The sequence below is a fragment of the Sphaerochaeta sp. genome (assembly GCF_050256055.1).
In the GTDB taxonomy this organism is placed as follows: domain Bacteria; phylum Spirochaetota; class Spirochaetia; order Sphaerochaetales; family Sphaerochaetaceae; genus Sphaerochaeta.
On the sequence record NZ_JBFWIJ010000001.1, the window covers coordinates 1 to 57,671 of the forward strand.

Consider the following 57,671-nt stretch of genomic DNA (forward strand, 5'->3'; position numbering starts at 1 on the left):
ACTACCCTGATCATCCTCAGCGGTTATGACGAATTCACCTATGCCCAGCAAGCAATGCGGTATGAAGTCACCGAATATGTGCTCAAGCCGGTTTCTGTGGAAGATCTCTGCAAATTGCTGGAACGGCTGGGCAAACGTCTGGATGAAGAAATCAAGAGGACCCAGGACCAGGACCGCCTGCGCCAAGCCTATCAGCAGGTTCTTCCGTTGATCAGGGAAAAATTTTTGGTTTCGCTGTTGACTTCCGTCCACCCGACCTCAGACGCAGCCTTGGTCGCCAAAGCCCAGGAATACGGATTTGACCTGGACAAGGATGAGTTCATGGTGGCCATCATTGAGACAGACCACATGCAGGATGATGTCCTGCAGTCATTGGCAATGTTCGAAGTGGTGGAGGATGTCCTCAAGAAGGAGGACGGTAACCGGGTGTTCATGTTCGAGAACCAGATCGTCATCATCTTCAGTGCACAAAGTCATGCAGAACCCCATTATGATTCGGTTTTCCGGAAGCAAACCTACCGAAAGGCCGAACAACTCCAGGCCTATCTGCAAAAATACAACTTCCCTGTGGTGCTTGGGTTCGGAAATCTCGTCCATTCACCTTCGGCGATCACCCAATCGTATCATCAGGCACTCACTGCATTGAACTATAGTTCCAGCTATCCCGAACAATCCCTTTTATTCATCAGCGATCTTGAGAAGATCCCGTTCGAGCAACAACAGGCAAGGATGCAGGAACTGAAGGCGGACGTGTTGGTGGCAGTGAAAATGGGCTCGGAGGAACAGGTGCAGGAGGCGGTCAATCAGCTTCTGGGAGAACAGCTGGCCTCGTTGGAACTCCACCGGATGCAGGCGCTTGTCTTGGAGCTCTCCTACTCGCTTGAGGATTTGGCCCACTCCTACGGGCATACCACCTTTACACTTGCCGAAGAAGAAGGAAGGAACCTCTTCTCCGAGCTTTCCTCATTGACTACACTGGGCAAAGCCCGTCGATGGTTCACCAGGCTCTGCCTCACCTTGCGCCAGGCCATTGCAGGACAACGGGAAAATTCCCATATCCAATTCATCGGCCAAGCAAAGGCTTTGATCGCCAAACATTTTACTGAACCCGGGTTCGGACTCGAACAAATCAGTGAAATGATCGGGGTAAGCCCTTCTTACTTCAGTTCAACTTTCAAGCGGGAAGTAGGCAGCAGTTTCGTCCAGTATCTTACGACCATGCGGATGGATCGGGCACGGGAACTGTTGGTGAAAACCGAGGGAAAGACCTATGAGATCGCCCAATCCGTCGGATTCACAGAACCGAATTATTTCAGTTTCTGCTTCAAACGTCACGTGGGGGTCTCCCCCTCCCAATACCGACAGGCCAACCGATGAGCACCATCAGAGGTCCGCATTCCATCAAAACCATCCTCACCTTCGCCATTGCGGTGGTCTCCATCTCTTTCACCCTGCTTGTCTCGGCCATTCTCTTCAGCCAGTTCTCTTCGACGATCCGGGAAAACGCCACCGTCTCCACCCGTGAAATCGTCAGGCAGGTAAACGCAAACCTTAACTACTATACCAATGACATTCTTACCGTTGCAGGGTATGCCGGGGATTTGTCCAAGCAAACAAACAACCTCTCGCGGACGGAAATCGAGCAGCGGCTTCGTTCCATCGTTGACAGTCGGCAGGATATCGTCTGCCTGATTCTCTTTGATCTGGAGGGGAACATCCTGCTTTCCACCATAGACGCTCCGGTACGTCCCAAGGAGGAACTGACCAACCAAACCTGGTTCACCCGTGCCTTGGGAGGAGAAGGGAACTTCTATTTTACCGGACCGCATGTCCAACAGCTCTTCACCTCCAGCTATCCTTGGGTTATCACCTACAGCCAACAGATCAGCTATATCAACGAAGAGGGGGAACTCAGCCAAGGACTATTGTTGATCGACATGAATTTCTCGGCAGTCAGCGAGCTCTGTCAGAGTGCGAAGCTCGGGAACACCGGATATGTCTACTTCATCGACAACAACGGCAAGATCGTCTACCACCCGTATCAGCAATTGATAAACTCGAATCTTTTTGACGAGGATCTGGACTCCGTGCAGGAACATATTTTCGGAACCTTCACCAATATCTTCGAAGGCAGGGAGCGGCTGGTCATCATCAATACAGTGAACAATGCACGCTGGAGAATCGTCGGCGTTGCATACATGGATGAATTGATGGCCGGCTTGAACCAATACACCACCGTCATGATCATTGTCCTTGCCTTCTGCATAGTTATTACGATCCTCCTCGCCCGTTCGGTATCAGCCTACATCAGTCGGCCCATTCGTGAGTTGGAACGACTAATGAACAGCGTGGAACGAGGGGATTTTTCCGCTCCTCCCACCGTCGGAGGGAACCAGGAAGTGGCTGCCCTTTCCCAAACCTTTGCCTTGATGGTGGGACGCATCCGTCAACTGATGGATGACATCGTCAAGAGTCAGGAAATGAAGCGTAAGTTCGAACTCGACGCCCTGCAGGCAAAGATCAATCCACACTTCCTCTACAATACTCTCGATTCCGTGGTATGGATGGCTGAACAGAATGATACCGAAGGGGTCATCACCATGATTACGGCCTTGGCCAAGCTGTTCAGGATATCGATCAGCAAAGGCAGGGACATCATCACCCTCAGCGAGGAGCTTGAACATGTACGCAATTATCTGATCATCCAGCAGATCCGCTATCAGGATAAGTTTGAGTTCACCATCAGCATGGAGGAAGGCATGGAGAACCTGCCGACGATCAAACTCATCGTGCAACCGATCGTAGAGAATGCCATCTATCATGGAATCAAATATCTGCAGGAGATGGGGCACATCGACATCAAGGTATTCAAAAGAAAACCGGGAGCAATCGTCATCGAGGTTCGGGACAACGGGGTGGGCATGGATGCACAGAAACTGGATACGATCCTAAGTCTGGAAGGACCGCCGCACAAGAGTGGTGCGGGAATAGGAGTGCGGAATGTTCATCAGCGCATCCAGCTCTACTACGGCTCCGACTATGGTCTGGAAATATCCAGCGAGTTGGACGAGGGAACGTTGGTACGGCTGGTCATCCCTGAACAGGCCCCGATTCATCCGATAAAGGTGGCACAACCATGAAACGCATCATCCTGCTTCTTCTGATCATTCCCCTGCTCTTCGGTTGTTCAGCCAAGAAAAACAAACCGGAAGATCCGTACCGCATCGCCGTGATTACGATGATGCAAGGCGGGGAATTCTGGGGTGCATTGAAAAACGGAGCGCGGAGTGCCCGAAGCGCAACCGGCGCAGTTTTGGAATTCTTCGCCCCGGTCAACGAGTCCGACTATGAAGGACAGATCACCATGGTGGAAAAGGCCATCGACCAGGATTTCGATGCGATTATCCTCTCTCCCAGCCACTTTACCAGACTGGAGGATTCCGTGGCCAGAGCCCGAGGCAAAGGCATCAAGGTGGTACTCGCCGATACCGGTTTGAAGAACCAAGCCGCTGATTTTTCCATTACCGCCGATTACCAGGCGATCGGGAAAGCCATGGCCGAGCGGGCGTTCTCCCACTTCTCAGCGGACCAACCGATCAAAGCTTTGGTCCTCGGTTCCATGCCCAACAGCACGAGCATGACACAGATCGTTGAATCGCTGGTCCAAGCGTTCAATGCCAGAGACAATGCCCGGATCGTCAGTGCCACATACAGCTTTACCGACGAATCCATCGCCCGGGACATTACCCGCAATGCGTTCAAGAGTGATCCCGACATCAATTTGGTGTTCGCCTTGGAAGAATATACCGCCCATGGGGTTGCCAACGCCTTGGCAGACCACGCTCCGATCTGTTTCATTGCATTTGGAACTACACAATATGAGATCCAGCTGCTGGAGGAAGGGGTCATCGATGCTCTGGTGGTAGTCAACTCGTTCAATATGGGATATCGGTCGGTCCTGGCTGCCGTCGATCTGCTCAATGGTACCAAACCCGCCAAAAAGCTAGTGGACTTTGCACTGGTGACCAAGGAAACAATGTTCAGTGAGGAGCATCAACGGTTGCTGTTCCAAACATTCCAGTAATATGAAAAGAAAGAGGGCAGGATTGCTCCTGCCCAATGTTTACGATACACCAGACACTATTTCTTCTGGACGTATTTACGGATATCGAAGGAAACTGCGGCCACGATGATGGCACCCTTGATGATATTCTGCCAATACGGATTCACGCCGATGAAGGTAAGCCCATAGTTGATGAAACTAAAGATGATGACACCTGCTATGACGCCACTTACGGTTCCAACTCCACCAGTTGTCGAAACACCGCCGACGACACAGGAAGCAATGGCATCGAGCTCATAGCCGTTTCCATAGTTGTTGGTGGCCCCTCCGGTACGGGCAGCTTCCAGAACACCTGAAAGAGCAATCAAAAAACCACAAAGCCCGAACAATCCTACCAAGGTCTGGGTGATGTTGATACCGGAAACCGCCGCTGCCTCGGGGTTGCCTCCGACGGCATACACGTTCTTGCCGAAGACCGTCTTGTTCAGGACGAACCAGACGATGACCGACACGATGGCGGCGAATATGACGATGACCGGGATGAAGCTGATCGAACCGGAACCAAGATAGGTGAAATCGGCACGCAAGCCTCCGATCGGCTGACTGTTGTTCGGAGGAAGATTGAAATAGATCGAGTTGACACCGTAGATGATCAACATCGAACTTAAGGTGGCGATGAAGGCCGGAACCTTGAATTTCGCCACAATCAGTCCGTTCATCATACCAAAGAGCGTTCCAATGAGCAGGGCAAGCAGAATCGGTAAAATTATAGGGATTTGGCCCAAGCCCGGGTAGAATCGTCTGACATAGTCTGCGGTCTGGAGCATCGAAGCCGAAATAACGGCCGCCATGCCGACCATACGACCACCACCCAGGTCAACGCCGCCGGTGAGGATGACGAACATCATACCCAACGCCATGATGATTTTCGTCGAGCTCATCATCAAAATGTCCCTGAGGACCTGCAACCGCAGAATCCTGGGGTTGATGATGGCGATAATGATCACCAGAAGCAACAAGACCATGAAGATAGCCTTATCCATGACAAACTGTTTGATATTCTTCTTGCCCAACAGAGCATTTCCAACGGATTGCATATTCATTAGGTTCACCCTCCTAGCCGACATACTTGGTCGCCAGTTCCATAATTTCTTCCTGGTTCGTTTCTTTGCTGTTCACCGTACCGGCGACTTTACCTTCACTCATGACCACCACCCGGTCGGTCATTCCCAACAGTTCAGGCATTTCACTGCTGATCATGATCACCCCTTTGCCTTGGGCAGCCAATTCACGCATGATCACGTAAATCTCGTACTTCGCACCAACGTCGATGCCTCGTGTCGGCTCGTCGAGGATGAGAATATCAGGGACGGTAAGCAACCATCGTGCAAACAATACTTTCTGCTGGTTGCCACCGCTCAGGCTTTTGATCAAGGTACGGGCACTCGGTGTCTTGATATCAAGTTCCTTGATGCTTTTCTTGGTGTCGGTTGCCATTTTCGCTGCATTGAGCAAACCGCTCTTGTTTTTATAGGCGGTAATGTTGGCTATAACCAGATTTTCCTGCACGGAAAGCACGGGGAATATCCCGGTGGCTCTCCGCTCCTCGGTAAGCAATGCCATACCGAGTTTCTTTGCATCATAGGCACTGTTACAGACAACTTCCTTTCCCTTGACGAATAATTTCCCCTCGCTGTGGAGGCGAAGCCCGAAAACGGCTTCCATCACCTCGGTACGCTGGGCTCCGACCAACCCCCCGATTCCCAGAATCTCTCCCTTGTGCAGGGTAAAACTCACATCCTGGAAGCTTCTGGGATTCGGACTGGTATAGTGCTCAAGTCTCAGCAATTCACCGCCGATCTTGCTTTCACCGGCAGGGAATCGGTGGGTCAGATCACGACCGACCATGCGCTTGATGATGACTGCAGTCGTAAGTTCATTGGCAGGCCATGTGCCAACGTAGTGACCATCACGCATGATGGTTACTTCATCGGAAATCTTGAGGATTTCCTCCATCTTATGGGAAATATAGATGATGGCGACGCCCTTTGCCTTCAATGATTTGATGATGGCAAACAGATGCTCAACCTCATTCTCGGTCAACGAGGAACTCGGTTCATCCATAATGATGATTTTCGAATCGTAGGAGACTGCCTTGGCAATCTCGACACTCTGGGCCTTGGAGACCGAGAGTGTACGAAGCAGATCGGTAGGCTGGATGGTGGAAAGATTCAGATCCTTCAGCAACTCGGCCGTCTTCGCATACATTGTCTTATGGTCCACGACAGGGCTCTTGGCCCCTCCGATACGCGGATACCGGCCCAACCAAATGTTCTCCATCACCGACCGGTACGGGATCAAATGGAGTTCCTGGTGAATCATGGAGATTCCCAGGGAAAGGGCTTCCTTTACATTGCCGATTTTCACCGGCTGTTCATTGAAGAAGATTTCTCCTTCATCCATGGAATACAGCCCGAACAAGCATTTCATCAGGGTGGATTTCCCTGCACCATTCTCGCCCATCAGGGCATGAACCGTTCCCGGCCGTACCTTCAGGGTAACATCGTCCAACGCCTTGACGCCGGGAAACGACTTGGAGACATGGTTCATTTCAAGTACATACATGACATCCCTCGCCTCCCCGGGGTTACCGGGGTGTAGTTCCTTTAAAAAACCCTCCGGATTACCAGTTAACCCGGAGGGGGAATTCCTACATCTCAGTCCTTATTTAAACTGCTTGTAATTCTCCTTGGTGACCTTCTGATAGGGGACCCATACGTACTTGCCATTGGAAATGGTGTAGCCGATGGATTCGCTGGTCGGGGTCTTGCCCATGGCCAGATCATAGGACAGTTTGAAGGTAGCGCGGCCTTGGTTCACTGCGTCATTCAACACGGTGCCAAGCAGAGTGCCTTCTTCAAGAGCCTGGAGAGCGGGAGCGGTGGCGTCGACGCCTACGACCGGCATGAACTTTCCGTCCTTGAAGTAACCGGCAGCCTTGAGGGCTTCGATTGCACCAAGAGCCATGTCATCGTTGTTGGCGAATACAGCTTCGATCTTGTCGCCCTGGCTGGCGATGAAAGCGGCCATTTTTTCCTGACCTTTAACGCGGTCCCACATGCCGGTATCTTCAGCAAGCTTCTGGACCTTGATCCCTGCATCCTGCAGAGCCTTGATCGAATACTCGGTGCGCAGTTCTGCGTCCTGGTGTCCGGGCTCGCCCTTGAGCATGACATACTGCAAAACGCCATCACCATTCTTGTCCATGGACTTGTTGGCCTTCCAGTAGTCGGCGATGATCTGACCACTCATGGTACCGGACTCTTCAGCACGGGCACCAACGTAATAGATCTTGTCCCACTTTGCCATGTCTTCAGCGAGAGGTTCGCGATTGAAGAACACTACGGGGATGTTGGCTTTCTTGGCCTTGTCGATGATGACGCCGGCAGCGGTGCGGTCAACAGGGTTGATCTCCATTGCCTTCATACCCTTGGTGATGAACAGGTCGACCTTCTCATTCTGAGTGGCCTGGATGTTCATGGAGTCGACGACTTCAACCTTTGCATCAGTCTCAGCGGCGGCGGCGACAATTGCGTTGCGGACACCAGTCATGAAGGTGTCATCAAACTTGTAGATTGCACACCCAATCTCTACACCCTTGCTTTCGGCTTGCCCTTGGGCAAAAGCGGGAGTTACCAAGGCGAGTGCCAAGCACACAACGGCAGTAATCTTTTTCATAGATCCCTCCTAATGGATTTTCTCTGTATGCAGTCTTGCATGACCTTGGACAGCTGTACATGCAAATTTTTATGAACAATCTTGGTTTTTTTTCGATTCACAAAAAAAACTGCTATACAAGATTAGGAGCAGAACAACATGATGATTGAATATAATTGATTACTATAGTATATCTTACCAATCCATAAGAAAACTCTGAACTATGGTGATCACTTCATTTTCAGCAAGGCTCTCACGTGCATTGCTGCTTCCCGGGCCACTACAAGAGGTCTCGAAGAACCGGGAAGATTCGGCGGTAAACACAACCTCGCCACCCCCGGGAGGGAATGCATGCATCCAAGTCCATCCATCATGGTGAATATGTGCATCCTCATAGCAATCATACAAAAGGGCATAGGAATTGACCTGAGGGTCTGCACCCGGGTGCCAAGGCCTGCCCAGGTACACACTTTCCCTGGGAACGACATGGGTGGCCGTGAAACTGCATCGATGGAAGAGAAACCCGATGTCCTCGACTTTGGTGGAAGGGGCACTCACATACCCGGGCCCGTTGGAAACAATCGTGCACTGTTCAAACAATACAGTTCCCGATCCAAAGATAAAATCGATGTTGCCTTCGATCCGACACCCTTGCACCAGATGGGTGCCTGCATCCAGTAACAGTGTGTCCTGATGTCCAATGAAAGAGCAATCGGAAAGCAGCGTATGGTCACTTGAGCCGGTGGATCGGAAAGCCACAGCCTGCAGTCCCTTCACCTTCCCCGGATTGCGGGCAACCAATGCACGATGACAATCATAGTCGAAATCATTGGCAATACAGAGCTTCTCGGCCTTGAAATTCGGCTTTGTTGCCGTCAGGGTTGCCGATGCGAAAGTCCCCAGACTTCTGCCGTCCCGCTCGGTCATCGCAGCATCGTTGAAGGAAATACGGGTATTTTCCCTACCTCTGCCACGGATGGTGACATTTGGACGATCTACGAACACCTTCTCGGTATAGACACCCGCTTCCAATTGGATGATGACCGACTCCGACGACATTCCTATGCTTTGGAGTGCCTCATTAATACTGCTTCCCGGTCCGACTGATATGATATGTTCCTGCATGAGTCCATCATACGAGGATGTGTTTGGAGTATGAAGACAGCTGTTTCTCTTTTTCCGTAATACCGCAAAGAGGGCTGCCTTTCGGCAGCCCTCGCAACAAACTTAGAAATTGAAGCTTACATCAACGGACCGAGTTTCTCAAAGAAGCTCATGCGCTTCTTTGCATCTTCCTCTGCCCGGGCGAACAGCGTCTCGGCATTCTCAGGATTGGTCTTGTACAACGAAGTGTAGCGGACCTCGCCCTTGATGAATTCCTGGTATGAACCGGTAGCCGGTTTGGTATCCCAGGAGAATTTCTTGCCTTCCTCGAGAGCCGGATTGTAGCGGTAGAGCGGCCAGTAACCAGCTTCAACTGCTTTCTTCTCCTCAACCTGGCTGAACCGCATGTTCATACCATGGTTGATACACGGAGCGTAACAGAAGATGATGGAGGGGCCCTTCCAAGCTACTGCTTCCTGCAACGCCTTCTGGGCATGCAGGCGGTTGGAACCGAGAGCAATGGAAGCGACATACGCATGGCCATAGGTCATACACATGAAGCCCATGTTCTTCTTTCCAATCTCCTTACCAGCATTGGCGAACTTCGCAACGGCGGCAATCGGAGTGGACTTGGAAGCCTGTCCACCGGTGTTGGAATACACTTCGGTATCGAGCACCAGGATGTTGACGTTTCTGCCGGAAGCGACCACATGGTCAACACCACCGTAGCCGATATCATAGGCCCAACCGTCACCACCGATGATGAAGACCACCTTATCGGCGAAGTAATCCTTCAGCTCGTCGATCTTCACCAAAAGAGCCTTCTGTTCGGCATTGGCGACAGCCATAGCCTCGGGAAGTGCAGCCTGTACAGCCTTCTGGGCGGCATTGGCGGCTTCACTGGACTCAGACCACAACTCGAGGGACTTCTCGATGGCACTCTTCAGTGCATCGGTGGTTCCCAGAGCAAGCAGCTGATCAATGTAGATGCGCAGCTGTTCACGGTTGGAATCTACGGCAAGGCGCATGCCCAAACCATACTCAGCGTTGTCCTCAAAGAGGCTGTTGCCCCAAGCCGGACCCTGACCGTCACTCTGTCTGACCGTGTAGGGAGTGGTCGGGAAGGTACCGCTGTAGATGGAGGAACAACCGGTGGCATTCGCAACAATCATGCGGTCGCCACAGATCTGGGACACCATCTTCACATACGGGGTCTCCCCACAACCGGCACAAGCACCGGAGAACTCGAAGAGCGGCTGCTTGAACTGCAGACCCTTGATGGAACTCTCGGGAGCGCCGTCAAGCACATCATAGGGAAGTGCTTCGAAGAACTCTGCATTGGCGATCTCGCCGTTTGCACGCTCGGTGGCAATCGGGCTGAACTCAAGGGACTTGACCTTGGAGGGACAGGTCTCGATACAGACACCACAACCCTGGCAGTCCTCAGTATAGACCTGGATCTTGAACTGGAGGCTTCTGTCATTCTTGGTGCTGGACTTCAGGGTCTTGAAAGTCTCTGGAGCGCCTTCGAGATCCTTCGGATCAATTTGCTTGGCACGAATTGCAGCATGCGGACAGGACTGTACGCACTGGTTGCACTGAATACAATTCTCGGAAATCCAATGGGGAACGAAGGGAGCAACACCACGCTTCTCGAACTTAGCGGTAGCGGTCGGCAGGCTTCCATCGAACGACATCTTGGAAACAGGAATCTCATTGCCCTTCAGGTGCATGACCGGTTCCATGATGTCCTTTGCATAGTCGTCGGCATCCTCGGGGATCAAACGAGCGGGTTCATAGCTCTTGGTGATCTTCTCGGGAATGGAAACCTGATGCAGTGCATCGCTTGCGCCGTCAACTGCTGCCCAGTTCTTCTTGACGATTTCCTCACCCTTCTTGATGAAGGTCTTCTTGATATACTTCTTGATCAAATCAATGGCTTCCTCTTCAGGAAGGACTTCACTGATCTTGAAGAATGCAGCCTGCATGACCGTATTGATACGGGTACCGAGGCCTGCCTTCTCCGCAATCTCAAGTGCATTGATGTTGTAGAAGCGGATCTTCTTCTCGATGATCTGCTCCTGCATCTCACGGGTAAGATGTTCGAAGACTTCACTGGAAGGAATCTGGCTGTTGAGGAGGAATACGCCGTTCTTCTTCAACGGGCCGAGCATGTCATAGCGGCCGATATAGGCAGGATTGTGACAAGCAACGAAGTCGGCATGGTCGATCAACCACGGCATATCCAAGGAGCTCTTGCCGAAACGCAGATGGCTGACGGTGATACCGCCGCTCTTCTTGGAGTCGTAGGAGAAATATGCCTGAGCATTGAGATCGGTATTGTCTCCGATGATCTTGATGGAGTTCTTGTTTGCACCGACCGTTCCGTCGGAACCAAGACCCCAGAACATGCAGGACACCACACCTGCGGGCATGACGTTGATGTTCTCATTCACTGCAATGGAGCGGCCGGTCACATCGTCGTTGATGCCAACGGTAAAGTTGCTGAACGCCTTACCTGCAAGGTGGTCGAAGACAGCCTTTGCATGGGAAGGAGTGAAGTCCTTGCTGGACAGACCGAAACGGCCGCCGATTACCTTGACGTCATACTTGCCGAGCTGGCTGAGTGCGGTAACGACATCCTGATAGAGGGGCTCACCGAGGGAACCAGGTTCCTTGGTGCGGTCAAGTACAGCAACACGCTTCACGGAAGCGGGAAGCGCTGCGACAAAATGCTTTGCACTGAACGGACGATAGAGACGAACCTTCAAGACACCGGTCTTGCCGCCCTTCTTGTTCAGGTATTCGCTTGCCCATTCCATCGTATCCGCACCGCTGCCCATGATGACGACGACATCGGTGGCATTCGGATCTCCGACATAGTCGAAGAGGTGGTACGGGCGACCGGTAAGCTTGGCAACCTCGTCCATGTACTTCTGAACCATCTCGGGGAGGGCTTCGTAGTACGGGTTCACCGTCTCACGACCCTGGAAGTATACGTCTTCGTTCTGTGCGGCAACCTTCAATTTCGGGTGCTCGGGGCGCATGGCGCGCTCACGGAAACGGCGAACATATTCCTCGTTCACCAGCGGCCTGATCTCATCGTAGGAAATCTCCTCGACCTTCTGCAGTTCGTGGGAGGTTCTGAAACCATCGAAGAAGCTGAGGAAGGGGACTTGGGATTCCAGGGTGGCCAGATGTGCAACCAAAGCCATGTCCATGGTCTCCTGTACGTTGTTGGCACAGGTCATGGCGAAGCCGGTGTTGCGGCAGGACATGACGTCGGAGTGGTCACCGAAGATTGAGAGGGACTGTGCAGCAAGGGATCTTGCAGACACGTGGAAGACGGTCGGAATCATCTCACCGGCAATCTTGTGCATGTTGGGGATCATCAGGAGCAATCCCTGGCTTGCAGTAAACGTGGTGGTCAAAGCACCAGCAGAAAGAGCTCCGTGAACGGCACCAGCCGCACCAGCCTCTGACTGCATTTCCATGATCTCTACCTTTTTTCCCCAGAGGTTCTTGCGTCCGGTGCTGGACCAAGAATCCGCAAACTCTCCCATCGGAGAGGACGGGGTGATCGGATAGATTGCGGCGACTTCACTGAAGGCATATGCAATATGCGCAGCAGCGGTGTTTCCGTCAATAGTAACCCGGTTTTTGTTACCCATTTTGGCACTCCATAAAACAGTATTTGATGTGACCCGGAAGGGGTCACCCTATGCACGAACAAAAAAAAATCCACACAGATTTTCCACCTATCGATAATAAACCAATACGTGTTTGATTGCAACCTTCCCCAGTTTGATTTCGTTGATTGACAATCTTTTAGTCATGTACTATTTCCGTAGGTATGTATGGAGCGCAATATAACCGCATCCAAGCACAATGCAGATTCCTGCATTGATCAACCACAACTGCCGGTAGGAAACAACGAGCAGGAGCAATCCACCGAAGGTCGGTGAAATTGCATGTCCCAGACTGGAAGCGGTGGTCACATAGGCATTGCTGCGCGATCGAGTAGCCCGAGGGGCATAGGCATTGACGAATACATTGGCATTGGTCGCCATGAGGATCTCGCCGAATGTCCAGATGCAGGTGGCAGCCAGAAACAAGGGGAACGCATCACACCAAGCATACATACCATACCCCAGGACGAAGAAGAACATAGCCAGTGCCATGCTTGACAGCTGGCCCAACCGATACGTCCAGGCAGTGAGCGTCGTGGTTGCCACCAACACCGTGACAGCGTTGACCATCATCAACACGGCGTATCGACCGGTCCCGCTCTGCTCACCGAATAAAAACGAGAACTGCAACGGAAGCGTGAAGGTATTCTGCCCATACACCAGACTGTACAGTGAAAAAAACGCGTAGAACACCAGAAGCACCGTCTGCGGCCGGGCTTTCGAGACTTGAGGGGAGGGCTCTTCATTTCGCTCCACCGGACGGGTTTGCACCATTTTGATGGAAAGGCCCAGCAGGATGGTGGAAAGGCACAACAGCAAGGAGGAAAACGAAAACAGCAACACCAAGGAACGTGCATAGAGGAAGGAAGCCGCAACCGGACCTACCGCCACCCCGATATTCGTTCCAAGATACAGCAGACTGAAAGAACGCGAAAGCTGTTCGCTCTTGCTGAAGTCGGCAACCATGGTGTTGGTCAATGGGGACGTACCACCCCGGAAGGGACTGGCCAGCAAAATGAGATAGGGGACGAAATGTGGATGGGAAACATACAACATGGCACACAATAAATAGGAGAAACTGATCATGGATTGGTAGAATACCAAGAGCCGCTTGCTCCCAAATCGATCGGACAAGAAGCCGCTGGTCAGTTGGCCGAGCATCGTCAGCACGATGCTGGAAGACACGAACAATCCTGCCTGGGAACTGGAAAGCATAAGCTTCCCGGTGAGAATCAAAACCAACAGCATCTGCACAAAATCACCGAATCGATTGATGATCCTGATGACAAAGAGAATATAGATGCTGCGTTCCAATCCACGATACAAGGAAAACCCCGCCACAGGTGGACGGGGTTGTTGTGTACTCATGCTGTCTCCCTACCCTGTACAGAGGGTACGGAGAGAGCGCTTCTTGGTCAACACTCGCTGTGACCGCAGGAGAAACATTTCTTACAACCTTCGATATTCACGAAGGTGACATTGCCGCAGATCGGGCAAATATCGGGTTTCACGCTGGAAGTGGAGGAAGGAAGCCCCAGGTCAAGCTGGCCCAAATCCTCCGGTTCATCCTCCTCATCCGGAAGGCGAGAAGCCTCACGTTCGGAATCTGTGGACCCGATATGCTGCTGCAACACTTGGGCAACCGCATCCGGAAGGCTCATGACCCGGTTCTTCCCGAAGCCCATCGAACGACCGCTTCCGATACCGGCAAGTTGCCCGATGATGGACTGTGCCCGTTGGTCCGGGGTCAGCGGGGATGGCATGCGCAGCATCAGGCTGATGAGCCTTCCCAACCCTTCCGCATCCGCAGCTACGTCGGAACCGACCTTAGCCACATTGATGAAAACCTCGAAGATGTCGGTGGGCTTGGGCCCATCGCAATTGACGGTGATGTATGCCGTCCCAATCGGAGTCGCCTTGCGGTAGGTGGTCCCATGCAGAACCGTGGACCGTACCCGCGGCTTCGGCTCGGAGGAGCGGGAAACCAAAGGCTTCTCACTTTCCTTCTTCTCTTCCGGTTCATCCTTCTTGGCAGTCAAAACCTGGGTATCCCGAGAGCCATCCCGATAGGTGGTACCACCCTTGCAACCCAGGTCATAGAGCAGCTCGTACAACTTTCCGGTCTGCTCGACGGTATATTCCTTGGGCGTATTACCGGTCTTGGAAATGGAGGAATCAACCCACTTCTGGATGGCGGCCTGCACCTTCACATGCCCTTCCGGGGCAAGATCCATGGCAGAAACGAAATATGCGGGTTTCTTCTGTCCAGGATGTGCCTTCACCCAATCCTCATACACCTTCACCCGCTCGATGTTCGTCCCCATGCGACCGGTACGTTCCCATTCCCAGAAATAGTATGGCTCGATTCCGGTGGAGGTGTTGACCATCGTACCGGTCGTGCCGGTCGGAGCCTGGGTCAGCAAGGTCACATTACGCAGTCCCTGGGTACGCACTTTCTCCCGAATATCTTCGGGCAGCTGCACCATGAAACCGCTTTGCAGCAGCTTCTCAGCATCGAAGAGCGGGAAGCTTCCCTTCTCCTTGGCCAAGTCGCTGCTTTCCGTATAGGCCTCGACACAGATGAACTTGTACAGCTCCTCGATGAATTTCAGGCTTTCCTCGCTGCCGTACGCCAGTTCCATCTTGATCAACATATCGGCAAGCCCCATGGTACCCAAGCCGATGCGCCGTTCGCTCAGTTGCTGCTTCTTGTTTTCATCAAAGAAATAGGGGGTATCATCAATGACATCATCAAGGAAACGGACCGCGGCCCTCACCGTCCTGCCCAAATCCTCATACAACACCTTCTTATGCTGGACGAATTGGCTGAGATTGATCGAACCGAGATTGCAGACTCCCCAAGGAGGAAGCCCTTGTTCCCCGCAGGGATTGGTACTTTGGATGGTCGAATAATACCAAGAGTTGGACATCTTGTTGTACCGGTCGATGAAGAACACCCCCGGTTCGGCACTTGCCCACGCACTTTCGACGATGGCTTCCCAGATTTTCTTCGCCTTCAGCTTCTGGTACACCACCACCTTATGGCCGTCCTTCTGCCACTTGGCGATATCGCCGTCCCACTTGCTGTTATAGTCAGGATCGGAAGTATCGGGGAAATACGTCTCCCAATCGCCGTCACTGCGTACCGCAGCCATGAAATCGTCGGTGATGCCGACGCTGATATTGGCATTGGTGATCCTGCCCATCTCACGCTTGGAATTGATGAAATCCAGGATATCGGGATGCCAGACGTTGAGGATCAACATCAAGGCCCCCCTCCGGGACCCTCCCTGCTCAATCAGGCCGGTGACGAAGCTGAAGAGCCCGCCCCAGCTTACCGATCCACTGGAACGGCCGTTTACGCCCTTGACGTAGCTGTGCCTGGGCCTGAGTGAGGAGATGTTCATCCCCACTCCGCCGCCGCGGCTCATAATCTCGGTCATCTGCCCCAGCGAGGCAATGATGCCACCACGACTGTCCTTCGGGGAAGGGATCACGTAGCAATTGAAGTAGGTCAGGTTCTGATCCGTTCCCGCACCGGTAAGAATCCTGCCTCCAGGGACGAACTTCCAGTCCTCCAGGAGCCAATTGAACTCTTTTTCCCATTGCTTTCGCACCTCCGGCTTCTCTTGGGAAGCGATACCTTTCGCTACACGGGCGAGCATCTGGGCGGGGTCGGTTTCCAGCGGCTTATCCACATCCTCACGCTTGACATGCAGGATCACCCCGTCGTCAAGTTTCACGGTGATGGCATCATCGAGGCCGAGTTCCGTAACCACTCCGATTTCCCGTTGGCCGGTCTTCGGATTACTCACGGCAACCACGACATCGCCGATCTTCAGCGTCTGTTTCTTCACATCTTTCAGCGCATACCGGTCAAGAAAAATCTTGCGCCCCAACCCACTCAATTCATTCTTTGCTGAGCCCATGTAATCCCTCTATATGTAAAAGTTTTCACTTACTGTTTCGACTGATGAAACACCCGTCCCCAAGAAAAAATCTTCAGTGAAATACAAGGGTCGAAGCAAGTCGACCCGCATCTACCATAGCATGTGGAAGCAAAGTTGGCAAGCGGCAATACATTATTTATAGCGCAGTAAGAAGTTGAATAACGCTATATATAGTGTTATATAGGTTTTATAGTAGTTAGCTATCATCCCTACATAATTGCGTATTGGAAAGGTCGGAAAAGGTCAAAGCAAGGATGTACAATTCCTTGCAACCTATAAGGGATGAGAGAGGAAAAACCAAAACCACACCCAACGCAGGCCGGGAGGAAAACCATAGCCAAACCGCATCCTAACACGATGACAACAGCACCGTTTTGTCGATTCTCTAGTGTCTCAAAGAAAGGGAGTCTCCCAACCGGAAGACCCCCTCGATACACATATCCCAACGGGAACGCTACCCATCAATACCCAAGTTGCACCATGGCATCAGCAACCTTCTTGAAACCTGCGATATTCGCACCCTTCACATAGTTGATGTACCCGGAATCCTCCCGACCCTCGTTGATGCAAGCCTGATGAATCTGCGTCATGATCGTATGCAACTTCTGATCGACCTCCTCAGCAGTCCAGGAAAGATGCATGGCATTCTGGCTCATCTCCAAACCGGAGACAGCCACCCCACCCGCATTGGCGGCCTTGCCCGGGGCGAACGGGATGCGCTGCTTGATGAAAAAGCTCACTGCATCAGCCTGGCACCCCATGTTGGAGGTTTCCACCACGTACTTCACTCCGTTTGCAGCCAAAGTCTTTGCATCCTCAAGATCCAACTCGTTCTGGATGGCGCAGGGAAAGGCCAGATCAACCGGTACTTCCCAAGGCTTCCTGCCGGCCACGAACACGGCTCCGAACTTCTTGGCATAGGGAGCCACCACATCATTGTTTGACGTGCGCAGCATATTCATGTACGCCCATTTCTCCGGAGTTCCGATTCCATCCTTGTCGTAGATGTATCCGTCCGGACCGCTGATCGTCACAACCTTCGCACCCAATTGGGTTGCCTTGATGGCCGCCCCCCAGGCAACATTGCCGAATCCACTGAGCGCAACCGTTTTTCCTTCCAGACTATCCTGATGGGCCTCGAGCATCGCCTTGGCGAAATACATCGTACCATAGCCGGTGGCCTCAGGACGCACCAAGGAACCGCCATAGCCCAGACCCTTACCGGTCAATACCCCGGTATTTTCGGCTCTGATGCGCTTGTATTGCCCGTACAGATACCCAATCTCGCGTGCACCGACGCCGATATCACCGGCGGGCACATCGGTATCGGGTCCAATGTACTTCTGCAACTCGGTCATGAACGAACGACAAAACCGAAGGATCTCGGCATCGCTCTTTCCACGCGGATTGAAATCGCTTCCGCCCTTGCCCCCACCCATGGGCAGGGTGGTCAGACTGTTCTTCAACGTCTGTTCGAAGCCAAGAAACTTCAAAGTCCCCAGCGTAACGCTTGAGTGGAAACGCAAACCACCCTTGTACGGACCCAATGCATTGTTAAACTGCACCCGATACCCGCGGTTGACCTGCAGGTTCCCCTCATCATCCTCCCATTCCACCCGGAACGAGTGGATGCGGTCGGGCTCGGTCATTCGTTCCAGAATCCGATTCTTCTCATAGACCGGGTTCTCATTGACCACATCGATGACACTCTCCAGGACCTCTCGGACCGCCTGGATAAACTCAGGCTGAGCGGGGTTCTTCCGTTCCAGCTCTTCCATAATGGCATCAAGGTTATACATACCTAGGTTTCACTCCTTGGAATCAACGACACAGTGGCGTTGTTTTGTTCAGAAAGCGTAAACCCAGCTCTACAATCTGTCAATGCTAAATTATGGTAACCGTCAATAATAGTATTTATATTTACCTATGATTCAATTTGTTGTATAAAATTTGAATTTTTAATCAAAAATTACAAGAAATCGAAAATCTACTCAAACTATGGTGCTCATGCTACACTGCTCGTATGTATACACTTGACCCAACCTGGCTGCCCTTCAGCAACCTGATGCTGAAACATATTTACAATGTCCTTTTGATCTGCAACGACTACGACCGGTTCCTGCTCGAGGAAGACGGACGCGTTGAAGAGGAACTGTACCTCGAATATACCCAGTTGGGACTGAACAACCCCCCGAAAATCACCCATACCAGCTGCGGCGAGGAAGCCCTTGCCCTGATTGCGCAGCGCAAGTTCGAACTGGTCATCACCATGCTTGACCTCGGCCCCGAGTCCGTGGAACAACTGGCGGCATCCATCAAGCAGCTCGACCCGCAGATGCCAGTCATTGCGCTTTCCCCTTCGTCCAGCCACAAACGCAACAAGCTGCTCAAGGGATCCGACTGTCAGGACATCGATTATTTCTTCTACTGGCAGGGGGACCCGACCATCTTCCTGGCCATGATCAAGCTCGTCGAGGACCGGATGAACCTTGACCATGACACCAAAGCCGCAGACGTACAGGTCATCATCCTGGTGGAGGATTCGATCCGCTTCTACTCCTCATACCTTCCCATGATGTACACCTGCTTGATCCAGCAGAATCGCTCGGCCATCCTTGAAGCCCTGAACAATTGGGGAAGGACCCTTCGGATGCGCGGAAGACCCAAAATCGTCCTTGCCCGAACCTACGAAGAAGCGGTAAGCCTGTATACAACCTACCGGCACAACATCCTGGGCATCATCACCGACATGGCCTATCTTCGTGAAGGCGAACAGGACAAATATGCCGGCCTTGCCCTTACCCGCATGGTGCTTTCCCGGGACCCGGAGATCCCCATGCTCATCCAAAGCAGCGACAGCAATGCCAAGGAAAGCGCAGAAGACAGCGGGGCATTTTTTCTGTGGAAGCACAGCTCCTCCCTTCTGTTCGAATTGAACCGATTCATGACCAGCCATTACGGATTCGGCCCGTTCATTTTCCGTGATCCGACGACCATGGAGGAAATTGCCCGGGCCGAGACCATGCGCGACCTTCAGCGCCTGCTCCCCTCTATTCCCGCGGAAAGTTTTGATTTCCATTGCCGCCGCAATGAATTTTCCCGCTGGCTCAGAGCCCAGAGCCTGTACACCCTCGCCGCCCGTATCAAGGATCTGCAAATCCCCGCCGGTGGGGATGCACAGGAAGTCCAACGACAGCTCATTGAAATCATACGCACCTATCGGAGTGAACGGACCAAGGGAGTAATCGCTCAATTCAGCAGGAACAACTACGACGAAACCCTCTTCTTCAGTCGCATCGGAGGAGGTTCTCTGGGTGGCAAGGGACGTGGCCTTGCCTTCATCGACATGGTATTGCGGGCAGCAAAAATACCGGATAAATATCCTGAGGTCTATCTTTCCATCCCACGAACCGTCGTCGTCACCACCGACCAGTTCACCCAATTCATTGAGGAAAACAATCTCAAAGACATCACCACGGCCGACCTGCCTGATGAAACCCTGTTGAAGATATTCCTTTCCAAACCACTGAACCCTGAATTGGTATTGAATCTTGCAGAAATCATCCAAGTCATCCACCAACCGATCTGCGTCAGGTCTTCCAGTCTGCTTGAGGACTCGCATTACCAGCCGTTCGCCGGGGTCTATGAGACCTGCATGCTTCCCAACCGAGGCAGCGATGATGCTCGCCTGGCCGAGCTGTGCGATGCAGTCCGCGCCGTCTGGGCTTCCACGTATTTCAGAAGCGCGAAGGAATACCTGAAGGCGACGGAACACATGCTGGAAGAAGAAAAAATGGCGGTCATCATCCAACAAGTCATCGGCAGTGAACATGGTTCGTACTGGTATCCGAACATCAGCGGCGTAGGGCGCAGCCTCAATTATTATCCACTCGGTGGAGAAAAACCGGAGGACGGGGTCGGTATGCTCAGCTTCGGCTTCGGCAAGGCGGTCGTCGACAACGGTTCCGCACTTCGATTCTCACCCTCCCACCCCAAACGCCCCGCCCAGTATTTGGGCGGCAACCAGACCAGCAGCCAGCATGCCTTCTACGGCCTGAACCTCACCAGCGGCTACCACCCCCTGGAAGAAGGCGGACTGGAAAATCTTGAATTGCTTGACCTCAGCGAGGCACAGCAATTCCCCGAAACCCTGAAATACATCGCCAGCACCTATGATATGACCACTGGAGGATTGTCTGAATCAATAAAGGCGGAAGGACAGAAGGTGATCACTTTCAATGGGATACTCAAGTATGATGCATTCCCCTTGGCCCAGATTGTGAAGGATGTGCTCAGCCTGGGAACGCAGGCGATGGGGAAACCGGTGGAAATAGAATTCGCCGTAAACCTCAACCGCAAGGCACCCAAGAAACAGGAATTCAGTTTGCTGCAGATCCGTCCGATCGCCCTGGGAAACGAGGAAAGCGATGTAAATATCACTGATGAGGAACGCAATAACGCCGCCATTTATGCGAACGTCGTCATGGGCAACGGCCGGATAGAGGAAATCAGCGACATCATCTACCTGAAGACGGACCGATTTGATGCGTCGCGCATGAAGGATATGGCCAAGGAACTGGATAAACTCAACGCCCAAATGGTACTCTCTGAGCGGGATTACGCCCTCTTGGTTGCAGGACGACTTGGTTCCTGCGACCCTTGGCTCGGCATTCCGGTGACCTGGTCGCAGATCTCCCGATCCAAGGTCATCATCGAAACCGGGTTGCAGGGTTTCCAGGTGGAACCCAGCCAAGGAACCCATTTCTTCCAGAACATGACCAGCTTGGGCTGTCTTTATCTGACCATAAATCCTTCCTACCGATCGGGAAAGCTCGATCTGAAGCGACTACAGGACCTTCAGATCTACGACGAAACCGAACACTTCATCCATGCCCATGCAGAAAAACCGCTCACCATCAAGGTGAACGGATTCAAACAGGAAGGGGTAATCGTCATCAAATCCTAGGCATTCCGATGGGTCGCACGATACCCGGCGACCCAGATGTCTGTATGCGCCCGCACCGCCTGTACTGCTGCTTCGCTGTCCCGGGCCATGATGGCCTGATGCAGCCGTAGATGGACGTCCGCCACTCCCTCATGGATGGGATTGATCGTCTTGGTGAACAGCTCGATGACAAACGTATAGATATTCTCCACAATGCTGTTGTGGCTGAATCGGGCCAGCAACCGGTGGTAACGCAGATCCAAGGACCCGGCATGCTGTTCGCTTCTGCCTTCCTTCGTCAGCTCTTCCTGGAATTTCTGCATCGTCTGATCCAAGAGGACGAATTCATCCTCACTGGCAAACTCGATGACCAACTTGACGATACCCTCCTCCAGCAATTGCCGCACCTGCGTAAGGCTGCGGTAATCACGGTCCTGGACGAGAATCTGGAACAGTTGCGGATCAAAGAGGCGTTTGTTGGATGCACTCGAAACAAAGGTGCCGTGGCCTTGCTTGATTTCAACCACCCCGTAGGCGGAGAGAATCTTCAGTGCCTCACGCACCGTACCACGACCGACTTTCAGACTTTCTGCAAGGGAAATTTCGTTGGGTATCATATCCCCAGGGGTAAGTTTCTGCTCAATGAGCAATTCCTTGATCTTCTCAATCACCCCTTCCACTGCCGAGGGACGAGCCTCGCGGACTGCGAACATATCTTCCATGAGAACAGTACCCCCTCACTACAGCCACCTATCATACCAACACCCTTCGATGAAAGCAAGAAATGGTTCTTCAGTCCTTGTAGTCATCCCGTGAGGGAGTGAAACATTCGATCAATTCGGTATCCTCGAGAATGATGGAGCCGTGCATCTCATTCGAGGCGAAATAATATGCATCACCTGCTTTTAGATCAAGCACCTCTCCCCCTTCCTTCAGAAAGTGGATATGCCCCTTGATCACGATGCCGCTCTGACTCTGCACATGCGTATGCATCTCCAGCTTGGAACCTTTGTCGAGGTAGAAATAACACATCATGGTGTCTTCATCATAGCTGAGTGTCACCCGGTCGATACCGGGAGCACGACTTACGCGTGCATCCGTATACAGATTGCCCCGATGCTTCTTAGTTTCCATGGTATTCCTTCCTCCGTCGGGCGATCAGGCCCAGCAGCTCATTCCAACCTTTTTGGAAGCTGGTTCTGAACAGTTCGACCCCGCCGTACTCATAGTATGCATCCACACCCATTCCATCAACTTCCAAAGCCTTGCGATAGTCGGGCAACTGCTGCTTCAGCTGTTCCATTTCTTCGCCGCTCAGGTTCTCAGCAATCCGGGAAACTACCGGCTTGTCTAAACCAAGCAGGACATCAGCGGTCCCCGTCCAGTTGATGGTGATCGAGAGATCGCCTCCCACCAACTCTGTGAAATCCTCGAGTTTCCGCGCTCCGCCACCGATCATGATCCCGGGATACGAACGCTGCTTGAGCAGCTCATATTCAGCCTTGGCTATCGAAAGGCCTGCATACCGGAGCAGCTTCTCATCAATATGAAGGTTGTTCTGCTCGACCACACGCTTGAAATGGTCGTCCAGAATACCGGTGATATGCGTCACATAGAAAGGCGGATTATGATTGCTTTCGGCGCTGATCTTTTGGTAGGCTTCACAGATGGAAACCATCTGGCTCAGAGACATCACCTCCGTAGCCATGGTAGGGATATTCCGTTCTACCATTGCGTTGATCGCCTCGATCCCCCATTTGGTCACCGGAATCTTGATGCAGATGTTTTCCCCAATCCTACGGTTTTCCAATCCCTCTCTAATGATCAGGTCCGTATTGGTCTCGGCGAACGGATCGCCTTGGATGGTGACCAATCCTTGCTTTCCGCCGCTGCGTTCGTAGAGAGGCAGAAACAGATCGGCAAGCCGGGATACCATCATCTGCTGGACTTTGGAGGCCACAATTGAATCATCCGCCTCATAGGGAAGCAGAAGGTCGATGGCCCTGAGGACGATGCGAAAATCATCCTTGGATGCAAACAACTTGGAAACATAGCTGGGATTGGTCGTACACCCGACTGCCCCGGCCGCAATGGCCGACTTTGCCTGTTCAAGGGTTGGATTGTTGATCCAAAACCGGGTATTCGTCTCTTTCTGGACACGATGGAAATATGTGTTGTTCATCTGAGCACCTCTAGGCGAAGACAAGATTGGGAAGCCACAAAGATATCTGTGGGATATAGGTGAGAATCACCAATGACACGATCAGGGAGGCAAGATACGGGAGAACCGCCTTGAAGACCTTTCCCACGGGAAGTCCCACCAGCGGACTGAGCATATACACACTCATACCCACTGGAGGGGTGATCATACCGATCATCAGGTTGAACACCATCACCAAGCCGAAGTGCACCGGATCCACACCAGCCGCCATCAAAGGAGGCAGGAGAATCGGGGTGAGGATCATGATGGCCGCAGTCGATTCCAGGAACATTCCTGCCACCAGAAGCACCACATTGGCAAGAAGCAGAAGCACGACCGGATTGTCGGAGATGCTGAGCATCAAGGTCGAAACCTGCTGGGGAAGCTGCTCAACAGTGAGGACCCAGGCAAAAATTGCCGCCGAAGCAACGATGAACAATACACTGGCTGTCGACTGCAGCGTTTCCTTGCAGGTCCGCAGAAAGGAAGAAACGGTCAATTCCTTGTAGACAAAGCTCAAAACCAACGCATAGGCAACGGCGATGGATGCAACCTCGGTCGGAGAGAACCAACCCGAGAGCATGCCACCCATCATGATGACCGGCATCAACATGGAGGGAAGACCCCGTTTGATGATCGAGCGAATCTCAGAAGCACTGAATTTTCCTTCAACCCCTCTGGGGTAGTTGAACTTGCGGGCGAAGCAGGAAACCTGCACCATCAAGGCCATGGCGATGACCAACGCAGGGAGGACTCCGGCGATCAGCAGCCTCATCGAAGAAGTCTCCGCCGCCGCACCGTAGATGATCAAAGGGATCGAGGGAGGAAAAATCGGACCGATGACCGCAGAAGCAGCCGTAATGGCCGCCGAATGGGTGCGGGGATACTTCTGTTTGTCCATTGCCTCGATTTCAATATTCCCCAGACCTCCGACGTCAGCCAGGGCAGCTCCGCTGATCCCGCTGAAAATCAGGGATGCAACAATATTTACCTGGGCCAGACCACCCTTGAGACGTCCAACCAACAACTTTGCAAATTCAAACAATCGCTCGGTGATGCCGGAACTGTTCATCAAGCCGGCGGCCAGGATGAAGAGCGGGACGGCAAGCATCGGGAAGGAATTGAGACTGGTGACCATCCGCTGGATCAACTGACTCGGCGGAATATGGGCGAGCATCAAATATAGGGCGGACGGAATCCCCATGCTTACGGCTATAGGAAGTCCGGTAGCAAGCAGAAACAGAAAGAGAATGATTACCAAGGAACCGCTCATGCCTGTCCCTCCTTAGCCAACAGATGCTGTACAGCACTCACCACCGAACAGATGACCATGCCGACAATCCCCAAAGTGATGGGGAGATAGAAAATCGCATTGGGCATCGCCAGGGCGGGAGTTCTCACATTCCAGTTGAACTCCATGATGGTGGCGATGGCAAACAGGCCATAGAGACCAAACGCCATGATCAGCAAATCGGTGAAGAACGACACCCAACGTTTGGCCTTTACCGGTAGATACATCACCACGATATCGACGATGATATGCTTCTGTGTAAAGGTCAGCGGGGGAATCATCAGAAACACCAAGGAAACAAGGGAGAATCGGGCAAGTTCCTCCAGTTGAATCGACCCTGCATTGAAAATGTTGCGCATGATGATCTGGATGAAGACGGATGAGAAGAGAACCAGCAGAAACACGATGGCGACGGCTTGGTAGAATCTTATCCCCTTCCTAATAAGGTTGTTCATAGGACTATTCCTTGCTCAAACATCGGAACGAGTGGATGCAAGGGCCATCCTTGCATCCACGAACGCTATCCTGATCTTATTTGATCGCATGAATCATATCATAATATTTGCCCCAAGCCTTTCCAAAACGCTCGTTGACAACCTTGGTGACTGCAGTGCGGAATTCATCGACTTTCAAACCATCGGCTGCGGTAATGATCTTCATGCCTTTGTCCTTCAACGTCTGGACATCCTTGGCCTCGTTGTCGCGGACATACTTTGAAATCCAATCCCTGGTCTCACGAGCCACCTCGGTGAAAATCTTCTTGTTTTCCTCACTCAGCGATTGCCAGACTTTCTCGTTGATCACCACAGGCTCCGATCCCATGATATGGTCGGTCATCATGGCATACTTCTGCACTTCGTAGATATTGCTGGTCACCAGCGTGCTGACCGGGTTTTCCTGGCCATCGGCGACACCGGTGGAGAGTGCTACGGGAACTTCAGCCCAGTCGATGGGGACGGCAACCGCTCCCATACCCTCTACCGCAGCGAGATAGATCGGGGAAGGAATGGCCCGGATCTTCTTTCCGGCCAGATCCTTGGGGGAGTACACGGGAAAATTCGCAGTCAGCTCACGGGTTCCGAAATAGAAGGAATACAGGATCCTGACGTTTCTGGTATCGATCAATTTCTGGTTCAGTTCCTTCAATGCGGGGGATGTCTCAGGATCGGTAGCCTTGAGTAGATGATCGACATCGCGATAGAGATAGGGCGTGTCGAACAAACCGAGATCATTGAGCAGGGGCTGCAATCCACCATACGTGTTGTGGTGCATCGCGATCGAACCCATCGAAACGGCTTCCGCCATCTCGGAGATGGAACCCAGCTGACTGGCCGGATACACTTCAATCTTGATGGCTCCGCCGGTGCGCTCGGCAATCTTGTCGGCGAAGTACTGTGCCTGCAGTCCATTCGGACTGGAAGCGGGGTTCATGTGGGCATAGCGAAGCACCAACGGCTTCTCAGCGGTCGGACCAGCGGCCTCGGCCTGTCCTGCAGCAAACAGGAATCCTACCATACTCACCATAAGCAACAGTGCGATCATCCTTTTTTTCATACTGTCTCTCCTTTTGTATACACCTTCCGGCCAAGCCGGAATAGATTACCTTGTCTTTTTGGCCATTGCCTGCTTCGCCGCATCCACAATGTCCTGAACGGACATACCGTAGGCATCAAGCAACTCATCGGGGAATCCTGACTGGCCGAATACATCCTGAAGTCCCAACCGTACCAAATGGGCGGGAGCCATTTCTGCGATTATTTCCGCCACTGCACTGCCCAACCCGTTGATAATGGTGTGGTCCTCAATGGTTACCGCACAACCGGTGGCATGCAGCACGGCAGCCAGACCTTCCTTGTCCAGCGGCTTGATTGTCGCCACTTCCACCACTTTGGCCTTGATGCCTTCTTCCTGCAAGCGTCTTGCCGCCTCCAGGACACGGTTCAGGACAAATCCGTGGGATAGCAATGCAACATCACAACCCTCATCAAAGAGGATGCGGATCCGGCCCAGCGGGAACGGGCTGTCGTCGCTGAGCACCTTTTCCTCCCTTCCGCTTCCGATACGGATATACACAGGACCATCGATATCCACACTGGCAAGCATGGCCTGGTAGACCTGCTTCCCGTCCGCCGGACAGAGAATCGTGAAATTGGGCATTGTCCTCAGAATTCCGATATCCTCGATGAACTGGTGGGATACCCCTTCACGATTGCCCCCGTGCAGGCCTCCATTCGCACCAATGAAGCGCACCTTCAGATTGGGATACGCAACAAACGTACGCATCTGCTCACAGGCCCGCATGGTCAGAAATCCTGCATACGTACAGATATAGGGGAGCAATCCACCGGCTGCCAAGCCGCTGGAGACCCCGACTCCATTTTGTTCGGCAATTCCCAATTCGATCACCCGTTCGGGGAACTGCTCCAGAAACGGTTCCCCTTTGACCACCTTCAGCGAATCGGTGGAAACGAATACCACCTCATCACGCTGCTGGGCAAGGTGCAGCAGAGCATCCCTGAATCCAATTCTGGTACTGTCGATCGTGCTCATCCATTGCCTCCCAATTCCTTGATGGCCTGTTCATATTCAGCTTCGGTATACACCCGTTTATGCCAGGAATTTTCACCTACCATGAAGGAAACCCCGTTTCCTTTGACCGTTTTGCAGATGATTGCTGTCGGCCTATCCTTCACTGCCTTCGCCACTTCGACAGCCTGCAGAATCTGGGGAATGGAATGCCCGTCGATGGACAGCACATTCCAACCGAACGCCTTCCATTTCTCATCAATCGGATAGGGACCTGAGATCTCTCCGACCGTCCCCCCGCTCTGGTAGTTGTTGTTGTCCACGAATACGGTCAGATTGGAAGCTTTCTGATGGCTTGCCGCCATAGCAGCTTCCCAGATCATCCCCTCACCCAGCTCACCATCGCCGGTGATCACATAGACGCGGTAGGACTTCTTTCGGATCCGTGCGGCCAGAGCCATGCCCAAGCCGATCGAAACACCGTTTCCCAACGAACCGGTCGTTGCATCCAACCCTTTGGTCTTGGGCGCGTAGGGATGCCCCTGCAGATGACTGTCCAGATACCTGAGTGTATACAGCTCCTCAACCGGGAAAAATCCCCTGCGGGCGAGAGCGGCATAGAGCACCGGACAGGAATGTCCCTTGGACAGGACCAATCGATCCCGGTCCTCCCAATCGGGTTTTGCAGGATCAATGTGGAGCACGGAGAAATACAAGGCGGTAATGATATCGGCTACCGAAAAACTGGGGCTGGGATGCCCATCCTTGGTCCGATACACCATCTCAACCACGTCGCGACGCAGTTGGAGGGACATCTGCTGCAATTCCTGCACTTCCATCAGAAGGCCTCCCCAAGCATCTGCTTTACCATCTGAACCCCGAATCGAGGGCTGGACAGCACCGTTTTTCCGGTCAATCGTGCCAACGGTTCCTCCATTCTGGCCATTGAGCCTTGAGCAAGGAGTATGACATCGCAGGAATCCGAAACCTGCTTGGCCGTCTCTGCAACCAGACGGTCATGGGTTGGTCCATCTCCTGAGGTGATGGCGCTGAACGCCCCTTCAGCCAATGCAGAAACCGTCCGTATGGTTTTCCCCGATTCGGCGGCACATCGCTGCAGGAGGCGAAGTGTGGGATCAAGGGTGGTTGGAAGGGTTGCCAGTACCGCTATGGAATCGGAAAGCTCGATGGCTTTTCGCGCCATCGGCTCGTCGATGCGGACAATCGGGATGGGAAAAAATTCGCGTGCACCGTAGACGGCATCCCCGATCGAGGAACAGGTATTGAGAATCAACTCGGCGCCGGAGGCACAGGCTATCTCATAATATCCGTACAGTCTTCGCTTGACCGCTTTGGTCAGCGTTCCGGCCTCGATGATATCGCCGATCATACTGTCATCAAGGATGTTCATTATCTTGCAATCCCCCAGGCTTTCCTTCAAAAGATCGGAAAGTGGTTTTACCAATGCAGCCCCTGTATAGATTGCAGCAATTGTATGCTCAGCCATGCATGATACCCCCAATTCTTATAACGTCATACATCATACATATGAAGAATGAGGCACAATCTTGGATCTGTCAAGAAAAACCTTCCCCAAGAGAGCTTTGCGGGTATGCAGATGCAGAACCTTGCAGGCGGTTCTCAGTATTGGAACGTATTATTGGTCGGTATGTACAGGAATTTACTCTGATTTGGGAGCCAAGGCTTCCCACAGGGTGTCCTCAGGAGGAGGAGCGATGACGGAAATCTTTTCCTTTTTCACCGGATGCACGAAGGAAATCGAGCGGGCATGCAGGCAGATTCCCCCATCGGGATTGGAACGCTTGGCGCCATACTTCAGATCTCCCTTGATATGCAACCCAAGTGCTGCAAGCTGTGCACGGATCTGGTGATGCCGTCCGGTATGCAGGGCGATTTCCAGGAGAAAGTAATTCTTCGAGGTACTGATCAGCCGGTAATCAAGCTTGGCAAGCTTGCCTCCCTTCTTTTCCACCGGCAGCGCCACACTCTTGTTCGCCTTGGTATTCCGGATGATGTAATGCACCAAGGTCCCTTCCTCCTGGTTGGGCAAGGCATCAACGATGGCCCAGTAGGTTTTCTGCACCCCACTGCCCTTGAACAGTTCATTCAGCCTGATCAAGGCCTTTTCCGTCTTGGCGTACACGACGATTCCACTGGTGGGGCGATCCAAACGATGCGGAATCCCCAGATAGACATTGCCCTGCTTTTGGTAGGTCACCTTCAAGTAATCCTTCACCAGGTCGGCAAGCGTTTGATCCCCTGTCTGGTCCCCTTGGACCAACTCACCGCACACCTTGTTGATGATGATCAGATGATTGTCCTCAAAAAGAATCCTCTGTTTGATATCCATCCTTACTCCTCCCCCTGCTCGTCAAACAAGGACGGTTCGGTCTCGCTTGCATGCACCACTTCCTTGACCGCCCGCAATTTGAGGGAAGCAACCTCCTTGACGGCGATCCTCACCCCATTGGCCTTCACCCCCTTGACCAGATAATCGGAGAAATAGAACTTTTCCTCCAGTATTCTCAGTCCGGGCTTGGGCTTGTAGGTGACCGTGAGCTCCGCGTTCTCAAAGGTGGAAAGCTTGACCAACTTGAAATCCCCCTCAGGAAGCAGCGGATAAACCTTCTTCAGCTGATAGCCCATGATCTGGCACCGTTTGAGGAAGAGATACTTGTACGTCTTCTCCTGATAGATGATGGTGAATACCAATTTTGAGAGCTCGCTCTTGTCTGCAAAGCCGCAGTACAACAAGCCTTTGCCAACGAATTCCTTCTCAGGGGCGTCGATCACTTGGTAGGTACCATCCTTTCGGATGACCAACACGCGGTCGAACGGGCTGACTTCCAGCAACGTATTGCCGTTTTTCACCCCGTACCCGAGATACCCGTTGGCTGGATCATACTTGACGCCGAGGTTGCGTTCAGCCACTTCCTTGACATCTACCAGCTCGAATTGCTTGATCGTCGTCTTCCGTCCATGTTCCTGCAAGCCGAGCATCTGCTTCAGGTCTCCCAGATAGGAAAGGGAATACCCGATAAGATTACCGAGTTTTTGCTGGATATCGGCAATGTTGGCATTGATCTGCTCGATCTCTTCCCGATTTTTCTCGATGTCAAACAAACTGATGCGTCGGATGGGAATTTTCAGCAATCGTTCCACATCCTCAAGATCAACCGATCTGAACAGTTGGTCCTCAAACGGTTTGAAACCGGTCAACACGGCTTTGTTTACCTCTTCCGCACTCTTTTTCTGCTCGATGCGTTTGTAGATGCGTTCCTCGATGAAAATACGTTCAAGCGTCCGTGCATGCAATTTGTCCTGCAGGTGTCCCTTCTCCAGCTCCAGCTCCGCTTTCAGAATCTGTACAAGATGCTGGGCATGCCAGTCAAGAATCTCATGCACGCCCATAATCGTCGGGGTGTTTTCCCGGATGACCAGCGGGTTGATAGAAAGTTTGGTTTCGCAGGATGTATAGGCATACAGGGCGTCGACGATTTCCTGAGAGTACGTATTGCGGGCAAGGTTGATCTCAATGTTCACCTTCTCTGCAGTGAAGTCGTTGATCGAACTGATCTTCAGCTTTCCTTTCTTCGCAGCTTCCTCCACCGAACGGATCATCAATTCGCTGGTAACCCCGTACGGGAGTTCCTCGATGACGATACGCTTGGGATCGGAGGTATTGAGCTTGGCACGCACCGAGACCGAACCCCTTCCATCTTGGTAATCCTTGACATCCATGATCCCCCCGCCGGGAAAATCGGGATAGAGTGCATAGGCTTCCCCCCGCAGGGAGGAAGCCATGGCATCGAGTACCTCCAATGGATTGTGGGGAAGAATGTAGGTGCTCATACCCACGGCAATGCCGCTCACCCCCTGGATGAGTACGACCGGAATCTTGGCAGGGAAGGCGACCGGTTCCTGGTTTCGTCCATCATAGGAATCGACGAACTGGGTCAGTTCCGGGTTGTACAGGACCTTCTTGGCGAATGGGAGGAGGCGGCACTCGATGTATCGGGCTGCTGCTGCGCTGTCACCGGTTAGGATGTTGCCGAAGTTTCCCTGACGTTCAATGAACAGCTCACAGTTGGCAAGATTCACCAAGGCCTCGTAGATGGAGGCATCCCCATGCGGATGGTAGCGCATCGCCCAGCCGACCACGTTCGCCACCTTGTGGAATTTGCCGTCGTCCATCTCAAACAAGGTATGGATGATGCGACGCTGGACCGGTTTGAAACCATCCACCAAGTCGGGGATGGCCCGCTCCTTGATCACGTAACTTGCATATTCAAGAAAATTCTGTCGGAAAATGGAATGGGCTTGGGTCATCAGATCAGATTCTCCATAATGAATTCGCGTCGTTCAGGGGTGTTGTTGCCCATATAGAACTCAAGCGTCTTGTGCATCTCATTCATGCCGGGAATGGAAACGGGAATGAGGCGCATATCCTCGCCGATGAACTGACCGAATTCCTTCGGATCGATCTCCCCCAAGCCCTTGAACCGGGTCACTTCGCAGTTCTTGATCTGCGCCATGGCATCATCACGCTGTCGTTCACTGTAACAGTATACCGTCTGATTCTTGTTGCGTACCCGAAACAACGGAGTTTCCAGAATATAGACCCGGCCGGAGAAGACCAGATCCTCGAAATAAGTGAGGAAGTACGTCATCAAGAGATTGCGGATGTGAAAGCCGTCGGTATCGGCATCGGTGGCGATGATCACTTTCCCATACCGCAGACCCTCCACGCCGTTCTCGATGCCCAAGGCAACCATCATATTGTACAGTTCTGCATTCTTGTAGATTTCCGTCTTCTTCTTGCCGTAGACATTCAGAATTTTTCCTCGGAGGCTGAATACCGCCTGGGTCATGACATCCCGAGTCTTGGTGATGGTTCCCGAGGCGCTGTCACCTTCGGTAAGGAAAATCATCGATCGTTCACATTCATCCTGATGGGTGTTGCTCTGCCCGAGGTGGTACTTGCAATCCTTGAGCTTGGGGATGTTCAGCGATACTTTCTTCGCCGATTCCCTCGCCCCTTTCTTGACCTCATTGAGCTCCTTGCGCAGCGCCTCATTGTTGATGATCTTCTGATTCAGCTTGGCCGCTTCCTCACTGTTCTTCAGCAGGAAATCGATGATGGCATCCTTGACCTCATTCACTATCCAAGTACGGATTTCCGTATTGCTGAGCTTGTTCTTCGTCTGGGACTCAAAGACGGGATCCTTTACTTTGACGGCGATCGCCCCCACCACCCCCTCTCTGACATCCTGGGGCGCCCAATTCTTCTTGAAATGTTCGTTGATGCCTTTCAGGATCCCTTCCTTGAATGCGCTCTGATGGGTTCCTCCGTCATTGGTATGCTGTCCGTTCACATAGGAAAAATAATTTTCTCCGTAGGAGCCTGCGACATGGGTAAGGGCAAACTCCAGTTGCTTGCCTTGGTAATGAATGATGGAATACAGGCCTTCGGCACCTACTTCCTTGTCCAGAAGGTCATACAATCCATGGGCTGATTTGTAGATTCGGTGGTTGTAGTCGATCGAGAGTCCGGTGTTCAGATATGCATATCCCCAGATACGGCTGAGTATGAAATCCTCATTGAAGGCATAACTGCCGAACAACTCAGGATCAGGGATGAAATGCACTTGTGTTCCGTCAGGCTCTGAAGTTTTGCCCGAATCCTCCCGGACCAATACCCCCTGAGCGAAGATTGCACTACTGAACTTCCCTTCACGATAACTGGTAACCGTGAAGCTGGAGGAAAGCGCATTAACCGCTTTTGTACCCACCCCGTTCAGTCCGACGGAAAATTGGAACACGTCGTCACTGTACTTGGCACCGGTATTGATGATCGACACACAGTCCACTACCTTGCCCAACGGGATGCCCCGGCCATAATCGCGAACCTGCACTTCATTGCCCTTCAGCCGGATGACAATCTTGTTGCCAAAACCCATGATGAACTCATCGACGCTGTTGTCCACCACTTCCTTGAGCAGGATGTAGATTCCATCATCGATATTATTCCCATTACCCAGACGCCCGATGTACATGCCTGGACGCTTTCTGATGTGCTCCAAGGCACTCAGCGTTAGGATTTTTGATTCATCATATGTTGTCTTCGCCATGACCAAGCATTATAGCAGAATTCCTTGGCGTTGGCAAAATGGGAACCTTGCCCCCAAGCAAGGACTGTACTACCCTATACCCATGAATTGGTTTTTACCTGCATACGCCATGCGAGCAGGCATCCATCCGAGCGTTCACTGTTTAGGATACCAAACCATAGGAAAGGCAACAGAACTCCTTATGATGCCCCCGCTGATGCTCTATCCTGGACATAGGGTCGTATTCCACACTCCCCTCTTCTGACCAAAGCGCTTTCCCCTGTATGGATGCTTCCGGCACGCTCGAACCTGTTGCCTGCTTTGCGTCTTCCAAGGCTTGGCGTATGCCATCTCAGACGGTATGATAGCCCAAGACAACCTTGGACGCCGCCACAAGAGCAGGACCGGTGAACTGGTACCCTACCTGTTCGCCCGGATATTCCTGATGGGGGACTCGTAGGAATAAAGGAGATCGACCATGCACGAGAAGAAACAAAGCATCTCAGCTTCCCATAAGACCAAGGAAGGAATGGCAGCCGGGTCACTGTTGTATGTCGGGGACACCCAACCGCAGAAGACCAAGATCAACTCCCATATCTACAAGGAAGGGGGATACAAGCTGCAGCCGGGGCTTGCCAAGGCACAGGAAGGGGAGACACTCTGGGTCGAGATCAGCGGTTTGGAGGATATCAGGGAAATCGTACGGGTGGCAAAGGAATTCTCCATATCCAATCTGAGTCTGGAAGACGTTTTTTCCACCGACCAACGCTTGAAACTCGATACCTATGACTATTACCTGTCGGTAACCTTGCGCATCCTCACCGACTTGGCAAACCCGGAACAACAACTCTCCCTGTTCGTCGGAAAAGGGTGGGTGCTCTCCATTGCCGAATACCAAACCGACGTATTCAGCTCTCTGGTAAAGCAACTCTCGCAGGAACCGACCAAACTGCAGGCAGGAGGGGCTCCCATGCTGTTCCATTCCCTGATCGACCGGGTGGTAGACCAGTATCTGGTGAAAGCCGATGAATTGGAACTGAAGACCGAGGGCCTTGAGGAATTGGTCATCACCCATCCTGAGCAGACCGACGCCCCCTCCATACACCGACACAAAGCGGATATTTTGCGCATACGAAGGATGACAGGACCCTTGAAAGACATGCTTTCGACCTTGATACGGTCGGAGAACCAGTATCTCGATCGTAACACCACTTTCCTGCTTCGTGACATCTACGACCATGCACTCTGGCTTTCCGAGGAATGTGAGATGCTTCGGGAAACCGTCTCAAGCATCATGGAAGTTTATCTTTCCAGCCTTGACATGCGAATGAACGCCATCATGAAGGTGTTGACGATCATCTCCACCATTTTCATTCCCCTTACCTTCCTGACCGGTGTCTATGGCATGAACTTCGCCCACATGCCGTTCACCGGCGTTTGGTGGGGTTTCTACGGGATCATGATCTGTTGCATCATCGTGGTGGTTGGCATGGCAATTTATTTCAGGAGAAAACAATGGTGGTAACCCGTTCTCTGACCGATCAACCAATCGAGACGGTGCGCAGCACCTTCAACGAGGCATTCAGCGACTATGCCGTTTCCGCGGGGATGGATCGGCAACAATTCAGAACTCATCTGCAAAGCATCGCCTACTCACCCAAGGATTCAATTGGACTCTTCGATGATACACGGTTGGTCGGATTCCTGCTGGTTGGAAGACGGGGGAATACGGCCTATGACGGGGGGACGGGAATAATCCCATCCCATCGAGGCAAGGGGTATTCCCACCGTTTGGTCGAGGATGCACTGAATCATCTCACCAAGCAAGGTTGCAAGGCCTTCCTTCTGGAGGTCCTAGACACCAATACCCGAGCGAAGGAGCTGTACATCAAGCATGGCTTTACCTATAGGCGTTCCTTGCTGTGCTACCAAGCTGAACGAACCATGGTGCGTGCCAACCCCACGTCCCTTACCCTAGAGGCACAGAGTACCGCCGGTATTCCCGACAATCCGTTTGAGCCCAGTTGGCAGAACAGTACCGAATCGATGCTGGCCATAGCGGTCCCCACCGCAGACATCATGTATGAACAGCAGGCAATCGGCGTGGTATGCTACCAACCCCAGCGTGGTTCGATCGCCCAGATCTATCTCAAACCACAGTTTTGGACTAGAGAATTTGTTAAACAGGCCATCATTTCCTGTGCCTCAGCATGTACAGCTCCGTCACTGAGATGCATCAACGTTGATGCAGGAAATCAGGTGTTGATCCAAAGCCTTGAAGCTTTGGCGTTTGAGCGTTTCACCACCCAAAGTGAAATGATCGCTTATCTGGATTGAATCATGGAATCGGAAGAAATCCTCATCACCAGTTTGCAGTCCCCATACATCGAACAGACGAAAACCTTGATGATGCGTTGCTTCGAACAAAGCCTGCATTCCATTTTTTTCCTCAATCCCGACACCACCTTGATCGCTCTGCAGGGAGAGACCGTGGTCGCCGGCCTGAATATGGATGTCTACCAAGTCAATGCCCGGGTGAAAATGGGATACTTGGGTTGGCTCTATACCGATCCGGCTCTGCGAGGCAGGGGCCTTGCCGGAAGATTACTTTCCCAGGCACTGACCTTTCTGATGCAGCTTGGATGTACCGATGTCGCCGCTTGTGTGGAAGGGGACAACCCGGCTTCCTTCAAGCAATTGGAAAGCCGAGGGTTTTCCCCTCTCAGCCTCAGTTCCCAACTTCTGCGTTTCCGATTCGGTACCCTGCATGTATACCGCCATGCCTCCCGGTTCTTCGATATGGGGTATTTTCTTTGGCACAAACGTCTGGACGGCAGCAGAAATCCCCCGTTTCCGACGAACATGCAGGCCTTTCTCTCCACCCTTTTTGCCAATACACTGCTCGCTTCCCTGCTGGTCTTTAATCTGAATCTCCCAGCCTTGCTCAAAATCCATCTTCCCTGGATCCCCGCAAAACCATCTTTTCTGCTTTGGGCCGTTCCCTGCATCAGCTTGTCGGTGAGAAATGCAGCTTCCTTCCTGGCCGGCAAACGAATGCATGCAAAGCTCGTTTACAAAGGGTGGGACACCGCCTACATCACCGGCCTGCTCGTTCCCCTCCTCTTCGCCCTTCCCTTCCCAGTCCCCGGCAATCTCTATCTTGCAGGTAGTGACTGGAAGCTCTCCGAGCAGGAAGGCGTGCTGACGAACATGGCCCTTGCATCCCTGTCGGCCCTTGCCTTGCTGTTTCTGTTCCTTCCTACACCCTATACCCTGTTGTTGATCCTTCTTGACGGCTTGTTCTTTTTCTATCCCTTCTGCGGGTTCAATGCCTCGCGTCTGAGACGAGGCAGCCGATCAGTAAGGCTTTTCTCTGCATTGGTTGTACTTGCCGCTTGTGCATCTCTGTTGGTATACTGATTCCATTATGGATGACCCGTTACCTAGGTTGGGGTGCTCAGAAGAACACCCGATTTCACACAGGATGGTCAGGGGGTGTACATGCAGGTACAACTGACCGTCATCATTTTGTTGTTGTTGCTCTCCGGTATCTTTTCAGCTACCGAGACGGCATTCACCTCTCTCTCCTTCGTGCAACTCAAGACTTTGGAGAATCGAAGAAACAAAGCAAGTAAACTTGCCTATCGACTCAGCCAGAAGAGGGAAGAACTCATCACCACCGTATTGGTGGGAAACAACGTCGTCAATATCAGTGCATCCTCCTTGGTGACCACTTTCGCCATCAACTATTTCTCAAGTCATGCAATCGGGTATGCAACCGGAATCCTGACGTTGGTGATCCTCATCTTCGGGGAGATCACCCCCAAGCAACTGGCATTGACCCACAATATGAAGATCGCAGTACTCATGGCGTATCCGATGCGATTTCTTCTGGTTGTTTTCTATCCGATAGTCTGGTCGCTGAAGCATTTCTCCTCGTTGATTACCCGGCTGTTCGCATCCCATGCCGAACCGGTCATCACCACCGAGGGCGTCATGCACATGGTTGATGCAGCCGAGGATGTCGGATTGGTGGACCAATACGAGTCAGATTTGATGCAGCGGGCGATCCACTTCAGTGAAACCCAGGTCAAAACCATCATGACACACCGCACCAATGTATTCTGCCTCAGCGATGAGCAGACGATACGTGCTGCATTCCCTTCCATCGTAAAATCAGGGTACAGCCGTATCCCGATCTTCCATGAGAGTCCTGAAAACATCATCGGCATCGTATTGGTTCGGGATATACTCAAGGCGCAATTGCAGAAACGCATGGACAAACCGATCTCCTCCATTTTGCGTAAACCCATGTTCGTACCCGAGCAGATGCATCTGGATGATGTCTTTTATCTTTTCAAGAAAGCAAAACTGCAACAAGCAATCGTCTTGGATGAATATGGGGGATTCAGTGGTGTCGTGACTATGGAGGATGTAGCCGAACAGTTGTTCGGGGAACTCTACGACGAGCATGAGCGGCGGCATCCGGACCGAATCGTTGAACGCCAGCAGAACCCGGGAACCTATCTGGTCATGGCGGACACCTCATTCCAGCAATTGGTGGATGAACTGGACTTGCTGATTGAACCGACGAAAAACAAAACCTCGACGGTGGCCGCCTACCTTTTGGATTTGATCGGGGATATTCCCGAACAAGGGGAAGTGGTGCAGTCTCCATTAGGAACATTCAGAATCATTTCCATGAAGGGAAACAGAATGGAAGCGGTGGAATTTTCCCCGACCATCGATGACGGAACCCTGTAAAACGCGTTGACTGAACAAGGATGCAAGGGTATGATTGCTCCCATGAGCAAATACCCCTTCCATGAAATCGAAACCAAATGGCAACGCTATTGGGAAGAACACCAAAGCTTTGCAGTAACCGAGGATGAACGTGTTCCCGCCGACAAGCGGATGTATGTATTGGATATGTTTCCCTACCCTTCCGGGGCGGGGCTTCATGTAGGTCACCCCGAGGGGTATACCGCCACCGACATCTATTGCCGGTTCCTCAGGATGCAGGGATACAATGTGCTGCATCCAATGGGGTTCGATTCCTTCGGCCTGCCGGCTGAGAACTATGCCATCAAGACGGGGACGCATCCCAGAACGACCACGGAAAAGAACATTGAGAACTTCCGCAAGCAGATCAAGAGTCTGGGATTCAGTTATGATTGGAACCGGGAAGTCTCAACCCACAGCAGCGATTACTACCGCTGGACCCAGTGGATTTTCCTTCAGCTCTTCAAAAAAGGGCTGGCGTATGAGTCCCACACCCCGATCAACTGGTGCGACCAATGCAAAACCGGTCTGGCCAACGAGGAAGTAAAGGATGGCAAATGCGAACGATGCGGTACTCCGGTCGTACGCAAAAACATCCGCCAGTGGGTGCTCAAGATCACCGAATACGCCGACAAATTGCTCAATGATCTCGATTCCCTTGACTGGCCGGAATCAGTCAAACTGATGCAGCGCAACTGGATCGGGCGAAGCGAGGGTGCATCGGTCTTCTTCAGGATCGACGGCCTGGATGCGCAGTTGGAAGTATATACCACCCGTCCCGACACCCTCTTCGGAGCCACCTACATGGTCGTCGCCCCGGAGCATCCTCTGGTCTCAAGCCTCACTAAGAGTGCACAGACCGAGGCGGTCGCCGAATACCTTGAGGCAAGCGCCCGTAAGAGTGATCTGGAGCGTACCGATCTGGCCAAGGACAAGACCGGGGTGTTCAGCGGCAGTTATGCAATCAATCCGGTGAATGGAAAACGCATTCCCATTTGGATCGCCGATTATGTATTGATCAGCTACGGAACTGGCGCCATCATGGCGGTTCCCGCCCATGATACCCGTGACTGGGAGTTTGCCAAGAAGTTCGACCTGCCCATCATTGAAGTACTGAAAAGCGACATCGATGTACAGACGCAGGCATGGACCGAGGACGGGCTTCATGTCAACAGTGATTTTCTCGACGGTCTGAACAAGGAAGATGCCATCAATGCCATGCTTTCCTGGTTGGAGGAGCACAAGCTCGGCTCGAAGGCGGTCAACTACAAGCTACGTGACTGGGTGTTCAGCCGCCAGCGCTATTGGGGAGAACCGATTCCCTTGGTGCATTGCCCGAAGTGCGGTACGGTGCCGGTGCCCGAGGACCAGCTTCCGCTGCTCCTGCCTGAAGTAACCAGCTATGAGCCAAGCGGCACCGGAGAAAGCCCTCTTGCCAAGATCGACAGCTGGGTGAACACCACCTGTCCGGTTTGCGGAGGTGCCGCCAAGCGGGAAACCAACACGATGCCCCAATGGGCTGGTTCCTGCTGGTATTACCTGCGGTATCTCGATCCCAAGAACACCGAATGCTTCGTCTCCCCGGAGAAAGAACAGTATTGGATGCCGGTTGATTTGTATGTCGGAGGGGCTGAACATGCAGTATTGCACCTGTTGTATGCCCGCTTCTGGCATAAGGTCCTCTATGATCTGGGAATCGTCAGCACCGCTGAACCGTTCAAGCGTCTGGTCAACCAAGGGATGATCACCAGTTATGCCTATCAGCGAAAGGACAAAAGCCTTGTTCCGACGGATATGGTGGAAGAAGTCGGAACAGATGTTTTCGTGGAGAAAGCCACGGGGCAACAACTCGAACGCGTGGTTGCCAAGATGTCCAAAAGCCTGAAGAATGTCATCAACCCGGACGAGATCATCAACGAGTATGGTGCGGACTCCATGCGCATGTATGAAATGTTCATGGGACCCTTGGAGGTTTCCAAGCCCTGGTCCACCACCGGTTTGATCGGTGTCTACCGCTTTTTGGACCGCATCTGGCGATTGTATGACGAGAAGGGTGTCAGCGAAGATGCTCCGTCCCTGGAGCTGAACAAAACGCTGCACAAGACAATCAAGAAGGTGACCGGCGATACCAACAACCTGAACTTTAATACTGCCATCAGCCAGATGATGGTGTTGGTCAACGAATTGTACAAGGTGGAGACCTTCCCTCGTGAAGTTGCAGAATCCTTGGCAAAACTGCTCGCACCCTACGTTCCCCATCTTGCAGAGGAATTATGGCAACGGTTGGGTCAGACCGAAAGCCTCACCAAAGTGAGCTGGCCGACCTATCAGGAAGAGCTGACCGTTGATGATGAGATCGAGCTGGTCTTCCAGATCAACGGAAAAGTACGATCCAAGACAACGGTAACCAAAGGCCTGGACAAGGATGCTTCATTGGCCTTGGCCAAGGCGGATGAGAAAATCCAAGGATGGTTGGAAGGTAAGAGCATCGTCAAGGAAATCGTGGTTCCGGACAAACTCGTGAACATCGTCGTCAGATAACCTGCAAAGGGAGGCTTTCACGCCTCCCTTTCCTATTTTTCCAAAATCAGATTCACTGAAATGTTGCTTTCAAAGTACTGGGCATCGGATGCGATTGGATTATTGAATCTCGCCCAGATCGGGATGGAAGCAACTTGCGGAAAATCCAGACGGTCGTTGCTGTAAAACAGAGGATGGGTGGCATCAAGATCGGATCCGTCCTCGGTGATCAGTTGATAGAGAAACAGACGCGTACCATAGGAAAGCGGCGTATGGGAAACCAGGATGCGTCCTGGACAGGGATTCTTGGTGATCACCCGCAAGGTGCATACCGGAACACTGCGTGGACTTTCGTTGCGCCCATCTTCCAGGGAAAGGATGTTCAGCTGTACATCGGCACCAATCGTCTCCAAGGTGATGGCAGCGGGCAGGGCAATACAAAGCAGCAACAACACCATGCAGAGAAAACCCGAGCGAAGTCCTCGGGTTTGAAGAAAGGGTTTGTAGAGGGGTTGCACCAAACTCAGTACATTCTGCATATGTTGCGTTTACAGTAACGTAGGGAGAAAACCTGTGTCAAGGGAATCAGAATATACCGTTGATAATTTGCTATTTGAAATAAAGAAAATCCATGGGATAGGATAAACAAATTATTATAATATTGTATATTACAAGGAATCCTTATTAAAACTAACTCTCTCTAATCTTGTGTCATATCAATTCGATCCCAGAACTTTTGCCAACCCACCTTTCGACGTCTCTCGATAGAGGGAAGGAAGTGCCTGGCCGGTTTCCATCATAACCTCGATGACATTGTCGTAGGACACTTTGTGCCGCCCGTCTCCCAACAAGGCATAGGTACAGTGGTCAAGGGATCGCATGGCGGCCAAGGCGTTTCGCTCGATGCAAGGAATCTGTACCAAGCCGCGCATCGGATCACAGGTCAAGCCAAGATGATGTTCCAAGCCCATTTCGGCAGCATACTCAATCTGGAAAATGGTACCGCCCAACAAGTGGGTGGCGGCGGCACTTGCCATTGCACAGGCCACACCGATTTCTCCCTGGCAACCCACCTCGGCTCCGCTGATGGACCCATTGGTTTTCACTACATTGCCGATAATCCCGGCGGTAAGCAAGGACCTGAGGATCTTGACCTTGGGAAGCTTGTATTGCTTGGCCAGATAGTAGAGTACACCGGGAAGCACTCCGCAGCTACCACAGGTGGGAGCAGTCACAATTTTGCCTCCGCCTGCGTTTTCCTCGCTGACGGCAAGGGCATAACTGAGCGCCAAGGCGGTGTGTCCAAGCGGTCCGGTGAACTCACTGGCTTTGGAATTGTACTGACTCGCCTTTCTTGCAAGCTTCAGACCTCCGGGCAGCACCCCTTCGGCATTCAGGCCGTTTTCCACCGCCTCACTCATGACCGTCCAGACTTCCTCAATATACGCCATGATTTCCTGCCCTTCGAACTGCAGGGCGAACTCCCAAAGCTGCAGCCCCTCTTCAGCACAGTAGTCAAGAATCTGGCGCATCTTTGAATATTGTTTGGGATAGACCGACGAAGAGGCTTCCGCCTCCTCTCCCTCTCTGACAATCTTCCCCCCACCGACGCTGTAATAGGTCTGTTCAGCAAGGGGGGAACCATCGTCGCCGAGTTCGCGCAACGTCAAGGCGTTGGGATGAAAGGGTTTCTCGATATCAGGATACCAGACGATTTCCACATCCTTGGAGGATGCGGCGAACACTTCCCGCAAGGCTTTGTCCGTCAAGTGACCTTTCCCGGTAGCCGCAAGGCTTCCGAACAAGTCCGCTTCATAACGGGCCCCCTGGGGATGTAGCTTGAGAAAATCAGTCGCCGCAGCGCGGGGTCCCATGGTATGACTGCTTGATGGACCATATCCTATCCTATAGAGCTCACGAAGAGATTCCATAGTCGAACTGTATAGATTTCTTGCCAAAAAGGGAAGCCGTTTCCTACCAGAGGGGTGCCTTTCCCAAACTGGTGAGGTAACGTTGTGCTTTCAGATCGGCAAAGAGAGTGAGACACAGCGAGCGTTCCTTGTTCCACCATCGCTGCACTCCTGAGTCGACATCAAGGGTTACGGATTTGTCCCAAATACTCCAAAAGGAGGTCTGATCGATACGCTCTGCAACCCAATATCCTTGGGGAAGATCGGAAAGGATAACCGAGAGATATGGGTACCGTATCAGGTTTTCTGCAACAAAGCTGCCGCTGAGCAGGTCCATCAAGAGCGAAGATGCATCATATCGGCCGGGATCACCCAAGGCGGTAAACAACGATGACGGGACCACCCGTTCCACCGCCTCGTACTGCTGCGGATATACATTGAGCAACAGGCCGGCAAGTTTCCCCTCCTCTTGGCTCAGTCGTACGGTATCACCACTTCCCGGATACCAAAATCCTCCGTACGGGTTCAGGGACGAAAGTGGATATGCACAGAAAATGGTGAGATGGTCGCGTGACACCGGGACGGAGAGCTCGGTTTCTCCCTCTTTCATATGCACGGAAGTCCGCACCCCACCACCAGCGGTGTATACCAGAGTGTTCCATAGCGGATGATGGGCCGCCTCAGCCCACGGATGGGGTTGATCAAGGACCACCTTGACAATCCTCATTTCCAAGGGATTCACGTCACATGCGCATAAAAGGCAGCAACACAGCAGGATGATGAACCATTTCACATCTCACTAGGGTAAAAGGTACCCTTCCCGCTTCAATTGTTGGTGATAGGTCTGCCTCCATCGGAAGAATAGGCTCCGAACAGTTTCACTCTGGTAATCCGCATACGTCCATGGAAGGATCTGAAACTCCTGTTGGGCGAACAGCAGCGTCAGTTCCGCGTATATACCATCAGAAAGGGGGATCCGGTGGGCTCTGCCTTTGGTGGTTGCCAAGATAAGATTGGAAAGAGAGAGCAGACCGGGGTCCAGATTGATGGTCCTTCGACCTTGGAAGCGATACCGGTCCTCCAGATGGTTGGTCTGGTGTTTCAGCAGAGCCAGAGAAGAGGGATCTACCAATTTGGCAAAGCTCAGATAGAGACGCAGAGGCTTCGCCCCCATTTCCTCATCGTAGTAGTTGGTGAAGGTGAAGGGGCAAAGCTCACTCTGTTCCAATACCGGACCGAAGAGCTTCTGCAATTCGTCGAAAATGGAAGGAAGAATCGAAGCGTGCTGGATCAGAAGCCCCATCACCAGACGACAGGGAAGGAATGCACGCTGACTCCCCATATCAGAGGTTGGAGGTATAGGTCCCCAGGACCCGTATCGACAGACAGATGCCCTCCAGTTCCTCCAAGGCAACCGCAAAGGCTCCTTGATCCCCCAATTCCGTCTCCACGAAGAACGAATATTCCCACGGTTTTCCCGGAATCGGACGGCTTTCGAGCTTCTTCATGTTCAGCCCATGCTTGGTCAGGACCAGCAAAGCCTCAAACAGGGAACCGGGGCGGTCGGGTACGGTGAAACGCAGCGAAGCCCGGTTGACCGGCGCGGTGGAACGATAGATTTCCGAACGCTCCTCCCTGCAGATGATGTAGAATCGGGTATAATTGCGGGCATTGCTTTCAATCCCCTCGGCAAGAACCTCCATGCCATGGACCTTTGCAGCGGGAAGGCCTGCGATGGCGGCCTTGGATGGGTCGTTGCATTCCTTCACATAAGCTACCGCCCCAGCGGTATCGAAGAAGGGAATGGCTTTGGCCTTCTGCATTTCCCCGGAAAGGAAATCCGCACACTGGGCAAGCCCTTGCGGATGGGAGTAGATTTCACGGATCTGTTCCTTTTTCGTCCCGGGCAGGGCGATCAGATTATGGATGATCCTGACCTGTTGTTCCCCGACCACCTGTATGGCCTCATGACGGTCAAGCAGATCGAGGTTCTCGTAGATTGTTCCTCCCAGGGTATTCTCCACCGGAAGCATTCCATATGCCGCCTTCCCTTCCAGAACCGCCTCAAAGACATCGGAGAAGGACTTGCAGGGAAGTACTTCGGTCTGTTCGTCGAAGGTCCTGCGAATTGCCAGTTCACTGTACGCACCACGTTCACCTTGGAAGGCAACCACCAGCTGATCAGAAGGCGCAACATCGGTCTTTTTGGCAGAGGAAACGGCAGTGGATTGTAGACGGGGGATGCGCTCCAAGGATTTGCCGACCACAGCACTGAGTGCCTGAAGGTCCCGCATCAACTTCTCAAATTGGGTAGGATACAACGACTGCGGTCCATCACTGAGCGCTTTTTCAGGATTGTTGTGCACCTCAACGATCAAGCCGGAGGCACCGCTTGCAATCAAGGCAAGACTCATCGGACTGACCATATCCCTCAACCCGGTGGCATGGCTTGGATCGCCGATGACCGGAAGATGGGTCATTTTCTGTACAACCGGAATGGCCGAGACATCCAAGGTATTGCGCGTGGCACGCTCGTACGTCCTGATGCCCCGTTCGCACAAAACCACCTGATCAGTACCGCTGGCCATCAAATACTCTGCAGCCATCAGCCATTCCTCGATGGTGGCACACAGCCCGCGTTTCAGGAGAACCGGCATCCCGGTCTTCCCCACGGCCTTGAGCAACTCGAAGTTCTGCATGTTCCGCGCCCCGATCTGGAACATATCGATGTACTTGGTCATCATCGCAGCATCACTGGGATTTACAATTTCCGTGGTCACCGGCATACCATAGGTTTCGCCCGCTTCCTTGAGATAGCGAAGCCCTTCCTCCCCCAAACCTTGGAAAGCATAGGGACTGGTTCGTGGCTTGAAGGCTCCCCCGCGCAGGATCACTGCACCCGCTTCCCGGACGCTGGCGGCCACCGAGAGGATCTGCTCTCGGGATTCAACGGCACAGGGGCCTGCAATAATGGCTATGCGGTTGCCTCCGATCTTCACGTTGCCGACAGTGACAATCGTATCCTCTTTCTTCAGTTCACGAGAAGCCAACTTGTACGGCTTGCTGATGGGCACCACATTCGCGACGCCTTCCAGCATCTCAACTTCCCGAAGGTCGAGCGTGCTCTGCCCCACCGCACCGAAGACAGTTTCTTCCTGTCCAACGATTTCTTTTACGGTGTAACCCTTTCCCATAAGGAAGGAACGAATCGATTCCTTCTGCTTCTCGCTGATCTGTTTCTTCAGTACGATTATCATGAAAATACGCTAGAGTGTTAGGCGAAAAAGGTCAAGTAAGCGTTGCTTTTTTCCCCGTTCCATGCTACCAGATGTCCTATGGATGAACAGTATTGGGATGAAATTTTCGCACATTTCAGAGCTGCAATAGAAAAGGAAGGGGGGATCCTCCCGTCGGTTTCCCTGATCGCAGAAAAGGAAAACGATCCGTTCAAGGTCCTGATCGCAACCATTCTCTCACTCAGGACGAAGGACGAGGTCACCATAGCGTCGGCTTCCCGTCTCTTTGCCTTGGCAGAGAATCCTGATGCGATGCAGCATCTTTCCCTATCGGCCATCCAGGAGGCGATCTACCCGGCGGGATTCTACAAAACAAAAGCGAAAACCATCAAGGAAATCAGCAGAATCCTGGTCGAACAGTATGCAGGCAAGGTACCGTCAACCCAACAGGAATTGCTCAGTCTTCCGGGAGTCGGGGTCAAGACGGCGAATCTCACCTTGAATCTTGGATTTCAGATTGAAGCCATCTGCGTCGACTGTCATGTCCATCAGATTGCCAACCGCATGGGTTGGGTGACGACCAAAACACCGGAACAGACGGAAAAGGTCCTGCAGCAGGTGATGCCCCGCAGGTTCTGGATCCCGCTCAATGAATTGCTGGTTCGGTACGGACAGCTTATCTGCACCCCAATCAGCCCTTTTTGCAGCAAATGCCCGGAATCGGACCGATGTCCGAAGCTAAAGGTCACCCGCTCCCGTTAATATACGTCCCTTACCACTGATGCAACGGAATCAGCTTTCCCCAGAGTATAGAAATGCACTCCGGGTACACCATGGGCCAAAAGATCCTTTGTCTGCTGCTTGCACCAATGCACGCCGATTTCCTTGATCTCGGAAAGTTTGGCGGCTGAATCCAGCAAGTCAACCAATTCAGCAGGAAAATCAATGTGGAAGGTCTGGGGAATGGTGGAGAGATCCCGCTTGCTGCCGATCGGCTTAAGGCCTGGGATGATCGGCACTGTGATTCCAGCAGCCCGACAGGCATCGACAAACCGATAGTAGACACTGTTGTCGAAGAACATCTGGGTCACGATGTACCGGGCTCCGCATTCCACCTTGTGTTTAAGCATCTGGATGTCGTGTTCCAGGTTGGGTGCTTCGGCATGTTTCTCGGGATATCCAGCCACCCCGATGCAGAAATTGGTCTTCTGGGCATTCTGTAGGTTCTCATCCAGGTATCGGCCCTCGTTGAGGTCCATGATCTGGCTCACCAACTGGCTGGAATGCTCATAACCACCTTTGACCGGAACAAAGCGCTTCACCCCGTTGGGGGGATCCCCGCGAAGAGCAAGTACATTCTCGATGCCGAGAAAATGGAGTTCCACCAAGGCATCCTCAAGCTGATCGGCATCCATACCGCCGCAAATCAGGTGGGCCACCACAGGAATGTTGAACGTGTATTGGATCAATGCAGACAAGGCGATGGTCCCCGGGCGCTTGCGGACCGTGCGACGCTCCAGAAGGCCGTCTGTCCGCTCTTGGTACACAACTTCCTGTTGATGGTTGGTCACGTTGATGTACGCTGGTTCAAACTCGGAGAGTTGACGCACCGTCTGCAGCAACGACTGGGCGTCCCCGCCCTTGAGGGGAGGGACCAGTTCAAAGGTGAACAAAGGTCGCTTGGCTTGGTTGAGAAGATCGATCACTTGCATGGATTCAGTATTCCATACCACTGAGCACTGTGGCAAGCTCCTGTGATGAAAGACCTTTCCTTTGTGCATAGACAGAAAGCTGTTCTTCGCTGATTTGCCCAAGACCGAAGTAGCGGACATCATTCCCTCCCAACAGCATTCCGCAAACCGAGGAAGGAGGATCCATCGCATAGCTTTCGGTCAAGCGGACCCCGATTTTGTTGGTTGCATCGAGCAGGTCGAACAACGTCGCCTTCTCACTATGATCATTCCAGGAAGGATAGCCGGGAGCCGGACGCAGGTATTGCTGCTGCGCATCACCCCATTGCTCGCACAGAAGTTGCTGGGCCATTTGGGCAAGGGCTTCGGCCAGACGATCGGCCAAAAGCTTCAGACTCAGGACCTGCTCGGTCTTCCCCTCCCGCTCCAAGACCTTCAGGTACGGATCCAGCGAGAGGGCTGAGGTGGAGACGAACAAGCCGACCGTATCCTCCGGTGCAATCATATCGGCAAGACAGAGTCCGGTATCCTCGTTGCGCAGGAAATAGAAGGAGGCGGTGCCTACGCTGACTTGCAGGCGATCACTTCGGGCAGGGAACAATCCGTAGACGATTTTGCTTCCTGTCTCGAAAAGCCGGCGGATCTCGATCTGTTGCAGCAGGTTCCGAGCATTCTCAACCAATCTATGTCCTTCGTCACTGTCGTAGGGGACCTTCCAAGCTGCACAATACATACGCCAATTGATCATCTCGATTAAGGCATCCAAAGACGGGGAAACCACGGTATGCACCTCGTAGGAACGGGCTTTCGATCCCTGTTGCTTTTGGTGGGTTTTCTCCAGTGCTTCGAAATATCCGGACTGTCTGCGTTTTTGGCGCTTTGCATCGTGTTGCTCACGCAGACTTTGGTAAGAAACCCCAAGTTGGTGCAGATACTGTTGTCGCTGGGGACCCGTCACCGCCAAGGCTGCAAGCGCCATTGCCGAGGCATCCTTGGTATGGATGACCGCATCCTTCGTCAAAGGGGAAAGCTTGACCGCAGTATGCAATTCACTGGTGGTGGCTCCGCCTACGAACACCGGGACATCCAATCCCTCTTGGGCGAACAGCGTGATGACCGATTCCATCTCCTTCAGGGACGGAGTGATCAAACCGCTGAGGCCGACCAAGTCGGCTTGGTGGGTACGGGCTGCTTCCAAAATGGTTTGTCCGTCGACCATGACCCCAAGATCGATTACCGTAAAACCATTGCACCGGAGAATGAGATCAACGATGTTCTTTCCAATGTCGTGGACATCACCTCTGACGGTAGCCATCACCGCTACGGGTTTCCTTTGATTACCCGAATTGCCGGTATCATGCTGCAAATACTCAGTGATTCGTGGTTGGAGGATATCGACGGCCAGTTTCATGGTACGAGCACTGCGGACAACCTGCGGCAGGAACAGCTTGCCTTCACCAAAGAGCCTTCCCACTTCTTTCATGCCGTCCATCAAGGGCCCCTCAACCAAAAAGAGGGGGTTCTCATCGATAAGTTGCGAAATATCCGAATCCAGATAGGTATGGTCCCCTTCGAGTACGGCATCATATAGACGCTGCAAGGGGGTACGATCCGCTCTGCTCGATTTCTTCTGCGGCTTCTGATCCTGTTGCATCTGCAAAGCAAGGGCGATCAGATTCGCCCGAATCTGGGAAAGGTCCTCACCGTCCGCAAGAAGGGCGTCTTCGATGATGGTGCGAACCGATGCATCCAGTGCAACGGCATCGACCAATGAGGCTGGATTGATGATCGCCATATCCAGATCAGCCAAGGACAGCAGCACCGCATGCATGGCACTGCGCAGCGCATCGTTGCCGCGGAAGGAGAAGGATAGGTTGCTTACCCCTCCGCTGGTATGACAGCGGGGATACAATTGCTTGAGCGTTTTGGTGGCGCGAATGAAATCGCGGGCGTAGGTGTCATGCTCCTCAATACCGGTCGCAATGGCAAGTACGTTGGCATCGAAGATGATGTCCTCTTCTGCGATGCCCGCCTGACACAGCAGGTCATGACTACGTTTTGCAATGGCGATCTTGCGTTCGTAGGTGGCAGCCTGACCATCCTCATCAAAGAGCATCACCACCATCGCATGACCGTGGCGCGCTATTTGCCTGGCACGGGAGACGAACAATGCCTCTCCTTCCTTGAGGCTGATCGAATTGACCACACCGCGTCCCTGAACCTCGCCAAGAGCCCCTTCTATGACCGACCAATCAGAAGAATCGATCATGATCGCCGCTTTACTGACCGAAGGATCCGCTCCGATATGCCTGAGGAATTGTTTCATGCTCGTTGTGGCATCGAGCATGGATGCATCCATGCAGACATCCAGCATTCGCGCTCCCTGGGTCACCTGTTCACGGGCGATGGAAAGCGCATCCTCCCATTTTTCTTCCTTGATCAGCCGGGCGAATTTCTTGGAACCGGCCACATTGGTGCGTTCCCCTATCACCAGAAGGGAGTGAGGATCGACCGTGATGGATTCCAAACCGGAAAGCTGCAAGGAGGATGCCTTTGGAGGAGGAATCCGGACACGACCTTCCGAAGATACCTGCTTCAAGGCCTTGATGTGCTGGGGGGTCGTACCACAGCAGCCTCCAAGGATATTCAGCTTGCCTTCGGCCAATACTTGGCGTAGCTGTCCGGCCATCTTTGATGCATGCAGTTCATACGCCCCTTCCTTGTCGGGAAACCCTGCGTTGGGGTGAGCGCTTAGGTAGAGGGAGGTACTCGCCGAAAGTTCCTCGATCAGGGGAAGCATCTCCTCAGGACCGGTCGAACAATTCAATCCGAGGCTGAACAGCGGGTAAGAGGAAAGACTGGTAATGAATGCACCGAGAGTCTGGCCGCTGAGCGTTCGTCGGCTTTGGTCGCTGAAGGTTACGCTGACCATCAAGGGAACGGTCCGTTTGACTGCATCCATCGCCTCAAGGCAGGCAAGAATGGCGCTTTTCGCCACCAAGGTATCAAACACCGTCTCGATCAGGAGCAGGTCGACATTGTTTTCCAACAATGTCCTCGCCTGTACGGTGTACATTGCCAGGAAATCGGAAAATTCATACGGCCTATACGCCGGATCCTCTACCTTCGCAGAAAAGGAGAGCGCACGGTTCGTCGGTCCCAATACACCGGCGACAAAGACGCTTCTGTTTGATGAAGATTCAAATTCGGAGGCAACCTTGCATGCCAAGGCACAGGCTGCCTGATTAATCGCCACCACCTCGGAATCGAGCTGATATTCCTCAAGGTTGAATGCGTTGGCACAGAAGGTATTGGTCTCGATGATATCGGCTCCAGCTTGCAGGTATTGCTGATGAATGGAGGCGATGACATCGGGGCGGCTGAGATTGAGAATCTCATTGCATCCCACTGCCGAGTGGGAGCCGAAGCGGTAATCCTCTGCACACAGGTGATGACTTTGGATCATGGTCCCCATTGCACCATCCAGCATGACCACCCGCTCAGCAAGCAGTGCCGTAAGCTGTTCGATTTTGTTCATATCAGTCCAGTACCTCCAAACAGCCTCCTACGGCCAAGGTGGAACCCATGACCACCACTGCACTGAGAACCTCAGCTTTGGCGGCCAATTCCTCACATACCCGTTGTACATCCTTCGCTTCCTGCACCCGGTTGCAGAAAGCGGTGGCATAGGCGTCGGACAGGGCGGCATCCGTACAGGCTACCATTACAGCGTCCGCTTTCCCGAAACTCAGGGAGTGTCCGAGCACTCCCGATGATGTACACATTCCCATCGGTCCATATTTCGGGTCGACGAGGATAGAAAGATTGCCTGAAAAGCGACTTGTCGGTGCAAATAACTCAACTGGCAACGGTTTGAGGACATCAATATACAGATCTCCTCCATTTTCAACCACTATCTCTGATAAGGAGAAATGCGCTTTCAGGTGCATCCCCACCGTCTGGGCCAGTGCACCGGCCACACTTGCCATCGGCCCGACCCCTGCAATTTGTCCGGCTGTGCACATACGATGGAGAAACGGCGTAGCCGATTCCTTGGATTCGATCGGCACCAGACTTGGGATAAACCGGGGGTCCTCATACCCCAGGATCTCAAGCCTGAGCTTCCGTACCAAACCAGCTGCTTCCGTTCGCAAAGCCTGTGGGTCAACCTGGCCTTGGTAGCCGATCCAAAGATCACTTTCCTGAATGCACAACTGTACGGAAGTGAAGCGAGAGGAGCCCATCGTCTTGCGGTAGGTCCGCTCTTGGTACATCCCCTAGGCCTCCCGTTCGTGCGAAACTTCAAACAGCCGCATGGGACAGGCTTGAACGCACAAACCGCAAACCACGCACAAAGAAACATCGAATACAAGTTTTGCCTGCTCGTTCATCTGCAAGGCACGGGAGTTGCACACCGCGGTACAGGCACCGCAATCGATGCATCCCTCTTCCTTGAAGAGCAATTCCTTGACCATCTCGGAGACAATAACCCCGATGTCGGAAAGATAGTGGACGCTTGCATCCAGATCGCCTTCGGTTCCGGAAAGCTCGACGATGAGCTTCCCACCCCGGCCGCTTGCAACATCTGCATTGAGTATATTGATGTCGACGTCATAAGAACGGGCAAGTTTGCTCACGATCGGTTGTTCCACCAAGGTTGGGGAGAAACGCAGGGCGTAGCGTCGTTTCATTGTACACCTCCTTCACGGGGTACCAGCGGTTTGACAAAACTGTCCTGGGGGAACATCTGCACCGGTTCGGAAAGATAAAAGCGTTTTTCCTTGATCCACGTGGCAAGCAGGTCGGCAATCTCACGGGCTTTGGCCACCGAGGAGAGGGGAGCGGTCTTGACCACCTTGCCATCCCCCATGGTCACCGAACCGCTTGCAAGCTGAGCATAGGTTACCGAACCAAGAGCCGGGTGCCCTTCCTGACCGTAGTCGAGAATGGTGGTCTCGATTTGGTCATTGGAGATGGCAAGATGTTCTGCCATCCGCTCATCCAACACCGGGATGGGGATTCCCACCCCTACGAACATCGAGACTCCGTATTTCTCATAGTAGGCGGAACGAATGTAGTCGGTGGACATTTCCTTTGCGTCTCCGATCAATGCAAGCGTTGCACCGGGCAATTTGGGAATACCATGCTCATTGCGTTCCCGTCGGGTGTTGAACTGCGTTCCATTCCAAGCGACGTACCCGACACTACCTCCCAGGAAAATCCTCGTCCCCAGTCCGATGGTCCGCAAATACGGATCATTGAGCAAAGGGCTCAGCTCCCCGCTGGTTGAATAGGTGATGTTGCTCAACCGTGGCAGCAAGCTGCCCATATAGGTATACTTGATGCGATTGGTGCTGTTTGTGGCTGCAGCATAGTTCTGGTAGGCGTTTCGGGGGTTGAACAAGTAGAATTCGTTCACCGTTTCCTTATTGATCCAGGTATCGATTTCCTTGGTGGGATAACAATCAGTCCCCTTTCCCCTGGCATGCAGGCGCACATCCTTGCCGGCGATCAAATCCTCGATGACATTGGCACCGCCGTAGGTGGGGTCGAACTTCGATTCACTGGTCGCACCGATGTAGGTATCGACAGCCGCAAGACCTTCGTAGGCGCTTACCCCATTGAGGGTGATTTCCTCCATCCTGATGCCCGGCGACCAATGGCCGAAGTTGATGATGGCACCGGAAGAGCACATCGGTCCAAAGGTAGCAGTGGTGACAATATCCACTTCATCGGCAAGGGAGGCGAGATCGCGCTCCTTCGCCATCCGGGTGAAGGCTTCGGCGGTGATCACCACCACCTTGCCTGCCTTGATCTTCTCGTTGATCTGGGCGATCGTTTTTGCCATAGACGCTCCTATTCGCTGAACTCGACCCCTTCAAGGGTCAAGACGGGGATCAAATGATAGGCAGGTACCTCATAGGGGTGGCTGTCCAGCAAAGCCTGGATGGCTTGGGCAGCATGCGCTTCATCAACCACCAATTCTACTCGCCACTCGGGCACTTGTGCAAGCGTTCCGACCTGCCCCTCGAAGGGAGAACTCCCTTCCAACGGCTGGAATTGCCCGGTTCCCAAGGTTTGGAAGCAGCACTGGTCGTATCCAGCCATCCTGCCCGCCCCGGCACAGAAAACCGCTTCCTTGACCACCTCGAGGTGAGTCTGGGGAACATAGAAGACCAGTACGTACATCTTTCCTCTCCTTTGGATAGTTCGTATGATACGGTATGGTAAAGCTTCTGGTATTTCTCGGCAACCCTGGAAAGGAATATGAAAGAACCCGTCACAACGTTGGCTGGATGGCGTGCGCCCATGCGTTTCCCTCCGCAGTATGGACACAAAAATTCCATGGTCTGATTGCTCAGACGCAAGTCTTCAGACTACTCAAGCCGATGACCTATATGAATGCAAGCGGGCTTTCGGTGCAGGCCTGTGCTTCCTATTATCAATACAATGTGCAACAGATCCTTGTCATCCATGATGACCTGGAATTGCCCTTCGGGACGGTTCGACTCCAGGCGGGAGGCGGTCTTGCAGGGCACAATGGGCTGAAGTCCATCAAGGAACAGCTGGGAAGCGACCAATTCCTCCGCCTGCGTATCGGCATCGGCAGACCGCCTTTTGGCTCGGTATCCGCCTTTGTGTTGCAACGCTTTACCAAAGATGAGGAGATTTCCCTTTCTGTGGTGTTGGATTGTATAGATTCAATGCTGAAAGAAGATTTTACAACACTTCCAGTAACAAATACATTAGTCTAACAGCCTCCGTTCTCCAAGAAAGGGGTTACAACCGTTCGCTCTCATGGTATACTTGGCTTACCATTCAGGGATGGGTCCACCCGCAGGGAGGCGTGATTTGATTACACGTGATTTTCGCATTTCAGTTCGTACCAGAACTGAAATGGATTTTTTTCCAGCGTTGTTTCCGTCTGATTCCGATCTCGCAGAGCTTTACAAGCAAGCCACGGAACTCGCCTATCTCTACAACAGCAAAGTCAAAACCAAGGGAGGAAACGATTGGGTGTCGTCAGGTAAACTGCATGCCTGCGCTGTACTCCACCAGCTCTACCAAAGCGTCCTTTCGCATTACCTTGAGGATATTGAACCGGACTTTTTCACCCGCCTCACCGCATTGGTGAACAAGAACCATGCCACCGGTGAAGTGCTTGCCTTCTATATGAAGGAATTCCCCTCGCCTTTGTTGGTGCAACAGACGCTCGGCTTGGATTATTTCTATGAAGAATCATTACGAGGGTATTTCATCCATCAGGTGATGGGAGAGAATCCCGCCTTGATCAAAGCGGCTAAACCGTTCCTTGCTCCCGAAGGTATGACGTTCCCCCAGGCAGCCCAAGCTCTGACTGCGCTGATGGGCGGGTACACCCAGAATTCGGCGCTGATGGGAAACAGTGACGAGGATATCTTCTCGTTCCTTACCCGTCCGGCCAAACTGTACCCCGATTCCCTGCTCGACCAGATCGCCTATATCCTGGAAGCATGGGCTGATTTGCTGCCTCAGGAGTTGAAGACGATGTTGCTTCGCGCCATCGACTTCGTCCAGGAAGAGGACAAACCCCACTTTCCTCCAGTCGGAGCCGGAGGCAGTCCCCAGATGGTCGTTCCGGATTATACGCATTTCGACCATGAATACGAAGCATTCACCGCCGACCGCAACTGGATGCCCAATGTCATCATGATGGCAAAGTCCACGCTGGTCTGGCTTGACCAACTGACCAAGGAATATGGGTATCCGATTGATACATTGGACAAAATCCCCGACCAGGAGTTGGAACGCCTTGCTTCGAGCGGATTCACCGCCTTGTGGCTGATCGGGTTATGGGAACGCAGCAACGCCAGCAAGAAGATCAAGAACCTGTGCGGCAACCCGGATGCCGAGGCTTCGGCATATTCATTGAAAAATTATGAGATTGCACAAACCATCGGGGGGTGGCAGGCTCTGGACGGCCTTCGGCAACGATGCGCCCGCTACGGACTCCGTCTGGCAAGCGACATGGTACCCAACCATTGCGGCATTGATGGGGATTGGGTCTTCGACCATAGTGAATATTTTATCCAGCAGCAGTACCCCCCCTTTCCGTCCTACACCTATGACGGGCCGAATCTCTCGGATCATCCTGACATCGAGATCAAGCTGGAAGACCATTATTACGATCGCACCGATGCGGCGGTCACCTTCAGGCGAAAGGATTTGAGGACCGGGCGGACAAGCTATATTTTCCATGGCAACGATGGGACTTCGATGCCTTGGAACGATACCGCCCAGCTCGATTTCCTCAATCCTGCAACCCGTGAGGCGGTATATCAGCAAATCAAGCATGTGGCATCGAATTTCCCGATCATTCGCTTCGATGCAGCAATGACCTTGGCCAAGAAACACATTCAGCGCCTGTGGTATCCAAAACCTGGACACGGGGGAGATATCGCCGGCCGTGCCCAATACGGCATGGATGAGGCTTCCTTCAACCAAAGCATTCCCCAGGAATTTTGGCGTGAGGTGGTCGATCGGATCAATGAGGAGCTTCCCGATACGCTGCTGCTTGCTGAGGCGTTCTGGATGATGGAAGGCTATTTTGTCAGGACCCTGGGCATGCATCGGGTCTACAACAGTGCATTCATGAACATGCTCAAGAACCAGGAGAACCAAAAGTACCGGGAGACGATCAAGAACACAATTGCCTTCGAGCCGGAAATTCTCAAGCGGTTCGTGAATTTCATGAACAACCCTGATGAAGAAACCGCCATCGCCCAATTCGGGGATGGGGACAAGTACTTTGGTGTCTGCACCCTGCTCTCGACCATGCCCGGACTGCCGATGTTCGGCCATGGCCAGCTCGAGGGATACCGGGAGAAGTATGGCATGGAATACCGCCGTGCCTATTGGAACGAACGCCCCAACCAATATCTGATCGAACAGCATAAGATGCGGATCTTCCCCCTCCTCAAGAAACGCTATCTCTTCAGTGGGGTGGATTATTTTCAGTTGTTCGACCTGTACCATGAAGCTTCAGTCCAGCAATCGGCATTCTGTTATGTCAACGGGACGGAACGTGAACGAGCCATGGTTCTGTACAACAACCAATATGAGGGAGTCCATGGATGGATCAAGACCTCGTCTCCCAAGCTGGTCAAACAAGGGGATGACAAGCAGACGGTGACCACAAGCCTTGCCGAGTCCTTGGCCCTTACGTTGGGCGGACGGCGTTATCTGATTTACGATTCATTCTTGGAAGGGCTCACCTACATGAAACCATCACTTAAGGTGTATGACGAAGGACTTCCGGTACAGCTTCAGGGGTTCGAAACCAAGGTATACCTCAATATACGGGAAGTGGAGGATGTGGACGGTACGTACTCGGATCTCTATGCCCAAATCGGAGATTCAGGGGTGGCCAACCTGGAACAGGAAATACTCGCCTTACGACTCAAGCCGGTCTATAAGGCGATGGAAACCTTCCACAGCGATCATTTCATCAAGCAAATCCGTCTATTATTGGATGGAAAAGCTACCAGCAGAACGGAACGGACGCTCATTCTTACCTTGGCGGAAGCCTATACCCATCTCTCTGCCGTGGTGGAAAACCTCCATCCTGCGGCCAGGAAATCCCTGCCTTCCTTACCGCGGGAGGTGAATCCTTCCGACATGCTGACTGAAGTCAAGCGGATGGCCGTCCTGTTCAAAAAAGAAGAAAACCGGGTATTCCACCACGGGAGCCATATTCTGGATGAGCTGGAAGCGGTTTGTGCTGCGTCCCTCTTCCTCAAACCATTTCTGGACAAGGATAGTACGATTTCTGAGGCCATGGTGGCCAGCGACACTTTGTTGCTTTCCCGGTTCTTCTCAAAGGAGCTGTGCGAAGCGGGATTCGTCCTGGACGAGGGACGCAAAGCCTGCCACAGTG

The 57,671-nt window shown here is 52.7% G+C and carries 43 protein-coding genes (1 of these 43 running past the window's edge); 12 read left to right on the forward strand and 31 right to left on the reverse strand.

Going from position 1 to position 57,671, the window contains the following annotated elements:
- From AB7C91_RS00005 to AB7C91_RS00015, 3 genes are all read left to right on the forward strand, one after another.
- Positions 1 to 1,377 (forward strand): response regulator transcription factor (locus AB7C91_RS00005; protein ID WP_428588289.1); only part of this gene is annotated, 1,377 nt, incomplete at its 5' end.
- Complete coding sequence (locus AB7C91_RS00010) at positions 1,374 to 3,140, forward strand: cache domain-containing sensor histidine kinase (protein ID WP_428588292.1); 1,767 nt, start codon at positions 1,374 to 1,376, stop codon at positions 3,138 to 3,140. The genes AB7C91_RS00005 and AB7C91_RS00010, both read left to right, overlap by 4 nt.
- Positions 3,137 to 4,084 (forward strand): substrate-binding domain-containing protein, encoded by a 948-nt coding sequence (locus AB7C91_RS00015; protein ID WP_428588295.1) that lies wholly within the window; start codon positions 3,137 to 3,139, stop codon positions 4,082 to 4,084. Before AB7C91_RS00010 ends, AB7C91_RS00015 begins: the two co-directional genes overlap by 4 nt.
- 56 nt (positions 4,085 to 4,140) lie before the next feature.
- Here AB7C91_RS00015 and mglC read toward each other — a convergent pair whose 3' ends face one another.
- From mglC to gdhA, 8 genes are all read right to left on the reverse strand, one after another.
- Positions 4,141 to 5,166, reverse strand: a complete 1,026-nt coding sequence (gene mglC, locus AB7C91_RS00020) for a galactose/methyl galactoside ABC transporter permease MglC (RefSeq protein WP_332447382.1) — start codon at positions 5,164 to 5,166, stop codon at positions 4,141 to 4,143.
- 13 nt (positions 5,167 to 5,179) lie between these two features.
- A complete protein-coding gene (locus AB7C91_RS00025) occupies positions 5,180 to 6,688 on the reverse strand; it encodes a sugar ABC transporter ATP-binding protein (protein ID WP_332447383.1) in 1,509 nt (502 codons plus the stop codon).
- Positions 6,689 to 6,787: 99 nt separating this feature from the next.
- Positions 6,788 to 7,801 carry a galactose ABC transporter substrate-binding protein gene (locus AB7C91_RS00030; RefSeq protein WP_332447384.1) on the reverse strand — a complete coding sequence of 338 codons (1,014 nt, stop codon included), beginning with the start codon at positions 7,799 to 7,801 and terminating at the stop codon, positions 6,788 to 6,790.
- A 174-nt stretch (positions 7,802 to 7,975) separates the two neighbouring features.
- Positions 7,976 to 8,905: a pectinesterase family protein gene (locus AB7C91_RS00035; RefSeq protein WP_332447385.1), complete on the reverse strand. Its 930-nt coding sequence runs from the start codon at positions 8,903 to 8,905 to the stop codon at positions 7,976 to 7,978.
- A gap of 116 nt (positions 8,906 to 9,021) precedes the next feature.
- A complete protein-coding gene (nifJ, locus tag AB7C91_RS00040; RefSeq protein ID WP_428588301.1) occupies positions 9,022 to 12,555 on the reverse strand; it encodes a pyruvate:ferredoxin (flavodoxin) oxidoreductase in 3,534 nt (1,177 codons plus the stop codon).
- Between the two features lie 168 nt (positions 12,556 to 12,723).
- Positions 12,724 to 13,941: an MFS transporter gene (locus AB7C91_RS00045; protein ID WP_428588304.1), complete on the reverse strand. Its 1,218-nt coding sequence runs from the start codon at positions 13,939 to 13,941 to the stop codon at positions 12,724 to 12,726.
- A 47-nt stretch (positions 13,942 to 13,988) separates the two neighbouring features.
- The gene (locus AB7C91_RS00050; protein ID WP_428588307.1) at positions 13,989 to 16,502 is read right to left on the reverse strand and encodes an adenosylcobalamin-dependent ribonucleoside-diphosphate reductase; all 2,514 of its coding nucleotides are present in this window, start codon (positions 16,500 to 16,502) and stop codon (positions 13,989 to 13,991) included.
- A gap of 482 nt (positions 16,503 to 16,984) precedes the next feature.
- Positions 16,985 to 18,322 (reverse strand): NADP-specific glutamate dehydrogenase, encoded by a 1,338-nt coding sequence (gene gdhA, locus AB7C91_RS00055; RefSeq protein ID WP_428588311.1) that lies wholly within the window; start codon positions 18,320 to 18,322, stop codon positions 16,985 to 16,987.
- A gap of 224 nt (positions 18,323 to 18,546) precedes the next feature.
- On the opposite strand from gdhA, the gene AB7C91_RS00060 reads away from it, so the two are divergent.
- Positions 18,547 to 21,489 carry a PEP/pyruvate-binding domain-containing protein gene (locus AB7C91_RS00060; protein WP_428588314.1) on the forward strand — a complete coding sequence of 981 codons (2,943 nt, stop codon included), beginning with the start codon at positions 18,547 to 18,549 and terminating at the stop codon, positions 21,487 to 21,489.
- Here AB7C91_RS00060 and AB7C91_RS00065 read toward each other — a convergent pair.
- The 12 genes from AB7C91_RS00065 to AB7C91_RS00120 all read right to left on the reverse strand — a co-directional run bounded on the left by AB7C91_RS00065 (position 21,486) and on the right by AB7C91_RS00120 (position 33,637).
- Positions 21,486 to 22,190 carry a FadR/GntR family transcriptional regulator gene (locus tag AB7C91_RS00065; RefSeq protein ID WP_428588317.1) on the reverse strand — a complete coding sequence of 235 codons (705 nt, stop codon included), beginning with the start codon at positions 22,188 to 22,190 and terminating at the stop codon, positions 21,486 to 21,488. The genes AB7C91_RS00060 and AB7C91_RS00065 overlap by 4 nt on opposite strands.
- Before the next feature lie 70 nt (positions 22,191 to 22,260).
- Positions 22,261 to 22,602, reverse strand: coding sequence for a cupin domain-containing protein (locus AB7C91_RS00070; RefSeq protein ID WP_428588320.1), 342 nt, complete (start codon positions 22,600 to 22,602; stop codon positions 22,261 to 22,263).
- Entirely contained in the window at positions 22,592 to 23,650 is a 1,059-nt protein-coding gene (locus AB7C91_RS00075) for a transaldolase family protein (protein WP_428588323.1), read from the reverse strand. The genes AB7C91_RS00070 and AB7C91_RS00075 overlap by 11 nt, the downstream gene beginning before the upstream one ends.
- A gap of 10 nt (positions 23,651 to 23,660) precedes the next feature.
- The gene (locus AB7C91_RS00080) at positions 23,661 to 24,941 is read right to left on the reverse strand and encodes a TRAP transporter large permease (protein WP_332447394.1); all 1,281 of its coding nucleotides are present in this window, start codon (positions 24,939 to 24,941) and stop codon (positions 23,661 to 23,663) included.
- The gene (locus AB7C91_RS00085) at positions 24,938 to 25,414 is read right to left on the reverse strand and encodes a TRAP transporter small permease (RefSeq protein ID WP_332447395.1); all 477 of its coding nucleotides are present in this window, start codon (positions 25,412 to 25,414) and stop codon (positions 24,938 to 24,940) included. Before AB7C91_RS00085 ends, AB7C91_RS00080 begins: the two co-directional genes overlap by 4 nt.
- Before the next feature lie 76 nt (positions 25,415 to 25,490).
- Complete coding sequence (locus AB7C91_RS00090) at positions 25,491 to 26,513, reverse strand: TRAP transporter substrate-binding protein (protein WP_332447396.1); 1,023 nt, start codon at positions 26,511 to 26,513, stop codon at positions 25,491 to 25,493.
- 45 nt (positions 26,514 to 26,558) lie between these two features.
- Positions 26,559 to 27,509: a transketolase family protein gene (locus AB7C91_RS00095; protein ID WP_332447397.1), complete on the reverse strand. Its 951-nt coding sequence runs from the start codon at positions 27,507 to 27,509 to the stop codon at positions 26,559 to 26,561.
- Complete coding sequence (locus AB7C91_RS00100) at positions 27,506 to 28,324, reverse strand: transketolase (protein ID WP_428588328.1); 819 nt, start codon at positions 28,322 to 28,324, stop codon at positions 27,506 to 27,508. The genes AB7C91_RS00095 and AB7C91_RS00100 overlap by 4 nt, the downstream gene beginning before the upstream one ends.
- Positions 28,324 to 28,992 (reverse strand): aspartate/glutamate racemase family protein, encoded by a 669-nt coding sequence (locus AB7C91_RS00105; protein WP_428588331.1) that lies wholly within the window; start codon positions 28,990 to 28,992, stop codon positions 28,324 to 28,326. The genes AB7C91_RS00100 and AB7C91_RS00105 overlap by 1 nt, the downstream gene beginning before the upstream one ends.
- A 174-nt stretch (positions 28,993 to 29,166) precedes the next feature.
- Complete coding sequence (locus tag AB7C91_RS00110; protein ID WP_428588334.1) at positions 29,167 to 29,856, reverse strand: RluA family pseudouridine synthase; 690 nt, start codon at positions 29,854 to 29,856, stop codon at positions 29,167 to 29,169.
- Between the two features lie 2 nt (positions 29,857 to 29,858).
- Positions 29,859 to 31,835, reverse strand: a complete 1,977-nt coding sequence (locus tag AB7C91_RS00115; RefSeq protein ID WP_428588337.1) for a DNA topoisomerase IV subunit A — start codon at positions 31,833 to 31,835, stop codon at positions 29,859 to 29,861.
- Positions 31,835 to 33,637: a DNA topoisomerase IV subunit B gene (locus AB7C91_RS00120; RefSeq protein WP_428588340.1), complete on the reverse strand. Its 1,803-nt coding sequence runs from the start codon at positions 33,635 to 33,637 to the stop codon at positions 31,835 to 31,837. Before AB7C91_RS00120 ends, AB7C91_RS00115 begins: the two co-directional genes overlap by 1 nt.
- Before the next feature lie 457 nt (positions 33,638 to 34,094).
- On the opposite strand from AB7C91_RS00120, the gene corA reads away from it, so the two are divergent.
- From corA to leuS, 5 genes are all read left to right on the forward strand, one after another.
- The gene (gene corA, locus AB7C91_RS00125; RefSeq protein WP_332447403.1) at positions 34,095 to 35,141 is read left to right on the forward strand and encodes a magnesium/cobalt transporter CorA; all 1,047 of its coding nucleotides are present in this window, start codon (positions 34,095 to 34,097) and stop codon (positions 35,139 to 35,141) included.
- Positions 35,132 to 35,953 carry a GNAT family N-acetyltransferase gene (locus tag AB7C91_RS00130; RefSeq protein WP_332447404.1) on the forward strand — a complete coding sequence of 274 codons (822 nt, stop codon included), beginning with the start codon at positions 35,132 to 35,134 and terminating at the stop codon, positions 35,951 to 35,953. The genes corA and AB7C91_RS00130 overlap by 10 nt, the downstream gene beginning before the upstream one ends.
- Positions 35,954 to 35,956: 3 nt before the next feature.
- Positions 35,957 to 37,036 carry a GNAT family N-acetyltransferase gene (locus AB7C91_RS00135; protein WP_332447405.1) on the forward strand — a complete coding sequence of 360 codons (1,080 nt, stop codon included), beginning with the start codon at positions 35,957 to 35,959 and terminating at the stop codon, positions 37,034 to 37,036.
- 81 nt (positions 37,037 to 37,117) lie between these two features.
- The gene (locus AB7C91_RS00140) at positions 37,118 to 38,380 is read left to right on the forward strand and encodes a hemolysin family protein (RefSeq protein WP_332447406.1); all 1,263 of its coding nucleotides are present in this window, start codon (positions 37,118 to 37,120) and stop codon (positions 38,378 to 38,380) included.
- 42 nt (positions 38,381 to 38,422) lie between these two features.
- Positions 38,423 to 40,939 carry a leucine--tRNA ligase gene (leuS, locus tag AB7C91_RS00145; protein WP_428588346.1) on the forward strand — a complete coding sequence of 839 codons (2,517 nt, stop codon included), beginning with the start codon at positions 38,423 to 38,425 and terminating at the stop codon, positions 40,937 to 40,939.
- A gap of 32 nt (positions 40,940 to 40,971) precedes the next feature.
- Here leuS and AB7C91_RS00150 read toward each other — a convergent pair whose 3' ends face one another.
- The 5 genes from AB7C91_RS00150 to aroF form a co-directional block, all read right to left on the reverse strand.
- Complete coding sequence (locus AB7C91_RS00150; protein ID WP_428588349.1) at positions 40,972 to 41,457, reverse strand: hypothetical protein; 486 nt, start codon at positions 41,455 to 41,457, stop codon at positions 40,972 to 40,974.
- 177 nt (positions 41,458 to 41,634) lie between these two features.
- Positions 41,635 to 42,849, reverse strand: coding sequence for an L-serine ammonia-lyase (locus AB7C91_RS00155; RefSeq protein ID WP_428588352.1), 1,215 nt, complete (start codon positions 42,847 to 42,849; stop codon positions 41,635 to 41,637).
- A gap of 43 nt (positions 42,850 to 42,892) precedes the next feature.
- Complete coding sequence (locus AB7C91_RS00160) at positions 42,893 to 43,621, reverse strand: hypothetical protein (RefSeq protein ID WP_428588355.1); 729 nt, start codon at positions 43,619 to 43,621, stop codon at positions 42,893 to 42,895.
- A 6-nt stretch (positions 43,622 to 43,627) separates the two neighbouring features.
- A complete protein-coding gene (locus AB7C91_RS00165) occupies positions 43,628 to 44,170 on the reverse strand; it encodes a DUF4416 family protein (protein WP_332447411.1) in 543 nt (180 codons plus the stop codon).
- A 1-nt stretch (position 44,171) separates the two neighbouring features.
- On the reverse strand, positions 44,172 to 46,085 hold the full coding sequence (aroF, locus tag AB7C91_RS00170; RefSeq protein ID WP_332447412.1) for a 3-deoxy-7-phosphoheptulonate synthase: 1,914 nt from the start codon (positions 46,083 to 46,085) through the stop codon (positions 44,172 to 44,174).
- A gap of 78 nt (positions 46,086 to 46,163) precedes the next feature.
- On the opposite strand from aroF, the gene AB7C91_RS00175 reads away from it, so the two are divergent.
- Positions 46,164 to 46,826 (forward strand): endonuclease III domain-containing protein, encoded by a 663-nt coding sequence (locus AB7C91_RS00175; RefSeq protein WP_428588359.1) that lies wholly within the window; start codon positions 46,164 to 46,166, stop codon positions 46,824 to 46,826.
- Here AB7C91_RS00175 and metF read toward each other — a convergent pair.
- Genes metF through AB7C91_RS00205 form a run of 6 tightly spaced genes read right to left on the reverse strand, consistent with a single transcriptional unit; the run spans position 46,823 to position 53,944 of the window.
- On the reverse strand, positions 46,823 to 47,776 hold the full coding sequence (metF, locus tag AB7C91_RS00180) for a methylenetetrahydrofolate reductase [NAD(P)H] (RefSeq protein WP_332447414.1): 954 nt from the start codon (positions 47,774 to 47,776) through the stop codon (positions 46,823 to 46,825). The two genes, AB7C91_RS00175 and metF, sit on opposite strands and share 4 nt — an antisense overlap.
- Before the next feature lie 4 nt (positions 47,777 to 47,780).
- Complete coding sequence (gene metH / locus AB7C91_RS00185) at positions 47,781 to 51,293, reverse strand: methionine synthase (protein WP_428588362.1); 3,513 nt, start codon at positions 51,291 to 51,293, stop codon at positions 47,781 to 47,783.
- Position 51,294: 1 nt separating this feature from the next.
- Entirely contained in the window at positions 51,295 to 52,029 is a 735-nt protein-coding gene (locus AB7C91_RS00190) for a UPF0280 family protein (RefSeq protein WP_428588365.1), read from the reverse strand.
- Between the two features lie 3 nt (positions 52,030 to 52,032).
- Entirely contained in the window at positions 52,033 to 52,446 is a 414-nt protein-coding gene (locus AB7C91_RS00195) for an NIL domain-containing protein (protein ID WP_332447417.1), read from the reverse strand.
- Positions 52,443 to 53,603 carry a homocysteine biosynthesis protein gene (locus tag AB7C91_RS00200; protein ID WP_428588368.1) on the reverse strand — a complete coding sequence of 387 codons (1,161 nt, stop codon included), beginning with the start codon at positions 53,601 to 53,603 and terminating at the stop codon, positions 52,443 to 52,445. Before AB7C91_RS00200 ends, AB7C91_RS00195 begins: the two co-directional genes overlap by 4 nt.
- Positions 53,604 to 53,611: 8 nt before the next feature.
- Positions 53,612 to 53,944 (reverse strand): NGG1p interacting factor NIF3, encoded by a 333-nt coding sequence (locus AB7C91_RS00205; protein WP_428588371.1) that lies wholly within the window; start codon positions 53,942 to 53,944, stop codon positions 53,612 to 53,614.
- A 35-nt stretch (positions 53,945 to 53,979) separates the two neighbouring features.
- Here AB7C91_RS00205 and pth point away from each other — a divergent pair, with 35 nt between their 5' ends.
- Both pth and AB7C91_RS00215 read left to right on the forward strand, forming a co-directional pair.
- Complete coding sequence (gene pth, locus AB7C91_RS00210; protein WP_332447420.1) at positions 53,980 to 54,510, forward strand: aminoacyl-tRNA hydrolase; 531 nt, start codon at positions 53,980 to 53,982, stop codon at positions 54,508 to 54,510.
- Positions 54,511 to 54,652: 142 nt separating this feature from the next.
- On the forward strand, positions 54,653 to 57,671 hold the 5' portion of the coding sequence (locus AB7C91_RS00215) for an alpha-amylase family glycosyl hydrolase (protein WP_332447421.1). 284 nt of this gene lie beyond the right edge of the window; 3,019 of the gene's 3,303 nt are visible here — the first part of the coding sequence; it begins with the start codon at positions 54,653 to 54,655; its stop codon lies beyond the right edge, outside the window.

Coding starts and splice junctions, on each gene's coding strand:
- AB7C91_RS00010 (WP_428588292.1), top strand. CDS start 1,374: ATGAGCACCATCAGAGGTCCGCATTCCATCAAAACCATCCTCACCTTC.
- AB7C91_RS00015 (WP_428588295.1), top strand. CDS start 3,137: ATGAAACGCATCATCCTGCTTCTTCTGATCATTCCCCTGCTCTTCGGT.
- mglC (WP_332447382.1), bottom strand. CDS start 5,166: ATGAATATGCAATCCGTTGGAAATGCTCTGTTGGGCAAGAAGAATATC.
- AB7C91_RS00025 (WP_332447383.1), bottom strand. CDS start 6,688: ATGTATGTACTTGAAATGAACCATGTCTCCAAGTCGTTTCCCGGCGTC.
- AB7C91_RS00030 (WP_332447384.1), bottom strand. CDS start 7,801: ATGAAAAAGATTACTGCCGTTGTGTGCTTGGCACTCGCCTTGGTAACT.
- AB7C91_RS00035 (WP_332447385.1), bottom strand. CDS start 8,905: ATGCAGGAACATATCATATCAGTCGGACCGGGAAGCAGTATTAATGAG.
- nifJ (WP_428588301.1), bottom strand. CDS start 12,555: ATGGGTAACAAAAACCGGGTTACTATTGACGGAAACACCGCTGCTGCG.
- AB7C91_RS00045 (WP_428588304.1), bottom strand. CDS start 13,941: ATGAGTACACAACAACCCCGTCCACCTGTGGCGGGGTTTTCCTTGTAT.
- AB7C91_RS00050 (WP_428588307.1), bottom strand. CDS start 16,502: ATGGGCTCAGCAAAGAATGAATTGAGTGGGTTGGGGCGCAAGATTTTT.
- gdhA (WP_428588311.1), bottom strand. CDS start 18,322: ATGTATAACCTTGATGCCATTATGGAAGAGCTGGAACGGAAGAACCCC.
- AB7C91_RS00060 (WP_428588314.1), top strand. CDS start 18,547: ATGTATACACTTGACCCAACCTGGCTGCCCTTCAGCAACCTGATGCTG.
- AB7C91_RS00065 (WP_428588317.1), bottom strand. CDS start 22,190: ATGGAAGATATGTTCGCAGTCCGCGAGGCTCGTCCCTCGGCAGTGGAA.
- AB7C91_RS00070 (WP_428588320.1), bottom strand. CDS start 22,602: ATGGAAACTAAGAAGCATCGGGGCAATCTGTATACGGATGCACGCGTA.
- AB7C91_RS00075 (WP_428588323.1), bottom strand. CDS start 23,650: ATGAACAACACATATTTCCATCGTGTCCAGAAAGAGACGAATACCCGG.
- AB7C91_RS00080 (WP_332447394.1), bottom strand. CDS start 24,941: ATGAGCGGTTCCTTGGTAATCATTCTCTTTCTGTTTCTGCTTGCTACC.
- AB7C91_RS00085 (WP_332447395.1), bottom strand. CDS start 25,414: ATGAACAACCTTATTAGGAAGGGGATAAGATTCTACCAAGCCGTCGCC.
- AB7C91_RS00090 (WP_332447396.1), bottom strand. CDS start 26,513: ATGAAAAAAAGGATGATCGCACTGTTGCTTATGGTGAGTATGGTAGGA.
- AB7C91_RS00095 (WP_332447397.1), bottom strand. CDS start 27,509: ATGAGCACGATCGACAGTACCAGAATTGGATTCAGGGATGCTCTGCTG.
- AB7C91_RS00100 (WP_428588328.1), bottom strand. CDS start 28,324: ATGGAAGTGCAGGAATTGCAGCAGATGTCCCTCCAACTGCGTCGCGAC.
- AB7C91_RS00105 (WP_428588331.1), bottom strand. CDS start 28,992: ATGGCTGAGCATACAATTGCTGCAATCTATACAGGGGCTGCATTGGTA.
- AB7C91_RS00110 (WP_428588334.1), bottom strand. CDS start 29,856: ATGGATATCAAACAGAGGATTCTTTTTGAGGACAATCATCTGATCATC.
- AB7C91_RS00115 (WP_428588337.1), bottom strand. CDS start 31,835: ATGACCCAAGCCCATTCCATTTTCCGACAGAATTTTCTTGAATATGCA.
- AB7C91_RS00120 (WP_428588340.1), bottom strand. CDS start 33,637: ATGGCGAAGACAACATATGATGAATCAAAAATCCTAACGCTGAGTGCC.
- corA (WP_332447403.1), top strand. CDS start 34,095: ATGCACGAGAAGAAACAAAGCATCTCAGCTTCCCATAAGACCAAGGAA.
- AB7C91_RS00130 (WP_332447404.1), top strand. CDS start 35,132: ATGGTGGTAACCCGTTCTCTGACCGATCAACCAATCGAGACGGTGCGC.
- AB7C91_RS00135 (WP_332447405.1), top strand. CDS start 35,957: ATGGAATCGGAAGAAATCCTCATCACCAGTTTGCAGTCCCCATACATC.
- AB7C91_RS00140 (WP_332447406.1), top strand. CDS start 37,118: ATGCAGGTACAACTGACCGTCATCATTTTGTTGTTGTTGCTCTCCGGT.
- leuS (WP_428588346.1), top strand. CDS start 38,423: ATGAGCAAATACCCCTTCCATGAAATCGAAACCAAATGGCAACGCTAT.
- AB7C91_RS00150 (WP_428588349.1), bottom strand. CDS start 41,457: ATGCAGAATGTACTGAGTTTGGTGCAACCCCTCTACAAACCCTTTCTT.
- AB7C91_RS00155 (WP_428588352.1), bottom strand. CDS start 42,849: ATGGAATCTCTTCGTGAGCTCTATAGGATAGGATATGGTCCATCAAGC.
- AB7C91_RS00165 (WP_332447411.1), bottom strand. CDS start 44,170: ATGGGGAGTCAGCGTGCATTCCTTCCCTGTCGTCTGGTGATGGGGCTT.
- aroF (WP_332447412.1), bottom strand. CDS start 46,085: ATGATAATCGTACTGAAGAAACAGATCAGCGAGAAGCAGAAGGAATCG.
- AB7C91_RS00175 (WP_428588359.1), top strand. CDS start 46,164: ATGGATGAACAGTATTGGGATGAAATTTTCGCACATTTCAGAGCTGCA.
- metF (WP_332447414.1), bottom strand. CDS start 47,776: ATGCAAGTGATCGATCTTCTCAACCAAGCCAAGCGACCTTTGTTCACC.
- metH (WP_428588362.1), bottom strand. CDS start 51,293: ATGAACAAAATCGAACAGCTTACGGCACTGCTTGCTGAGCGGGTGGTC.
- AB7C91_RS00190 (WP_428588365.1), bottom strand. CDS start 52,029: ATGTACCAAGAGCGGACCTACCGCAAGACGATGGGCTCCTCTCGCTTC.
- AB7C91_RS00195 (WP_332447417.1), bottom strand. CDS start 52,446: ATGAAACGACGCTACGCCCTGCGTTTCTCCCCAACCTTGGTGGAACAA.
- AB7C91_RS00200 (WP_428588368.1), bottom strand. CDS start 53,603: ATGGCAAAAACGATCGCCCAGATCAACGAGAAGATCAAGGCAGGCAAG.
- AB7C91_RS00205 (WP_428588371.1), bottom strand. CDS start 53,944: ATGTACGTACTGGTCTTCTATGTTCCCCAGACTCACCTCGAGGTGGTC.
- pth (WP_332447420.1), top strand. CDS start 53,980: ATGGTAAAGCTTCTGGTATTTCTCGGCAACCCTGGAAAGGAATATGAA.